65 protein-coding genes (1 of these 65 running past the window's edge) are annotated in these 57671 nt (G+C 33.0%); 13 read left to right on the plus strand and 52 right to left on the minus strand.

Translation table 11 applies throughout. The features are described 5' to 3' along the window. Together WA327_RS00005 and WA327_RS00010 are read right to left on the minus strand one after the other, a co-directional pair. A partial coding sequence (locus WA327_RS00005) for a PKD domain-containing protein (protein ID WP_336064976.1) occupies positions 1 to 3576 on the minus strand: 3576 nt, incomplete at its 3' end. Positions 3577 to 3653: 77 nt separating this feature from the next. Further along, a complete protein-coding gene (locus WA327_RS00010; RefSeq protein ID WP_336064978.1) occupies positions 3654 to 4121 on the minus strand; it encodes a hypothetical protein in 468 nt (155 codons plus the stop codon). A gap of 193 nt (positions 4122 to 4314) precedes the next feature. Between WA327_RS00010 and folE the strand changes: the two genes are divergently transcribed. Genes folE through yidD form a run of 3 tightly spaced genes read left to right on the plus strand, consistent with a single transcriptional unit; the run spans position 4315 to position 6776 of the window. Further along, positions 4315 to 5001 carry a GTP cyclohydrolase I FolE gene (folE, locus tag WA327_RS00015; RefSeq protein ID WP_336064980.1) on the plus strand — a complete coding sequence of 229 codons (687 nt, stop codon included), beginning with the start codon at positions 4315 to 4317 and terminating at the stop codon, positions 4999 to 5001. Between the two features lie 8 nt (positions 5002 to 5009). Further along, positions 5010 to 6494, plus strand: a complete 1485-nt coding sequence (gene cysS, locus WA327_RS00020) for a cysteine--tRNA ligase (RefSeq protein ID WP_336064982.1) — start codon at positions 5010 to 5012, stop codon at positions 6492 to 6494. A 42-nt stretch (positions 6495 to 6536) separates the two neighbouring features. Further along, complete coding sequence (gene yidD / locus WA327_RS00025) at positions 6537 to 6776, plus strand: membrane protein insertion efficiency factor YidD (protein ID WP_027880160.1); 240 nt, start codon at positions 6537 to 6539, stop codon at positions 6774 to 6776. 23 nt (positions 6777 to 6799) lie between these two features. On the opposite strand, the gene WA327_RS00030 is transcribed toward yidD, so the two are convergent. The 11 genes from WA327_RS00030 to WA327_RS00080 form a co-directional block, all read right to left on the minus strand. Next, a complete protein-coding gene (locus WA327_RS00030) occupies positions 6800 to 7315 on the minus strand; it encodes a DUF192 domain-containing protein (RefSeq protein ID WP_336064988.1) in 516 nt (171 codons plus the stop codon). Then, a complete protein-coding gene (gene lgt / locus WA327_RS00035; RefSeq protein ID WP_336064992.1) occupies positions 7315 to 8241 on the minus strand; it encodes a prolipoprotein diacylglyceryl transferase in 927 nt (308 codons plus the stop codon). Before lgt ends, WA327_RS00030 begins: the two co-directional genes overlap by 1 nt. Positions 8242 to 8780: 539 nt before the next feature. Next, the gene (gene secDF, locus WA327_RS00040) at positions 8781 to 11795 is read right to left on the minus strand and encodes a protein translocase subunit SecDF (protein ID WP_336064995.1); all 3015 of its coding nucleotides are present in this window, start codon (positions 11793 to 11795) and stop codon (positions 8781 to 8783) included. A 128-nt stretch (positions 11796 to 11923) separates the two neighbouring features. Then, positions 11924 to 12550: a hypothetical protein gene (locus tag WA327_RS00045; protein ID WP_336064998.1), complete on the minus strand. Its 627-nt coding sequence runs from the start codon at positions 12548 to 12550 to the stop codon at positions 11924 to 11926. Positions 12551 to 12659: 109 nt separating this feature from the next. Further along, positions 12660 to 13313, minus strand: coding sequence for a DUF4412 domain-containing protein (locus WA327_RS00050; protein WP_336065001.1), 654 nt, complete (start codon positions 13311 to 13313; stop codon positions 12660 to 12662). A 131-nt stretch (positions 13314 to 13444) separates the two neighbouring features. Continuing rightward, positions 13445 to 14371, minus strand: coding sequence for a malate dehydrogenase (gene mdh, locus WA327_RS00055; RefSeq protein WP_336065005.1), 927 nt, complete (start codon positions 14369 to 14371; stop codon positions 13445 to 13447). Between the two features lie 206 nt (positions 14372 to 14577). Further along, a complete protein-coding gene (gene gyrB, locus WA327_RS00060; RefSeq protein ID WP_336065008.1) occupies positions 14578 to 16515 on the minus strand; it encodes a DNA topoisomerase (ATP-hydrolyzing) subunit B in 1938 nt (645 codons plus the stop codon). 294 nt (positions 16516 to 16809) lie between these two features. After that, positions 16810 to 17547 (minus strand): hypothetical protein, encoded by a 738-nt coding sequence (locus WA327_RS00065; RefSeq protein ID WP_336065010.1) that lies wholly within the window; start codon positions 17545 to 17547, stop codon positions 16810 to 16812. 195 nt (positions 17548 to 17742) lie between these two features. Then, positions 17743 to 19407 carry an asparagine synthase B gene (asnB, locus tag WA327_RS00070; RefSeq protein WP_336065013.1) on the minus strand — a complete coding sequence of 555 codons (1665 nt, stop codon included), beginning with the start codon at positions 19405 to 19407 and terminating at the stop codon, positions 17743 to 17745. A gap of 184 nt (positions 19408 to 19591) precedes the next feature. Further along, positions 19592 to 20140 (minus strand): HNH endonuclease, encoded by a 549-nt coding sequence (locus WA327_RS00075; RefSeq protein ID WP_336065016.1) that lies wholly within the window; start codon positions 20138 to 20140, stop codon positions 19592 to 19594. Between the two features lie 67 nt (positions 20141 to 20207). Continuing rightward, entirely contained in the window at positions 20208 to 20837 is a 630-nt protein-coding gene (locus WA327_RS00080) for a 7-carboxy-7-deazaguanine synthase QueE (RefSeq protein ID WP_336065019.1), read from the minus strand. Positions 20838 to 20941: 104 nt separating this feature from the next. Between WA327_RS00080 and WA327_RS00085 the strand changes: the two genes are divergently transcribed. From WA327_RS00085 to rluF, 6 genes are read left to right on the plus strand one after another with little or no spacing between them, the layout of a single operon-like run. After that, a complete protein-coding gene (locus WA327_RS00085) occupies positions 20942 to 22459 on the plus strand; it encodes a helicase HerA-like domain-containing protein (protein WP_336065022.1) in 1518 nt (505 codons plus the stop codon). Positions 22460 to 22474: 15 nt separating this feature from the next. After that, positions 22475 to 23026 carry a hypothetical protein gene (locus WA327_RS00090; RefSeq protein WP_336065025.1) on the plus strand — a complete coding sequence of 184 codons (552 nt, stop codon included), beginning with the start codon at positions 22475 to 22477 and terminating at the stop codon, positions 23024 to 23026. Positions 23027 to 23043: 17 nt separating this feature from the next. Next, positions 23044 to 23442 (plus strand): hypothetical protein, encoded by a 399-nt coding sequence (locus WA327_RS00095; protein WP_336065028.1) that lies wholly within the window; start codon positions 23044 to 23046, stop codon positions 23440 to 23442. Next, positions 23442 to 23804, plus strand: a complete 363-nt coding sequence (locus WA327_RS00100) for a cupin domain-containing protein (RefSeq protein WP_336065032.1) — start codon at positions 23442 to 23444, stop codon at positions 23802 to 23804. Before WA327_RS00095 ends, WA327_RS00100 begins: the two co-directional genes overlap by 1 nt. 5 nt (positions 23805 to 23809) lie before the next feature. After that, positions 23810 to 24649 (plus strand): alpha/beta fold hydrolase, encoded by an 840-nt coding sequence (locus tag WA327_RS00105; RefSeq protein WP_336065034.1) that lies wholly within the window; start codon positions 23810 to 23812, stop codon positions 24647 to 24649. Positions 24650 to 24651: 2 nt separating this feature from the next. Next, positions 24652 to 25416 carry a 23S rRNA pseudouridine(2604) synthase RluF gene (gene rluF, locus WA327_RS00110; protein WP_336065037.1) on the plus strand — a complete coding sequence of 255 codons (765 nt, stop codon included), beginning with the start codon at positions 24652 to 24654 and terminating at the stop codon, positions 25414 to 25416. 1 nt (position 25417) lies between these two features. On the opposite strand, the gene WA327_RS00115 is transcribed toward rluF, so the two are convergent. The 4 genes from WA327_RS00115 to WA327_RS00130 all read right to left on the minus strand — a co-directional run bounded on the left by WA327_RS00115 (position 25418) and on the right by WA327_RS00130 (position 30960). Then, on the minus strand, positions 25418 to 26113 hold the full coding sequence (locus WA327_RS00115; protein ID WP_336065040.1) for a TIGR02206 family membrane protein: 696 nt from the start codon (positions 26111 to 26113) through the stop codon (positions 25418 to 25420). A gap of 50 nt (positions 26114 to 26163) precedes the next feature. Further along, positions 26164 to 27051 carry a tetrahydrofolate dehydrogenase/cyclohydrolase catalytic domain-containing protein gene (locus WA327_RS00120; RefSeq protein ID WP_336065043.1) on the minus strand — a complete coding sequence of 296 codons (888 nt, stop codon included), beginning with the start codon at positions 27049 to 27051 and terminating at the stop codon, positions 26164 to 26166. A 58-nt stretch (positions 27052 to 27109) separates the two neighbouring features. Continuing rightward, the gene (ffh, locus tag WA327_RS00125) at positions 27110 to 28438 is read right to left on the minus strand and encodes a signal recognition particle protein (RefSeq protein WP_304141981.1); all 1329 of its coding nucleotides are present in this window, start codon (positions 28436 to 28438) and stop codon (positions 27110 to 27112) included. 131 nt (positions 28439 to 28569) lie between these two features. Further along, positions 28570 to 30960 carry a hypothetical protein gene (locus WA327_RS00130; RefSeq protein WP_336065050.1) on the minus strand — a complete coding sequence of 797 codons (2391 nt, stop codon included), beginning with the start codon at positions 30958 to 30960 and terminating at the stop codon, positions 28570 to 28572. 149 nt (positions 30961 to 31109) lie between these two features. Between WA327_RS00130 and WA327_RS00135 the strand changes: the two genes are divergently transcribed. The 4 genes from WA327_RS00135 (at position 31110) to WA327_RS00150 (ending at position 35627) form a co-directional block, all read left to right on the plus strand. Then, positions 31110 to 31625 (plus strand): RNA polymerase sigma factor, encoded by a 516-nt coding sequence (locus WA327_RS00135; RefSeq protein ID WP_304141987.1) that lies wholly within the window; start codon positions 31110 to 31112, stop codon positions 31623 to 31625. Positions 31626 to 31679: 54 nt separating this feature from the next. Further along, positions 31680 to 32573, plus strand: a complete 894-nt coding sequence (locus tag WA327_RS00140; RefSeq protein ID WP_336065052.1) for a FecR domain-containing protein — start codon at positions 31680 to 31682, stop codon at positions 32571 to 32573. Then, entirely contained in the window at positions 32566 to 34851 is a 2286-nt protein-coding gene (locus WA327_RS00145; RefSeq protein ID WP_336065056.1) for a TonB-dependent receptor domain-containing protein, read from the plus strand. Before WA327_RS00140 ends, WA327_RS00145 begins: the two co-directional genes overlap by 8 nt. A 62-nt stretch (positions 34852 to 34913) precedes the next feature. Beyond that, positions 34914 to 35627, plus strand: a complete 714-nt coding sequence (locus WA327_RS00150) for a VIT family protein (RefSeq protein ID WP_336065058.1) — start codon at positions 34914 to 34916, stop codon at positions 35625 to 35627. Positions 35628 to 35709: 82 nt separating this feature from the next. Here the strand turns inward: WA327_RS00150 and WA327_RS00155 are convergent, their stop codons facing one another. From WA327_RS00155 to rpsG, 35 genes are all read right to left on the minus strand, one after another. Beyond that, complete coding sequence (locus WA327_RS00155; RefSeq protein ID WP_336065061.1) at positions 35710 to 36624, minus strand: arginine deiminase family protein; 915 nt, start codon at positions 36622 to 36624, stop codon at positions 35710 to 35712. A gap of 67 nt (positions 36625 to 36691) precedes the next feature. Beyond that, positions 36692 to 37978 (minus strand): citrate synthase, encoded by a 1287-nt coding sequence (locus tag WA327_RS00160; RefSeq protein WP_336065064.1) that lies wholly within the window; start codon positions 37976 to 37978, stop codon positions 36692 to 36694. 175 nt (positions 37979 to 38153) lie between these two features. Continuing rightward, on the minus strand, positions 38154 to 39446 hold the full coding sequence (gene eno / locus WA327_RS00165; protein ID WP_336065067.1) for a phosphopyruvate hydratase: 1293 nt from the start codon (positions 39444 to 39446) through the stop codon (positions 38154 to 38156). A 149-nt stretch (positions 39447 to 39595) separates the two neighbouring features. Continuing rightward, the gene (gene carA / locus WA327_RS00170; protein ID WP_336065071.1) at positions 39596 to 40699 is read right to left on the minus strand and encodes a glutamine-hydrolyzing carbamoyl-phosphate synthase small subunit; all 1104 of its coding nucleotides are present in this window, start codon (positions 40697 to 40699) and stop codon (positions 39596 to 39598) included. A gap of 87 nt (positions 40700 to 40786) precedes the next feature. Continuing rightward, complete coding sequence (gene rplQ, locus WA327_RS00175; RefSeq protein WP_027880188.1) at positions 40787 to 41257, minus strand: 50S ribosomal protein L17; 471 nt, start codon at positions 41255 to 41257, stop codon at positions 40787 to 40789. A 60-nt stretch (positions 41258 to 41317) separates the two neighbouring features. Then, entirely contained in the window at positions 41318 to 42310 is a 993-nt protein-coding gene (locus tag WA327_RS00180; RefSeq protein WP_027880189.1) for a DNA-directed RNA polymerase subunit alpha, read from the minus strand. Between the two features lie 93 nt (positions 42311 to 42403). Further along, on the minus strand, positions 42404 to 43009 hold the full coding sequence (rpsD, locus tag WA327_RS00185; protein WP_027880190.1) for a 30S ribosomal protein S4: 606 nt from the start codon (positions 43007 to 43009) through the stop codon (positions 42404 to 42406). A gap of 189 nt (positions 43010 to 43198) precedes the next feature. Beyond that, positions 43199 to 43591 carry a 30S ribosomal protein S11 gene (rpsK, locus tag WA327_RS00190; protein ID WP_336065076.1) on the minus strand — a complete coding sequence of 131 codons (393 nt, stop codon included), beginning with the start codon at positions 43589 to 43591 and terminating at the stop codon, positions 43199 to 43201. A gap of 107 nt (positions 43592 to 43698) precedes the next feature. Continuing rightward, positions 43699 to 44070 carry a 30S ribosomal protein S13 gene (gene rpsM / locus WA327_RS00195; protein WP_027880192.1) on the minus strand — a complete coding sequence of 124 codons (372 nt, stop codon included), beginning with the start codon at positions 44068 to 44070 and terminating at the stop codon, positions 43699 to 43701. A 2-nt stretch (positions 44071 to 44072) separates the two neighbouring features. Next, the gene (gene ykgO, locus WA327_RS00200; protein WP_010519235.1) at positions 44073 to 44189 is read right to left on the minus strand and encodes a type B 50S ribosomal protein L36; all 117 of its coding nucleotides are present in this window, start codon (positions 44187 to 44189) and stop codon (positions 44073 to 44075) included. Positions 44190 to 44194: 5 nt separating this feature from the next. Then, the gene (gene infA, locus WA327_RS00205) at positions 44195 to 44410 is read right to left on the minus strand and encodes a translation initiation factor IF-1 (protein WP_007094967.1); all 216 of its coding nucleotides are present in this window, start codon (positions 44408 to 44410) and stop codon (positions 44195 to 44197) included. A 10-nt stretch (positions 44411 to 44420) separates the two neighbouring features. Beyond that, positions 44421 to 45770 carry a preprotein translocase subunit SecY gene (gene secY / locus WA327_RS00210; RefSeq protein WP_027880193.1) on the minus strand — a complete coding sequence of 450 codons (1350 nt, stop codon included), beginning with the start codon at positions 45768 to 45770 and terminating at the stop codon, positions 44421 to 44423. Positions 45771 to 45783: 13 nt separating this feature from the next. Continuing rightward, positions 45784 to 46236 carry a 50S ribosomal protein L15 gene (gene rplO / locus WA327_RS00215; RefSeq protein ID WP_223076185.1) on the minus strand — a complete coding sequence of 151 codons (453 nt, stop codon included), beginning with the start codon at positions 46234 to 46236 and terminating at the stop codon, positions 45784 to 45786. 12 nt (positions 46237 to 46248) lie between these two features. Continuing rightward, on the minus strand, positions 46249 to 46431 hold the full coding sequence (gene rpmD / locus WA327_RS00220; RefSeq protein ID WP_336065096.1) for a 50S ribosomal protein L30: 183 nt from the start codon (positions 46429 to 46431) through the stop codon (positions 46249 to 46251). 11 nt (positions 46432 to 46442) lie between these two features. After that, positions 46443 to 46967, minus strand: coding sequence for a 30S ribosomal protein S5 (rpsE, locus tag WA327_RS00225; protein ID WP_336065099.1), 525 nt, complete (start codon positions 46965 to 46967; stop codon positions 46443 to 46445). A gap of 6 nt (positions 46968 to 46973) precedes the next feature. Continuing rightward, positions 46974 to 47330: a 50S ribosomal protein L18 gene (rplR, locus tag WA327_RS00230; RefSeq protein WP_336065101.1), complete on the minus strand. Its 357-nt coding sequence runs from the start codon at positions 47328 to 47330 to the stop codon at positions 46974 to 46976. Positions 47331 to 47340: 10 nt separating this feature from the next. Then, positions 47341 to 47883, minus strand: a complete 543-nt coding sequence (gene rplF / locus WA327_RS00235) for a 50S ribosomal protein L6 (RefSeq protein WP_336065102.1) — start codon at positions 47881 to 47883, stop codon at positions 47341 to 47343. Positions 47884 to 47902: 19 nt separating this feature from the next. Continuing rightward, positions 47903 to 48301, minus strand: coding sequence for a 30S ribosomal protein S8 (rpsH, locus tag WA327_RS00240; RefSeq protein ID WP_027880199.1), 399 nt, complete (start codon positions 48299 to 48301; stop codon positions 47903 to 47905). Positions 48302 to 48364: 63 nt separating this feature from the next. Next, positions 48365 to 48634, minus strand: coding sequence for a 30S ribosomal protein S14 (rpsN, locus tag WA327_RS00245; protein ID WP_336065105.1), 270 nt, complete (start codon positions 48632 to 48634; stop codon positions 48365 to 48367). 3 nt (positions 48635 to 48637) lie between these two features. Then, complete coding sequence (gene rplE, locus WA327_RS00250; RefSeq protein ID WP_336065108.1) at positions 48638 to 49189, minus strand: 50S ribosomal protein L5; 552 nt, start codon at positions 49187 to 49189, stop codon at positions 48638 to 48640. A gap of 2 nt (positions 49190 to 49191) precedes the next feature. Next, positions 49192 to 49503 carry a 50S ribosomal protein L24 gene (gene rplX / locus WA327_RS00255; RefSeq protein WP_336065112.1) on the minus strand — a complete coding sequence of 104 codons (312 nt, stop codon included), beginning with the start codon at positions 49501 to 49503 and terminating at the stop codon, positions 49192 to 49194. Positions 49504 to 49515: 12 nt separating this feature from the next. Next, on the minus strand, positions 49516 to 49884 hold the full coding sequence (gene rplN / locus WA327_RS00260; RefSeq protein ID WP_336065114.1) for a 50S ribosomal protein L14: 369 nt from the start codon (positions 49882 to 49884) through the stop codon (positions 49516 to 49518). A 2-nt stretch (positions 49885 to 49886) separates the two neighbouring features. Continuing rightward, complete coding sequence (rpsQ, locus tag WA327_RS00265; RefSeq protein ID WP_027880204.1) at positions 49887 to 50144, minus strand: 30S ribosomal protein S17; 258 nt, start codon at positions 50142 to 50144, stop codon at positions 49887 to 49889. Between the two features lie 12 nt (positions 50145 to 50156). Further along, positions 50157 to 50348: a 50S ribosomal protein L29 gene (gene rpmC / locus WA327_RS00270; RefSeq protein ID WP_336065117.1), complete on the minus strand. Its 192-nt coding sequence runs from the start codon at positions 50346 to 50348 to the stop codon at positions 50157 to 50159. 12 nt (positions 50349 to 50360) lie between these two features. After that, the gene (gene rplP, locus WA327_RS00275) at positions 50361 to 50780 is read right to left on the minus strand and encodes a 50S ribosomal protein L16 (protein ID WP_106687663.1); all 420 of its coding nucleotides are present in this window, start codon (positions 50778 to 50780) and stop codon (positions 50361 to 50363) included. Positions 50781 to 50800: 20 nt separating this feature from the next. Then, positions 50801 to 51520, minus strand: a complete 720-nt coding sequence (rpsC, locus tag WA327_RS00280) for a 30S ribosomal protein S3 (RefSeq protein WP_336065122.1) — start codon at positions 51518 to 51520, stop codon at positions 50801 to 50803. Positions 51521 to 51527: 7 nt separating this feature from the next. Then, complete coding sequence (gene rplV, locus WA327_RS00285) at positions 51528 to 51935, minus strand: 50S ribosomal protein L22 (protein ID WP_027880208.1); 408 nt, start codon at positions 51933 to 51935, stop codon at positions 51528 to 51530. A 3-nt stretch (positions 51936 to 51938) separates the two neighbouring features. Continuing rightward, positions 51939 to 52217: a 30S ribosomal protein S19 gene (gene rpsS / locus WA327_RS00290; protein WP_027880209.1), complete on the minus strand. Its 279-nt coding sequence runs from the start codon at positions 52215 to 52217 to the stop codon at positions 51939 to 51941. Positions 52218 to 52223: 6 nt separating this feature from the next. Then, positions 52224 to 53048 carry a 50S ribosomal protein L2 gene (gene rplB, locus WA327_RS00295; RefSeq protein ID WP_336065129.1) on the minus strand — a complete coding sequence of 275 codons (825 nt, stop codon included), beginning with the start codon at positions 53046 to 53048 and terminating at the stop codon, positions 52224 to 52226. A 10-nt stretch (positions 53049 to 53058) separates the two neighbouring features. After that, complete coding sequence (gene rplW / locus WA327_RS00300) at positions 53059 to 53349, minus strand: 50S ribosomal protein L23 (protein ID WP_336065132.1); 291 nt, start codon at positions 53347 to 53349, stop codon at positions 53059 to 53061. An 8-nt stretch (positions 53350 to 53357) separates the two neighbouring features. Then, complete coding sequence (rplD, locus tag WA327_RS00305; RefSeq protein WP_336065135.1) at positions 53358 to 53987, minus strand: 50S ribosomal protein L4; 630 nt, start codon at positions 53985 to 53987, stop codon at positions 53358 to 53360. Further along, positions 53987 to 54604, minus strand: a complete 618-nt coding sequence (rplC, locus tag WA327_RS00310) for a 50S ribosomal protein L3 (RefSeq protein WP_336065138.1) — start codon at positions 54602 to 54604, stop codon at positions 53987 to 53989. The genes rplD and rplC overlap by 1 nt, the downstream gene beginning before the upstream one ends. A gap of 147 nt (positions 54605 to 54751) precedes the next feature. Beyond that, entirely contained in the window at positions 54752 to 55057 is a 306-nt protein-coding gene (gene rpsJ, locus WA327_RS00315) for a 30S ribosomal protein S10 (RefSeq protein WP_010181931.1), read from the minus strand. A gap of 11 nt (positions 55058 to 55068) precedes the next feature. Next, complete coding sequence (fusA, locus tag WA327_RS00320) at positions 55069 to 57195, minus strand: elongation factor G (RefSeq protein WP_336065163.1); 2127 nt, start codon at positions 57193 to 57195, stop codon at positions 55069 to 55071. A gap of 6 nt (positions 57196 to 57201) precedes the next feature. Further along, positions 57202 to 57671 carry the 3' portion of a 30S ribosomal protein S7 gene (gene rpsG / locus WA327_RS00325; protein WP_027880215.1) on the minus strand. Its footprint extends 7 nt past the window's final position, so the window shows 470 of its 477 coding nt (coding positions 8–477); its start codon lies off the right edge, out of view; it ends in the stop codon at positions 57202 to 57204.

Consider the following 57671-nt stretch of genomic DNA (forward strand, 5'->3'; position numbering starts at 1 on the left):
TGTTACTTGCGTGTCTGCATCGGTTAACATAAATTCTCCAAAACCATCACTGTCTGGATCACAAAACTCTAACGCTGTTGGTGTAAAAGCGGTTGGTGCTTGTTCTACTTGTAACTCTAACGTAGTAGTATCATAACATCCTGTATTTGCGTCTTCTACTCTTACATAAACTATTTGACCATTAGCTAAGTTTGTATATGGGATTGGTAGTGGGTTTGTAGCTGTTTCTGCTTCTGGTAATGTTAAGTAATAACTTGCTACATAACTCGCTATACCACCTGTAACTTCGGTATCTTTTAATGTTAAATCGATTTGTGTGATACCGTCTGGTATGTTATCGTCACATACTTCTAATGGTGTTGGATCTATTGCTATAACCTCTGGATGTACAGTCACATTTTGTGTTGTTGTTGTTGGACATGCTCCGTTAGTCGTATACTCTACAGTATGTGTTGATCCTGGTAATGCTCCTGTCACTTCTCCTGTTGCAGGATCTATCGTTGCGCCTGTACTTGTTAATGTAAAGGTTCCGCCTGTCATACCTGTGATTGTGGCTATTGCTCCGTCACAGGTTGGGTCTAACGTAAAGCTTGAATCGTCTGCTGGTAATACATTTAATACAAATGTGCTTGTTGCTGGACATTGGGTTGCTGTGGTATATTCTACCGTATAACTTGTTCCTGGAGTTGCCATCGTTACTTCTCCTGTTGATGGATTGATTTGTACAGTATCGCCTGCTGGTGCTGCTGGGTTAAACGTATACGTCCCGCCTGGCATCGCTACTGTATCTACAGTTCCTCCATCACAATTTGGTATCATTGTAAAGCTTGGATCATCTTCTGTTAACGTGGTAACAGTTTGCGTGCTTACTTCTGGACATGGTCCTGATGTGGTATATTCTATCGTATATGTTGTACCGTAATCGCCGCCTGTTACTTCTCCGGTTGCTGCGTCTATTGTTACTGGTGCGCCTGGATCTGGGTTTAAGGCAAACGTTCCGCCTGTATCTCCTGTTATTGCTACTGTTGCTCCATCACAAGTCGCTGTTGCCGTAAAACTTGGGTCTTCTAATGGATATACTGTTACATCTACTGTTGTCGATGCTGGACAAGTACCGTTTGTAGTATGTTCTACTGTATAGGTTGCTCCTGATGTACCATTTGTAATCGTTCCTGTGCCTGAATCTATTAGCGCTCCGTCGCCTGGTAATGGATTAAAAGCATAGGTTCCGCCTGATGATACTGAACTATCTACTACAGCTCCATCACACGTTGGTTGCATCGTGAAACTCGGGTCATCGGTAATTAACACTGTAAAGTCTACTGATGTTGTCGTTGGACATGTACCTGTTGTTGTATAGGTTACGGTATGTGTGGATCCGGATGCAGCACCTGTTACTGTTCCTGTTGCTGAATCTATCATTGCTCCCGTTGTTGTTAATGCAAAGGTTCCGCCTGGCGTTACGACATTACTCATCAATGCGCCATCACACGTTGGTGTCGCTGTAAAACTTGAATCGTCATTAGCATTTACTATTAAATTAAATAATGGCATCGCAGTTGCACTATAACACGTCGCATCTCCCGCTGCCTCTATTCTTACATAGATTGGCTCGTTTGGTCCGCCTACATAAGGACTCGTTAATGCGTTTGTGTCTGAATCTGCTTCTGCAAAACTATTGTGATACGTTACTACATAATCTGCTGCTGGTTGTGTTCCTAATATTAATGGCGTCTGACTCTCTAAATCAAATGGCTCTACACCATCATTACTCGGATCATCACATACCTCCATGTCTGGAGCTGGATTGATTGTAGGTTGAGCTGTAATGTTTAAAGTAAATGTTTCAGACTCATAACAACCTGTATTTAAATACTCTACTCTTACATATATAGTTTGAGGATTTCCTAGAGTAGCTGTTGTCGTGTAAGTATCTGGTGTTGGTATTGGATTAGTATCAGCATCTGCGTCTGCCTGACTTTCATGATAAGTTATAACTAAATCTGAAGGGATTGCTGATGGTGCTAATATCGGAGCATCATTTTCTGTTAAATCAAAAATATAAGGTGGTGTTCCTGGATTACACATGTATAAATCATCTGGCTCTCCATTATCAACCTCAGGGTATACATCGATACAAACTGTTTCAGTATATTCACATCCAAAATCATCAACTGCTCTATAAGTATAACAATATTGTCCAGCAGCTGGAGGAGCTACTGTTATATCATTTCCACTAGTAGAAATTATTGTAGGGTCTGGATCCCATGCTTCACTAGTAATATTATTTGATGGCGGTACTAATGAAGGATCAAAGTTTAAGTTCCATGAAAATAAAGTACCATCATCAGCAGCCCATAAATCCGTAACAACAAAAGTCCAGTTACCATTTAACGGAGACCCTATTAAATTATCAAAAGAAGAAGATGCTTGTGCTGAATAAGTCCCGGCAGGAACAGCTCCTCCTACAGTAGTTGCATCATCAATTTCAGTTGTTGCTGATGGAGAGAAGCAGTAATCCCATCCAACTCCTGGGTTACCATTATCTGCTTGATCAGGAATACCTAAATCGTACCCAGGGTCGTCACCATCTCCATACTCTGCAAAATAAACTTCAGCTCCGTTTGGAGCAATTAAATAAATATCTAAATCGCCTAAAAAGGAATGCTCTATATTTACACATATATCAGTAATTTGACTTACATCAGTGATCATTTGACCAGGTCCGTAACAATCAACAGTAATAGTTGATGTGTAAGAAGCTGCTAACCCTGTTGACTGTGTATCTTCTAACCAAGTTTGATCAAAAATTTCAGGTGCACAATCTTCAAATTGAGGGATTGTTGCAACTCCTGTTAATGTAGTTGATTCTCCAAAACAAATTGAACTATCTACAGCAGAAGTTCCTGTAAAATCTATCTCAGGTGAAACCCTAACAACCTGACTAATACTATTGATATTTGTACATCCAATAGGATTATCGTCTGAAACAGTTAGCTCAACCACATAAATTCCTGGAGATGAGTAAGTCGCTACAACACTTTGTCCTGTAGCTGTTGTTGAATTTCCAAAATCCCAATTATAAGTTGCTCCTGTTCCATCTGCCGAGAATGTAGCATTACCATTAAAAGTAACATCTCCTCCAACACATATTAATATTTCACCATCAGTATTTGGAGCAGGAACTGAACTATCTAAAACAGCAGTAATATCTTGGCATGGCTCAAAACAACTAATATCCGCAACCCAACCAGTTGTATTAGCAGAACCATCTGAAGTAAACTGAATTGTTAAACAACCAGAAGCTGTAGATGCTGATATAAAACCTGGATTTGCTGCTGCACCACCGCCAGAATACGTACCTATTACAGCTGCTGTAGTATCATCACCATCATAAATAGTCATTGAATCAGCATTTAATTGAGTACTAAACTGAGTAAAGTTTAATTCTACAAAGTTTCCTACTACATCAGGGCATATTGTTAAGATAAAATCTTCATCATTGCCATAGTTACCTGCACTACCTCCTGAGTCATAAAACACACCTCCACATTGACTCACTGTTGTAGTTTGCATTAAAACATCTTGGGAGTAACCTAAAACTGAAAATAAAAGCAAAAAAGTATATAATATTTTTCTCATGACACCTGTTCTTAAAATTGAGATTTAATGTAAATAAAATAATCTGTATTGTCTATTCGATAAATATTTGTACCATTTCCAAAAAATTGAAGATTATATTTTAGAACATTAAAATTTGATGGATTAAAATTTTTATCATAAGTAAGATTAGAATTATAATAATTAAACAAGCCTTGTTTACTTAATAACTCATATTTATCAATGTAGTTTATTAATTCAGAATTTCTTTTTATTTCAATTCTATTTCTCAATAAATGTTTCAAATCTTTTGCTTTTTGAGGCTTACTCAAAACATATATTTCTAATTTATCTTGATATACTTCTTTAAGCATACTCAACTCTTTAGCAGTAAAAGGTTCTTCGACATTTTCACCATAATTAACTGGCTGAGTTTTTAATTTTCTATCGCTTTGAGCATTAACGTTTTGCGCAGTAAAAACAACTGCAAAAAAGGAAACTAGCAGTAATAAACGTTTCATAGTATTTTTTGTAATAATAAATTAAGACGGAAAATTAAGAAATTTTTAATAAACATTATGTTAATTCAAAGATGATATTCACTTTTTTTAAACTTAAACCTCTTCACTCTACAATTATTAACTTTAATTAAACTTTTAAAATTTATTAATTCCTTATCTTTGCAAACTATTTTAAACATGACTTTTTACATAAATGAAGATTGATAACTCTGTAGAAAATTTTGACAATAACGATACTATTGGCGAGAACCATATAGCAACAAGTCACGATACTCCTTTAAGACCTGATGCATTTTCTATTTCTGACAAAGAGAAAATTGAAAGCATAAAAAAAGACGTTACAAATATTATGAATACGCTCGGACTTGACCTAACTGACGATAGTCTAAAAGGTACACCAAACCGTGTTGCAAAAATGTTTGTGAACGAAATCTTTGGAGGACTACATCCTGATAAAAAACCTAATGCTTCAACATTTGATAACAAATACCAATACGGAGAAATGTTAGTTGAAAAAAACATCACTGTGTATTCTACTTGCGAGCATCATTTATTACCAATAGTAGGACGCGCACACGTCGCTTATATTTCTAACGGAAATGTTGTAGGACTTTCTAAAATGAATAGAATTGTAGATTACTACGCAAAAAGACCTCAAGTACAAGAGCGTTTAACTATTCAAATTGTAAAAGAATTACAAGATGTTTTAGGAACCGAAGATGTAGCATGCGTTATAGACGCTAAGCATTTATGCGTAAACTCTAGAGGAATTAGAGACATTGAAAGTAGCACAGTAACGTCTGAGTTTGGAGGCGCTTTTAAAAACAAAGAAACTAAACGCGAATTTTTAGATTACATCAAATTAGAGACTAAATTTTAGTATCAATCATGCAACTTTACCAAAACCAAAATATTAAAATATACAACTCTTTAACAGGAGAAAAAGAACAATTTAAATCAATACATGAAGGCAACGTTGGTATGTACGTTTGTGGACCAACCGTTTACAGCAACGTACACTTAGGCAACGTTAGGACGTTTATGTCTTTTGATGTTATTTTTAGATATTTAAAATATTTAGGTTACAAAGTAAGATATGTGCGTAATATTACAGATGCTGGGCATTTAGAGAATGATGCTGATGTAGGCGAAGACCGTATCGCAAAAAAAGCGCGTTTAGAAGAAATTGAACCTATGGAAGTTGTACAACGTTACACCGTAGATTTTCACAACATTCTAAACACATTTAATTTTTTACCACCAAGTATAGAGCCTACAGCAACAGGTCATATTATTGAACAAATAGAACTAATCAAAACAATAATTGATAATGGTTTTGCTTATGAAGTAAATGGTTCTGTTTATTTTGATGTACATAAGTATAACGAAAGCAATGAGTACGGCATTTTAAGTAAGCGTAAACTTGAAGATTTAATTCATAATACACGTGAACTTGATGGACAATCCGACAAGAAAAACCCTCAAGATTTTGCACTGTGGAAAAAAGCCGAACCTGCACACATTATGCGTTGGCCATCACCTTGGAGCGATGGTTTCCCTGGTTGGCACTTAGAGTGTACAGCAATGAGCACTAAATATTTGGGTGAACATTTTGATATACATGGTGGCGGAATGGATTTAAAATTCCCACATCACGAGTGTGAAATTGCTCAAAATCAAGCTGCAAAAGGAAAATCGCCAGTCAACTATTGGATGCACGCCAACATGTTAATCATGAATGGTAAAAAAATGGCAAAGTCTACTGGTAATTTTATTTTACCCAATGAAATTTTCACAGGAGACAATCCACATATCACTAAAGCATTTACATCAAGTGTTGCTCGTTTCTTTATGCTTCAAGCACACTACAGAAGTATTTTAGATTTTACAAACGATGGATTATTAGCTAGTGAAAAAGGCTATAATAGATTAATGGAAGCTGTGAAGTCTTTATCAGAATTAAAAACTTCTGAGAAAAGTAGCATCGATATTAATGCTTGGCAACAAAAGTGTTTTGATGCTATGAATGACGATTTTAATTCACCTATTTTAATAGCCAACCTTTTTGAAGCTGTAAAATATATCAATCAAATAAAAGATGGTACAGTAACAATAACTAAAGAAGATTTAGAGACGCTTACAAAAACCATTAACGATTTCACTTTTGATATTTTAGGATTAAAAGATGATACTATTCAAACTAATACAGGTACTGACAAACTATCGGGAACTGTAGAGCTTTTAATAAAATTACGTCAAGAAGCAAGAGCTAATAAAGACTTTGCTTTAAGTGATAAAATTAGAGACGAATTAGCCGAAGTAGGCATAAAACTTAAAGATGGTAAAGACGGTACAACCTTTACTACAAATTAATATTAAATCCTCTCTACATGAGAGGATTTTTCATTTTTAACAATGAAAAAACTGATTATCAAACCTTTTTTATTTCTTATAAAAGTCTATCAAACTTTTATATCTCCATTTACACCAAATACATGTAGATACCAACCAACATGCTCACATTACACTAAAGAAGCGTTGATAACACATGGATTAATAAAAGGTGGTTGGTTAAGTATAAAAAGAATTTTTAGCTGTCATCCTTTTGGTGGTAAAGGATTTGACCCAGTTCCTCCAAAAAAAGAAAAAGAATAACTACTCTATATAAAATTAAGCTATTACTTAATAGGTATAGTATCTTTTACAATTCTATATTCGTAATAGTCCATTTTATCACCAACTTCAAGCAGTAATTTTTCTGCAACACCAGCATTAACCTCTAATACAAATTGAGCTTTTGTTTGTGACGGTAAAGATGACTCATCAAAAGGTTGAGCGTTTTCTTGAAAACTAACAATACGCTTATTGTGATCTATAAAAATTAAATCTAAAGGAAAACGTGTGTTTTTCATGTAAAAACTACGCTCTCTCACATCTGGAAACACAAATAACATACCTTGGTTTTCTTTCATTCCATCACGATACATTAAACCGGTTTGGATTTCGTAAGGTGTTTTTGCAATCTCGACATCAAAAATTTTAATAATTGTATCTGTTGTTCCTTTAAAGAACGTAAGTTCTCCTTCTTTTTTAAATTCGACTTTTACTTGTTCTATGGTTTTCTTTTCTTCTTTACACGAAGTGAAACTAACTGCAAAAACAAGAACTATTAATAGTGCTTTAAAAAATTTCATTAGCTATTTACATTTTTTTGTTTGTACATAAACATAAAGTACAAACCTATAAGAATAAAAGGAATACTTAATAATTGTCCTGTATTTAATAACCAATCTGCACGTTCTGGATTTTGAGCTTCTTTAACAAACTCTACAAAAAATCTAACTGTCCAAAGCAACACTAAAAACAACCCAAATAAGAAACCTCGTTGTTCTCCTTTATTGGTTTTTAAATAGAAATATATCAGAATTAAAAACACAAAAATATAACTGAAAGACTCATATAACTGTGCAGCGTGACGATAAGGCACAGCTTCTAATAAACTTGCAAATTTTGGATTATCGGTTACTGCAGCATAGGCTTTTTTAACGTCTTTAATCCCTGTTTTTTCAACGATTTCAGATTTACGGTAATAGTCTTGTACAAAACGCACGCCTAAACTAGAATCTGTTACTTTTCCTATAATTTCAGAGTTTATAAAATTACCTATTCTTATAAATACTGCTCCAGAAGCTACTGGTATTACGATGCGGTCTAATATCCACATTAATGATTTGTAAGTATATTTTTTACGATATAAATACATACCTATAATAATACCTATTGCTGCACCGTGACTTGCTAACCCTTGAAAGCCTGTAAATTCAAATTCTGGTTTGGTGCGTATTGGCAGAAAGATGCTCAAAAAATCTTGACTAAAAAGCTCTGGTTGATAAAAAATTACATGACCTAATCTTGCGCCGAGCATAGTTGCTAAAACAGTGTAAATAAATAATGGATCTAGATATTCTATTTTTATTTTTTCACGTTTAAATATAAAGCTCATTATTTTATGTCCTAAAACAAATGCGACAATCCACATTAAACTATAAAAATGAATTTTAAAGTTTCCTGCTATATCTATTCCTGTTATTGGATTCCAGTCAAATTTTAATGCGTACATGTTATTTTTTTTACGATTGTAAATATAGTATTTATGCTTTAGTTATAAATAGAATTAACGCAGGTTTATTAATTACTTAAAATATTTTAATAAGAAAAAATGTTAAGTCAATTTATATTTCACTTTCATTTTGCCTTGATTCAAAACGAAACAAAAAATCATATCAAAATTAGGAAATTGCTAAAGCATCATTCGTTTTCGGAATTACGTGCTTAAAGCTTCGCTTTGCAGCTTCATTCCTTCACTCATTATTTCTGAATTTTGACTCTCAATTCTCCGAATTAATTTTAAGGACTTTACTTATATTTTCTCCCTTATTTAAAATTCACAAATCTCAAACGTCTATTAATAAACTTAATTTTATAAAAGTTGCGTTAGGGATTGAGCTATTGTTGGAGCACATCTTTGATTGCGACTAGCGAAAGCCCGACGCACTTTTGCCATGAGAAGCAAAAGTGGGTAACGCCCAAAATAATGATATAAAAAAGCCTTTCTACATGTAGCAGAAAGGCTTTTTTTATTATTTGGAGTTTGAGCGACTATTTTACAACAGTCTCGTCAATTACTTCTTCTTTCTTTTTTAAAGAATCTGCTGCGTCTCCTTTTTTTGCAGTATCGTACATGATTGGTGTTGCGATAAATAATGATGAGTATGTACCAACAATTACACCTACGATTAAGGCAAACATAAATCCTCTAATTGATTCGCCACCAAAAATAAAGATAGCTAATAATACTACTAATGTAGTTAAAGAGGTATTTAATGTACGGCTTAATGTACTGCTTAATGATTTGTCAATTACTTCTGTAAATGGCCAGCTTGTGTGCTCGTTAAAGAACTCACGGATACGGTCAAATACTACCACGGTATCGTTTAACGAGTAACCGATTACGGTTAATATTGCTGCTATGAAAGCTTGGTCAATTTCCATTGAAAAGGGCATAAACTTGTATGTAATTGAGAATACACCTAATACGATGATAACGTCATGGAATACCGCTGCTACTGCACCAAGAGAGAATTGCCATCTTTTAAAACGGAATAAGATATATAAGAATACCACTACTAAAGATCCTAATACAGCCCAGAATGATGCTTGTTTAATATCATCTGCGATTGATGGACTTACTTTGTATTGATCCATAATTCCTATTTGCTTGTCTGCTTTAGAAAGGTCTTTAAACTCTTCAAAAGATTGACCGTTTAAATATGGCTGTAACGCGTTGTATAGTTTTTCTCTTACTTCTTCGTCTACTTCGTTAGCAGTTTCGTTAATCTTGTATTTTGTAGAGATTTTTAAGTTATTCTCGTCTCCTACAGTTTTTACAGATGCACTTCCAAATACTTCTGGTGTAGCTAAAGCTTCTTCTACCTCAACAGCGCTAACTGGTTCTGCAAAACGCACTTGTGTTGTACGTCCTCCAACAAAGTCAATACCTTGATCTAACCCATTAGTAAATAAAGACCCTAAACTTGCAATTAATAAAGCTCCAGAAATAATATAAGCTACTTTACGCTTTTTAAGGAACTCGATATTAATGTTTCTGAACAAGTTTTTAGTTACACCTGTAGAGAAATCTAATTTCCCTCCTTTATTTACATACCAGTCAATTAATAATCTAGTAATAAAAATTGCTGTAAATAAAGAGGTACCAATACCAATTAATAATGTAGTTGCAAAACCTTTAATTGGTCCTGTACCAAATACAAATAAGATTAATGCTGTTAAACCTGTCGTTATGTTAGCATCTAAGATTGATGATAAAGCGTTGCTAAATCCGTCGTTAATTGCAGATTTTTGATCTTTACCTTTACCTAATTCTTCTCTAATACGTTCAAAAATAAGTACGTTAGCATCTACCGACATACCTATTGTTAATACGATACCGGCAATACCTGGTAAAGTTAACACAGCACCAATACCAGATAAAATTCCGAAAATTAATAAGATATTGAATAACATTGCGATGTCTGAGAATACACCTGCTTTACCGTAGTAAAATACCATCCATAATAACACTAATGCTAATGCAATACCAAAAGACATTGTACCGCTATCTATAGCTTCTTGACCTAAAGAAGGTCCAACAATACTACTTTGAATAATATCTGCTTTTGCAGGTAACTTACCAGCACGTAAAACGTTTGCTAAATCTGTTGCCTCTCTTAATGTAAAGTCTCCAGAAATCTCAGTACTTCCACCAGCAATTGCTCCATTAGAAGCTGTTGGTGCAGAGTATACTGTGTTATCTAAAACTACAGCTATTTGACCTTGAGTTTTATAAGCTTGACCAGTCATTTCTTCCCAAATCTTTGCTCCTTTACTATTCATTTGCATACTTACAACAACTTTGTTTGCTTGGTTGTAAGTTTGACGTGCGTCTGTAACTACTGCTCCACTTAAAGGTGGCTCACCATCTCTGTTTCCTTGTAAAACGTATAAGTCTACAACTTCACTATCTTCTGCTACTTTACCAAATACAAATTTTGTGTAACGTAACTCAGCAGGTAATTTAGCTCTTACTTCTGGCATCGCTAAAAGTTTAGCTACTTGCTCTTTATCTTCTACTCTAACCTGTGCTAAAGTTGCTCCAAAACCAGGACCTACAAAAAGATCTAATAAAGGATTATTCTCAGCAACAGTTTCATCTTCTTCACCTGTTAAATCAGCAATAGCTTGCTCTTCTTCAGTCATTTCTTCTTCTTCAGCAGTTGCTTGTTCCGCATCTGCGTTTTCAGTTCCTTCTTTTGCTTTTAGAACTTCATTTGCATCAACTAAAAACTGGTTGAATAACTGTGCATTTGATCCATACCAAAACTCTAATTGTGCTGTTGTTGTAATTAAATCTGTAGCTCTTTCTACATCTTTAACACCTGGTAATTCTAATAATACACGACCAGAGTTACCTAAACGTTGAATGTTTGGAGACGTTACACCAAACTCATCAATACGCTTACGTAATACTTCAAAAGCAGAAACGATAGACTCGTCTATCTTTTGTTCTAACACTACTTTTGTTTCGTCGTCAGACATGTTTAAGTCAATCTCTCCTACTAAAGAACGTGTTGCAAAAATGTCTGGAGACGCTAATTTTTTATCTCCTTTAATAGCATCAAACGCTACAAAAAAGTCTTCTAAATAAGTATTTTGACTATTTTTCTGAATTTCATCAGCATCATCTAATGCTTTTCTAAATGTTGGATCTGTACTATTATCTGCAAGACCTATTAAAATGTCTTTTACAGAAATTTGTAAAATAGCCTCTAAACCACCTTTAAGGTCAAGACCTAACTTCATTGAGTTTTCTTTAACCTCAGCGTAATCGCTTCCTAAGAAAACACTCTCTTTAGATGTTGCTAAAGAGTCTAAATATCTTGCTGCATATTCGTTAACTTTTGCGCTACGATCCTCAGCAGACGCATCAATTTTTTGTTCTGCTATCTGTGTAGCTTCGCTCTCTACCGCATTATTTTTAAATGTGAAAGACAGCTGGTAAATACTTACCAATCCAAATAAAACTGCAAATAGTTTTATTAATCCTTTGTTTTGCATTGTTTGTTAATTTTTGGTCAATTTTATAAATCAGGCAAATATAATTTTTCCCTTAATAATTGACAATTATAATGTTTAAAATGATTTTGTTAAGCTGAAAAGCTTTTTAAGGTTGAATTCCTTTTTTCTTAAGATTGAAATGAAAAAGGTCCAGCTCTAACCTCTGGTATAGTGTAAGTTTTATTACTAAAAGTCAAATGGTTTTGACTTGAAATATTTTGTTTTAAAACCAAAATATTTAGCAAATCGACTTCTGCAAAAGCATCTAAGTAAAACGGAAGATTTGTATTAGAAGAACGATCGTAATCTTGCTTGGTTACAATTATACTTTTTCCTGCTGAATTAGATTGATTTTGTGATGAAGCTTTAATCTCATAGACATCAAAATCAAAGCCTTTTTTGCTGTTTTTTTCAGGTAGATTATTTCCGTTTGCGTCAACTTCAAAATAGTTTTGCGTTATTTCTAATTGAGCTGCTTTTGATAACAAAGACTTAATTAAAACAACATCTAAGTTACTATGATAACTTATTTTTAACTGGTTGTTAGCGTCTTTTTCTACAACAATATTGGTTACATCAATAGTTTGCAACTGCTCTTTTATTAAAGCAATTGTTTGTTCTGAATGTTGCGTTGTTACTGTTTGATTATTAAAGCGTACGTGTACTTCTTGGTTTGGTAAAGAAGTTTGATTTTGTACTACACCAAAAATAGTAAGAACAACAATTAGAGCACTGATGTACCATTTTGTTTTCATGGTGCCAAATATAAAAAATTAAGTCTTTAAAAAGACTGATTTTGAGGTTTTTTACAAATAAAAAAGAGCAACAAATGCTGCTCTTTTTATTAAGTTTTTTTGATTGACTTTATTGATCATCCATTTTAGAATAACCTTCTGGCGGTGTTAGATCGAACATGTTATTTGGCACAGCTTCACTTTTAACATCTGTAACATCATAAAGCATAGTCATTTTCATACCTTGCTGAAGCACGTTTATTTTCATATGTAACGGAAATCCTTCTAACTTATCTCCAAACTGTGACGTTTCTTGAGTTTGAGCTTTGATTTGATCTGTAGCAAAAATCTCCATAGTCATATCTACACCTTCTGCTTTCATTGTTACATTATACTGCTGACAATCATAACCTAAGATCGTTTTTGTTTTATCTCCTTTTGTGATTTTTATATCTTCTCCTAACTCTTCTGGCTCTTCATAATCTGACATACTGTATTTTTTTCCGAACATTGGAGAATTTAAAAGCGTCAATACTTTCTCTTTCTCTTTATCGACTATTGTAATAGTCTCTCCTGACATAGGACTACTTGTCTCTGCTCTTACTCTATCTTCTTTAAAATATGTTGTAATTTTAGTTTCACCCATCATTTGTAATTGCGAGTTCATCTCTGCATTATCACTAGACATTGTCATTTTTGAAGAGATTACCCCTTCCTTTAATTCTTCTTGAGCAACACTTACTAAGCTGAAAGACGCAAGAAGTATAAAAATTAATTTTTTCATCGTTTTATTTTTAATTATTGAATGCTGTAATGTACTGAAATTGTTTTTAAATAATAAAGAATTTAGAAAATAAAAAAACCTCATAGAACAAGAAACTCTATGAGGTTTAATAATTATTATTTAATTGAATCTTATAATTCTAATAAACCATTAGTTTTAGACACACCTTCCGCACTTTCTTTCATGTGTGCTTTTTCTGCATCGCTAAGCTCAATTTCTACAACTTTTTCAATTCCATTACGACCTAAAATTACTGGTACACCAATACATAAATCGTTTAACCCATATTCTCCTTCTAATAAAGTAGAACAAGGGAACATTTTCTTTTGGTCACAAGCAATTGCTTGAACTAATCCAGATACAGCTGCTCCTGGTGCATACCAAGCAGAAGTCCCTAATAATTTTGTTAATGTTGCACCTCCTACTTTAGTATCTTCTTTTACTTGATCAAGTCTTTCTTCTGAAATAAACTCTGAAACTTTGATACTATTTCTTGTTGCATGAGATGTTAATGGCACCATACCTTTATCTGAATGACCACCAATTACCATACCGTCTACATCACTAATTGGACATTCTAAAGCTTCTGCTAATCTATATTTAAAACGCGCAGAATCTAATGCTCCACCCATACCAATAATTCTGTTTTTTGGTAAGTCTGTAGTTTTGTGTACTAAGTATGTCATAGTATCCATTGGATTACTTACCACAATAATGATAGTATTTGGAGAGTGCTCTATTAAGCTAGAAGAAACCGTTTTTACAATACCTGCATTAATACCTATTAATTCTTCACGAGTCATACCTGGTTTACGAGGAATACCTGAAGTAATTACGCAAATATCACTACCTGATGTTTTAGAATAATTGTTAGTTACACCTGTAATTTTGGTATCAAAACCATTTAAAGATGCTGTCTGCATTAAATCCATTGCTTTACCTTCTGCAAAACCTTCTTTGATGTCTAATAAAACAACTTCAGAAGCGAAGTTTTTTATAGCAATATACTCTGCACAACTTGCACCTACTGCTCCTGCACCAACTACTGTTACTTTCATTTTATATATTTTTAATTGTGTTAATTTATTTATCCTACAAATTTAACAATTTAAGCCGAAGAAATAGCCGAAATCTCTCAAAATATTGAGTTAAATTAAGCTTAAAACTAATCTGTTAGCTGTTATTTGAAAAACTATTTTACTAAACAAAAAAAACACTTGTAAAATAATTTACAGGTGTTTTTAGTATTTAATTTTTAAACTAATTACGCATCAATATTTGCGTAAATAGCATTCTTCTCTATAAACTCTCTACGTGGTGGAACTTCATCACCCATTAGCATAGAGAATACTCTATCTGCTTCTGTACCATTATCTATTTGCACAAGACGAAGTGTTCTAAACTCTGGATTCATTGTTGTATCCCAAAGTTGTTCTGCATTCATCTCTCCAAGACCTTTATATCGCTGGATTTTTGATGATTCACCAAACTCTTTTACAATATTATCTCGTTCTTTATCATTCCAAGCGTATTGCTTTTTATTTCCTTTTTTAACTAAGTATAAAGGTGGTGTTGCAATGTAAACGTGACCAGCTTCTATTAGTTCTTTCATGTATCTAAAGAAGAATGTTAAAATAAGAGTTGCAATGTGGCTACCATCAATATCGGCATCACACATAATTACAATTTTATGATATCTTAATTTAGAAAGGTTTAATGCTTTACTATCTTCTTCTGTTCCAATAGTTACACCAAGTGCGGTAAAGATATTTTTAATCTCTTCATTTTCAAACACTTTGTGTGTCATTGCCTTTTCTACGTTTAAGATTTTACCTCTTAATGGCAGAATAGCTTGAAACTTTCTATCTCTTCCTTGTTTTGCAGTACCACCTGCCGAATCACCCTCAACAAGAAACACTTCACATTGTTCTGGATCTTGCTCTGAGCAGTCTGATAATTTACCAGGTAAACCACCAATACTCATCACTGTTTTACGTTGCACCATTTCACGCGCTTTTTGTGCTGCGTGACGCGCTTGTGCTGCTAAGATTACCTTTTGTACAATGGTTTTTGCTGTATCTGGATGCTCTTCTAGATAATCGGTTAACATTTCTGATACTGCTTGACTTACAGATGCAGAAACTTCACGGTTACCTAATTTGGTTTTTGTTTGTCCTTCAAATTGTGGCTCTGCTACTTTTACAGAAACAATTGCTGTTAATCCTTCACGGAAATCATCTCCTGCAATGTCAAATTTTAATTTATCTAACATTCCAGATTCATCTGCATACTTTTTAAGCGTGTGTGTTAATCCACGACGGAAACCTGATAAGTGTGTGCCACCTTCGTGTGTATTAATGTTGTTTACATAAGAGTGTAAATTTTCAGCGTAACTAGTATTATAAATCATAGCAACCTCAACAGGCACACCATTTTTTTCACCTTCAAAAGAAATTGCTTCTTGCATTAAAGGTTCTCTGTTTCCATCTAAAAATTGGATAAACTCTTTAAGACCTTCTTCAGAATGAAAAGTTTCACCTTCAAAAGTACCATCTTCTTTTTTAGAACGTCTATCTGTTAAATGAATAGTAATCCCTTTATTTAAGTACGCTAGCTCACGTAAACGACTTGCCAAAGTATCATAACTATATTCTAAAGTTTGCTGAAATATTTGTGGATCTGGCTTAAAAGTTACAATTGTACCTCTTTTATCTGTATCTCCTACAGCTTTTACAGGGTAAAGTGTTTTTCCTCTTTCATATTCTTGTTCCCAAATCTTTCCATCACGGTGTACTGTTGCTTTTAAATGCTCTGATAATGCATTAACACAACTTACACCAACACCATGTAAACCACCTGAAACCTTATAAGAATCTTTATCAAACTTACCTCCTGCACCAATTTTAGTCATTACAACTTCTAATGCAGAGATTCCTTCTTTTTTATGAATATCTACAGGAATACCACGTCCATCATCTTCTGTTGTAATCGAGTTGTCCTCGTTAATAGTTACCGTAATATTGTTACAGTGTCCTGCTAAAGCCTCGTCAATCGAGTTATCTACAACCTCATAAACTAAGTGGTGCAAACCACGTACTCCAACGTCTCCAATATACATTGAAGGACGCATACGTACGTGCTCCATTCCTTCTAATGCCTGAATACTGTCTGCGGAATACTGTTTTTTATTTTCTTCGCTCATATATCGAATTATTAATTATTTCTTGTTTAATTATTTCCTTTAAAAAGAAAGCCATATACATAAAAAAAGACGCTTTAGCGTCTCTTATGAGTACAAACAAATATACGAAATAAAAGCCCTTTTTCAAGCATTTTTATCTACTTAGAGTTAAAATTATCAACAATTGTTAAAAACCTAAAAGCGTCTTAAAAGCGCTAAAAAGCATCTTAAAATTGATTTTTGTTGTTTTTTATATTTCAGTTTTTAGCAAAAAACAAAAAATCCCGCAAAAGCGAGGTTTTGAGGTCTAAATTTTTATCTAATTTGTACAATAGTAAAGTAACTATCTATGATATTATCTGAAAGATTTACAGTAGCTCCTAAATTAGAAAATACCTGAAAAGTAATAGTGTCTCCTGTATTTAATTGTAATAAAGCCTCTGCTTTTCTTACTGGTGGCGTTACTGGTAAATTTAACAAAAGTGTTTCTGGTATTGTTACCAAGGTTAAATTTAATTCTGGAAAAACTACATTTACTGTAATATTACTAAAGTTTTCTCTTGCTTCTACAACTCCGTTTTTTAATATACAAACACCATAGTTTGTTGATGCTGTAATAGACGCAGATGCGTTTATTTGAACTTTTACTTCATAAATACCATTTTGTTTAGCTGTAAATGTATTGGTCGTAACATCAAACTCATCATTTAAATCAAAACTTTCTGAATCAAAAGGAATATCTGTATAAGTTGAAGATAAATTTAAAGTTGAAGATGTAGCATTTGTAAAACCGCCTTTTACCGCAGTTTTTAATACAGCAGAAATTATTTCTTTGGACGGAATTGATTTTACAATTTCATTCGAAGTAACTAAAACTGAGTCTTTAGAAACTAATGCAACAGTAGCAACATCGGTTTCTTCTATAATATCTCTAACGCGTAAATTACCATTTACGTCAAGACTTGCTGTTGGACTGGTTGTATTTATTCCAACTTGTGAGTAACTTAAATTGAATATCAATAAAAGTGTGATTAATAGCTTAAAATTATACATAACAGATTTATTTAAAAATCTTAGGGAATACCTAAAATAAGAAAAAAACAAATCTTAAGCAATAAAATTAAACACTTTATCGAGTTGTAATAAAATTCATTCTATTAAAGTAAAGAAAATCTTATAAATAAAAAATTCCCACGTTTGTGGGAATTTACAGTAATTAATCAATATTATTTTAAGATATAAAATAATTTAATATGCTGAGTTATGAACGTTTGCAATTGCTCTTCCTGATGGCTCATTCATTTTTTTAAATGCTTCGTCCCATTCTAAAGCTGTTGCTGTGCTACAAGCCACACTTGCTTCTTGCGGTACACTTAATGCTGCTGCATCACTTGGGAAGTGCTCTTCAAAAATTGAACGGTAGTAAAACTCTTCTTTGTTTTGTGGCGTTTGGATAGGGAAACGGTATTTTGCATTTTCCATTTGTTCATCCGAAACTTCTTTATTTACAATTTCTTTTAAAGTATCTATCCAGCTATAACCTACACCATCACTAAATTGCTCTTTTTGTCTCCAAGCAACGCTTTCTGGTAACATATCTTCAAATGCTTTACGGATAATCCATTTCTCCATACGCTCTCCGTTAATCATTTTGTCTTGTGGGTTTAAACTCATGGCTACGTCCATAAATTCTTTATCCAAAAAAGGTACACGACCTTCAATTCCCCAAGCAGCTAAACTTTTGTTTGCTCGTAAACAATCGTACATATGTAGTTTATCGATTTTACGTACTGTTTCTTCATGAAATTCTTTTGCGTTTGGCGCTTTATGAAAGTATAAATAACCTCCAAAAATTTCGTCTGCTCCTTCTCCTGAAAGTACCATTTTGATTCCCATAGATTTAATAACTCTAGCCATTAAATACATTGGTGTTGAAGAACGTATAGTGGTAATATCATAAGTTTCTATGTTATAAATCACATCTTTAATAGCATCTAAACCTTCTTGAATTGTGAATTTAATTTCATGATGAACAGTACCAATATGATCTGCCACTTTTTGTGCTGCCGCTAAATCTGGCGAACCTTCTAAACCAACAGAAAAACTATGTAATTGCGGATACCAAGCTGCTTGCTTATCATCACTTTCTACTCGTAATTGCGCATATTTTTTTGCAATTGCAGATGTTACAGAACTATCTAATCCACCAGATAACAATACACCGTATGGTACATCACTCATTAACTGTCTTTTTACAGCAGCTTCTAATGCTTCTTTTACTTTTGCAATACTGGTTTCGTTGTCTTTTACATTATCGTACTCTCTCCAATCTCTTTTCCACCATTTAACAAACTCGCCATCTTTACTTGACATGTAGTGACCTGGAGGAAATAATTCAATTTTAGTACAAATACCTTCTAATGCTTTTAGTTCTGAAGCTACATAAAAAGTTCCGTTTTGATCCCAACCTATGTATAATGGAATAATTCCCATGTGGTCTCTTGCAATAAAATATTCGTCTTTTTCGGTGTCGTAAATAGCAAAACCGAAAATTCCGTTCATTTCATCTACAAAATCAACACCTTTTTCTTGATAAAGCGCTAAAATGACTTCGCAATCACTTTGAGTTTGAAAATCGTATTCACCTTCAAATTGCTTACGTAACTCTCTGTGGTTATAAATTTCTCCGTTAGCCGCCAAAACTAATTTTTTATCTGGGCTAAATAAAGGTTGCTTACCAGAAGCTGGATCTACAATAGCAAGACGCTCGTGCGCCATAATAGCCTTATCGTCACTGTAAATACCTGACCAATCTGGTCCACGGTGACGAATAGTTTTTGACATTTCTAATATTTGAGGTCTTAAATCTTCACTTTTCTGTTTTAAATCGAAAGCACATACTATTCCACACATAATCTTATATTTTAAATCGTTTGTTACTAATTGATATAGCAAATATGAATTTAATGTTTCATTATTAAAACAATAAACAGTATTACGCTTACATTTTAAAACAAATAATTATAATATTGATTAAAATTGAAATCTAAGAATAGTAAAATATCAAATTTTAGTTGAAATATGTGAGTTTAACCATTTAAACCTTTAAATGCCCCCAATTTTCGCCAGTTTTTATTCGGTGCAATTGCATCTCTGAAACGCCAAACTGCTTTGCTAAGATTTTTAAACGTGTACGTCTATTAGGATCTAACAGTTTTTTCTTAAGTCGTAGTGCTTGAGTTTCCGTCAGTTTAGAGTATTTAATAACGTTGTTTTTGGCAATAAATTCTGGGTTTTTGAATTGGTGAAGTTCTTTTTCTCTTTTAGTTGCCCATTTTAAGTTTTCAACTTTATTATTCGATTTATCATAATTTAAATGAATAACAAACTTGGCATCTTCTGGTTTTTTTAAAAAATGCTGAGCCACTATTTTATGAGTATATCTAGACGTTTTTGTTCCTTTTTTTTTAACAACAGGAACAGTATTATACCCATTTATAGAATATTGTTTTTCTATTAAAATATCTTTACCGTCGACCACCTTTATTAGTCTTCCGTAGTTGGATATTTTAAATGTCATGTTTTCGGAGATATCATCGTCAAAGACAACATCTTTCCACTTTTCATTGTAGTAATTTCTAATCATATTGTATCACATTTACACACTTAATAATATACACTATGATTAATAGCTTGATGCTAATTTACTAAATTTAAGGGATATTTAGGTATTTATGAGTTTGTAAAGAGACTTTCCACTTAGGGTTAGCCATCACGTAATCAACTATTAAAGGTATCATTTTATCACGCTTACTCCACTCTGGTTGCATGTACAAAATGCAGTTATCATTGACTTTAGCCGCTTGTTCTTCTGCAAATTTAAAGTCGTCTTTATTATAAATTATCACTTTAAGTTCGTCTGCTTTATCGTAAACTTTTTGTGTAGGTAATTTCATCTTTTTTGGAGATAAGCATATCCAATCCCACTCGCCTGTTAACTCATAAGCACCAGAAGTTTCTATATGAATTTTACAACCTTCAGCTTTTAATTGCTTGGTAAGTTCGGTCATATCCCAAGTTAAAGGTTCTCCACCAGTAACAACAACTGTATCGCTGTATTTTTTAGCATTAGCAACAATTGTTTCTGTTTTAGTTGGTGGATGCAAATCTGCTATCCAACTTTCTTTAACATCACACCAATGACAACCTACATCACAACCGCCAATACGCACAAAATATGCAGCAGTTCCTTTATGGTATCCTTCACCTTGAATGGTATAAAACTCTTCCATTAAAGGCAACATTAACCCTTTGTTTACTAAGTCTTGAATCTCTTGCTTCATAGCTTGCAAAGATAGAGTTATCTATTGAAACTATTGAATATTTAAACCTGAAAGTTGTTAAAGAATTAACCTAAGATTATTATTTTTACCTAAATTTTTTTAAAATGAGTAGACAAGACGACTTTTTTAACCACATCACCGAAGGTAACACCTGCAAAGGAGATTATATTACCCTTGGTTCTGCCATGTTAGATGGTGAAACATTAACAAACGCATACGTAAATGTACCTTTAAAAACTATGAATAGACATGGGTTAATAGCTGGTGCTACTGGTACAGGAAAAACAAAAACACTTCAAGTTTTAGCTGAAAATTTAAGCGAAAAAGGTGTACCTGTTTTGTTAATGGATATTAAAGGTGACTTAAGCGGTATTGCCCAACCAAGCCCTGGTCATGTTAAGATTGACGAACGTATGGAAAAAATAGGTCTAGCTTTTGAACCAAAAAGTTTTCCTGTTGAAATAATGAGTCTTTCTGAACAAAATGGAGTAAGACTTCGTGCTACGATTAGCGAGTTTGGTCCAGTACTAATTTCAAGGATTTTAGACTTAACCGAAACGCAAGCTGGTATTGTTGCTGTTATTTTTAAATATTGTGATGATAACAAACTACCACTACTAGATTTAAAAGATTTTAAAAAGATTTTGCAATATGCTACCGATGAAGGTAAAGACGAATTTAAAGAAGCCTACGGAAGAATAAGCACAGCGTCTACAGGTGCAATTCTTAGAAAAATAATAGAAATAGAGCAACAAGGCGGCGATTTGTTTTTCGGCGAAAAGAGTTTTGATGTAGAAGATCTAGTACGCACAACACGTGATGGTCGTGGTTATATCAATATTATTAGGTTAACAGATATACAAGATAGACCTAAATTATTTTCAACATTTATGTTAAGTCTATTGGCAGAAATCTATGAGACTTTTCCTGAAAAAGGAGATGCAGATAGACCTGAATTAATTATGTTTATAGATGAAGCGCATTTAATTTTTGACCAAGCCTCCAAAGCCTTATTAAACCAAATTGAAAGTATTGTAAAACTAATACGTAGTAAAGGTATTGGTATTTATTTTGTAACTCAAAACCCAACCGATGTTCCAGAAGGTGTTTTAAGTCAGTTAGGTTTAAAAATTCAACATGCTTTACGCGCGTTTACTGCAAAAGACAGAAAAGCTATCAAGTTAACAGCTCAAAACTATCCAGATACAGATTATTACGATACCGCCGAAGTATTAACCGCTTTAGGAACAGGTGAAGCGCTAGTTTCTGCTTTAAACGAAAAAGGAAGACCAACACCTTTAGCTGCAATCATGATGCGTGCACCAATGAGTAGAATGGACGTTTTAACAGATACCGAATTAAAAAATCTGTTAGACGATTCTAAATTAGTTTTAAAATATAACGAAACTATAGATAGAGAAAGCGCATATGAAATGCTTAACGAGAAAATTGAAAAAGCAGAAATAGCTAAAGCAAAAGAAGAAGCAAGAGAAGAAAAAGAAAAAGCGTCTAAAAAAACCTCAACCAGAAAAAGTACAAGACAAAATCCAATTATAAAGGTATTAACCAGCGCAACTTTTATTAGAGCTGCATTTGGCATACTTAAAAAAGTAATAAAATAAATTTTTAAAGATTATATGAAAAAAACAATATTAGCCCTAAGTACCATTGCTATTTTAGCAACGTCTTGTAAAAATGATGCAGATTCTTTTTTAGTTAAAGAACAAAATATAGGTATGCTTACAGACAGCACGCAAGTAAAAGATTTAGATATCATTTTTGCTAAAGATTCAATAGTAAAACCTATTGCTGGTGATGAATTTGCAGGTTCTGTAAACACTATAGAAGTTTATGAAAAAGGCGGCAAACACTTACTATCTATTACACCAAAACAAGCTTTAGATAGCACTTCTACTATTTCAATTGTAAAATTTAAAGATCCAAGATATAAAACTGAAAAAGGTGTTAACAGCTTAAGTACTTTTGAAGATATAGAAAAAAATTACACCATTTCTAAAATTCAAAATTCATTTAAAAGCGCTTCTGTTTTTGTAAAAGGAAGCAAAATGATGTTTCTATTTGATAAAAATGATTTGCCTGCAGAATTTAAATTTGACATCACAAAAACTATAGAACCTGCAAACATACCAAGCAAAGCAAAAATTAAACATTTTATGATTGGTTGGTAATGTTTAAACTTTAAATCATGAGTGTTATCGAGTTTAAAAATTCTAAAAAGAAAAAAGCAAATCTTATTGCTGCTGTTTTATGGATCATTTACTCTATTGCCATGTTTTATTATGACAGTAAAAACTCTATATGGTATAAATATCTCGGTATTCCATTAGTTATCTTTTATGTTTTAGCATATTTTTTAGACAAAGGAATAATCTATCAAATAGATAACAACATAATTAAAACTAAAGGTCTTTTCAGCAAATCTTTTGATTTAAATGATTTGAAAAGAATTAACAGAAACCAACACGGAATACGATTAATTTCTGATCAACAAAATGATTTTAGAATAGAAAAATCTTTTCTTACAATTGAAGATTACAACGCTCTAGAAAGCATATTGAAAACCTATGAAAAAGTTACTGAATAATGAAAAAATACACCATACAAAATAGTCCATTTGTTGTTCCAACGACTGACGGAAAACTAATAGAAGAACATTTTGGGCAAGCTACAGATGAAAATAAAGATATTAGCATTGCACATATGATTGCACCTGCTGGTTGGTCAGAACCTTTTCAAACACCAGAATTCGATGAATTTACGTATATTATAAAAGGTAAAAAGCAATTTATTATTGAAGATGAAACCGTAGTTTTAGAAGCTGGACAATCTATTAAAATTGAAAGAAACACAAGAGTACAATACTCTAACCCTTTTACGGTAGCTTGTGAGTATATTTCTATCTGCACACCAGCATTTTCAATGGATTTAGTGCACAGAGAAGACTAATAAAAATGAAAAAAATATTCAAAAAAGCTTTGCCAAAAATAATTGGCACATCGCTAAACACCATAAGTCATGTAGCACCAAAATACGCTAGTACAAAAGCATTAAATTTATTTGCTACGCCACGTAAAGGTCGTTTAAACCAAAAGCATAAAGACTTTTTAGACAAAGCAGAACAATCTACTTTAAAGTATCAAGATTATACCATTCAAACCTATCGATGGAAAGGAGAAAAACAAACCATTTTATTAGCGCATGGTTGGGAAAGTAATACTTACCGTTGGAAATCTTTAATCAATAAATTACACCAAAACGGACATAATATTATTGCGTTAGATGCTCCAGCACATGGGCAATCAAGTGGTACGCAATTTAACGCTATTTTGTATTCAGAGTTTATTAATGTTGTTGCCTCTCATTATCAACCAACTGTTATTGTTGGTCATTCGGTTGGCGGTATGGCTACGGTATTTTTTCAGTATAAATATCAATTAAAAAGTATTGAAAAACTGGTATTACTTGGCGCGCCTTCAGAGTTTACCAAAATTTTCAAAAATTACGTCAATATGCTAAGTTATAATCGTAAAATTGAAAATGGATTAAACCGATTAGTAGTTGATAAATACGATAATGAACCTGCATTTTTTTCTTCAGCTAATTTTTCAAAAGATATTGAAGCCGAAGGATTAATTATTCATGATAAATCTGACAAAATTATAGATTATGACGAAGCTGAATTAATTGCAAAACATTATAAAAATTCAACTTTAAAAACTACCGAAGGTTTTGGTCATAGCTTAAAACATGATAGCATTGACGACGAAATTTTAAACTTTATAAACAGCTAATTTTGGAAGAACAATTAACAAGACTTAATAAATACCTTAGCGAAGCTGGTTACTGCTCTCGTCGTGAAGCAGACAAACTTATTGATGCTGGTCGTGTAACAATCAATGGTGTTGTGCCAGAAATGGGTACAAAAGTAGCCCCAAATGATATTGTTGCTGTAGATGGTGAGGTTATCAAAAATAACAAAGACAGTTTTGTTTATTTAGCATTTAATAAACCTGTTGGTATTGTTTGTACTACAGATACCAGAGTTGAAAAAGACAATATTATAGACTTTATTAATTATCCTAAACGTATCTTCCCTATTGGTCGTTTGGACAAACCTAGTGAAGGGTTAATTTTTTTAACTGATGATGGAGACATTGTTAACAAAATTCTTCGCGCTAGCAACAATCACGAAAAAGAATATGTGGTTACCGTAGACAAACCTATTTCTCAAACATTTATAAACCGAATGTCAAACGGAATACCTTTAGAAGAATTAGGTAAAACCACAAAAAAATGCAAGGTTAAAAAGTTAGACAGTCATACTTTCAATATTATTTTAACGCAAGGATTAAATCGTCAAATTAGACGTATGTGCGAGTATTTAGGTTACGAAGTACAAACCCTAAAACGTGTTAGAATAATGAACATAAAACTAGATGTCCCTGTTGGAAAGTATAGAGAATTCACTAAAGAAGAAATCAAAACTTTAAACACACTTTTAGAAGATTCAACTAAAACATTTCAAGCAAAACAATCTAGAAACAGACGCAAAAATTAATTTAGTTTTTCTTCTTTTTTAAAAAGAAAAAAGGCAGGTAAATTAACATAAAAGCTGGCACTAAAAGCAACTGCACTTTAATAATATAATAAGGCCAATCTCCTAGGTAATCTAACACAGATCCTGAGATTGGTTTTTCATTTAAATAAGAATAATTTGCTTCTAAAAGATAGTTTACAACCATTAAAACAATCATATAAAGTTGTAATACTAAAAAGGATTTAAAAACGCTTTTTAGTTTTGGTTTCATCTTTAAAACTACTATTGCGTAACTAATAATTATTAGTAACCCTAAGTGAACAATCCAATATCTAAAATAATCAAAAGATGGGAAACCAACTTCTATATCTGGTGTGATAACACCTTGCGATGTTCCTAAAATTATCCAAAATAACAAAATCTCAAACAACCAGTATTTTCTTGATGTTGTAAAAACAAAAATGAACAACGCCATAAAACTGCACAAAAACAAAGGTAAATCTGCAGTAATATTATAATCCTCAAAACCTATTTGGTACAGATGAAATATTAGCATAAAACCAGATACAAAAACACCTAAATATTTAAATATTTTATACTGAACAGTTTCTTCTTGATTCAAAGAAAACCTGATTAGCAAAATAGTTAAAATTATAGCTAAAGCGATTGGTAGAAGATGCTCAAAACTTCCAAATAAGACACGTTGAGATAAAAGCATAAAAAAACCTGAATTGAATTCAGGTTTTAAAAATAGACATTTATTTTTTATTAAGATTTTGCTTTTCTGTGACGGTCTCTTGCTAATAATGTATTTTTAAGTAGCATTGCAATTGTCATTGGACCAACGCCGCCAGGAACCGGTGTAATAAAACTTGCTTTTTTACTAACGTGTTCATAATCTACATCTCCTGTAATTACGTAGCCTTTTGGATGAGTTTCATCAGGAACACGTGTAATACCTACATCAATGATTACAGCGTCATCTTTGACCATTTCGGCTTTTAAAAAGTTTGGCACACCTAATGCCGAAATAATAATATCTGCTTGGCTTGTAATTTGAGTAATGTTTTTGGTATGACTATGTGTAAGGGTTACAGTTGAATTACCAGGAAAACCTTTACGTCCCATTAAAATACTCATAGGTCTTCCCACAATATGAGAACGACCGATAATTACGGTATGTTTTCCGTCTGTTTTTACATTGTAACGCTCTAACAACTCTAAAATACCAAAAGGTGTAGCTGGAATAAAGGTAGACATGTCTAAAGCCATTTTTCCGAAGTTTTCAGGATGAAAACCATCTACATCTTTGTTAGGATTTACCGCCATTAAAACCTTTTGTGTATCTATTTGATCTGGTAAAGGTAATTGAATGATAAACCCATCAATATCTTCATTCTTATTAAGCTCGTCTATTTTATCTAAAAGCTCTACTTCACTAGTTGTGCTAGATAAACGTACCATTGTAGACTCAAAACCAACACGTTCACAAGCTCTTACTTTACTTCCTACGTAAGTTAAACTTGCGCCGTCGTTACCAACAATAACTGCTGCTAAATGTGGCACTTTTTCGCCATTAGCTTTCATTTTGTCAACTTCAGCTTTTATTTCGTCTTTAATGTCGTTACTAACTTTTTTACCGTCTAGAATTGTCATTTTTTAAAGGATTAATTGGGTTGGTCAATAAATGGTTTATAAACAAAAAAACATGAGGTTACCTCATGTTTTTCATAGCTTGCATCATGCGTTTTCCGCCGCCACCTTGCATCATTTTCATCATTTTGCTCATTTGGTCAAACTGTTTTAATAACTGGTTAACCTCTTGCACAGATGTACCAGAACCTTTTCCGATACGTTTCTTTCTACTTGCATTTATAATTGAAGGATTGGCTCTTTCTTTTGGAGTCATAGAGTGAATTATTGCTTCTATACCTTTAAAAGCATCATCATCTATATCTATATTTTTCATCATTTTTCCAGCTCCTGGTATCATTCCGATAAGGTCTTTCATGTTACCCATCTTTTTGATTTGCTGGATTTGCTTTAAGAAATCGTCAAAACCAAATTGGTTTTTAGCGATTTTCTTCTGTAATTTTCTTGCTTCTTGCTCGTCAAACTGCTCTTGCGCTCTTTCTACTAAAGACACAACGTCTCCCATCCCAAGAATACGATCTGCCATACGTGAAGGATAGAATACATCTATCGCTTCCATTTTTTCACCTGTACCAATAAACTTGATTGGTTTATTTACTACAGATTTAATAGAAATTGCAGCTCCACCACGTGTATCACCATCTAATTTGGTTAAGATTACACCATCAAAATTTAAGACATCGTTGAAGGCTTTTGCTGTATTTACAGCATCTTGACCAGTCATAGAGTCTACAACAAAAAGTGTTTCTTGTGGTTGGATGGCTTTGTGAATGTTAGAGATTTCGGTCATCATTGCTTCATCTACAGCCAAACGACCAGCGGTATCTATAATAACCACATTGTGTCCATTTGCTTTAGCGTGTGCAATACCTGCTTGTGCAATTGCTACAGGATCTGTATTTCCTTTATCACTATAAACATCTACCTTTATTTGGTCACCAACGACATGTAATTGGTCTACCGCTGCAGGACGATACACATCACAAGCTACTAATAAAGGTTTTTTTGTTTTTTTGTTTTTTAAGTAGTTAGCCAGTTTACCAGAAAAAGTTGTTTTACCAGAACCTTGTAAACCTGACATTAAAATTACTGTTGGCGTACCAGACATATTAATACCTTCTGCATCACCTCCCATAAGTTCAGTTAATTCGTCTTTAACGATTTTAACCATTAACTGTCCTGGTTGTAATGTAGTTAATACGTCTTGACCAAGCGCTTTTTCTTTTACTGTTTTAGTAAAATCTTTAGCAATTTTATAGTTAACATCGGCATCTAAAAGCGCACGTCTTACTTCTTTTAAAGTCTCTGCAACGTTTACTTCTGTAATACTACCATGACCTTTTAATACGTGTAACGCTTTATCTAACTTTTCACTTAAATTATTAAACATAATTTTCCTATTTTTTTAAGAAGCACAAAAATAGGAATTTGTAGCGTATTTGTAAAGTCTTAATGAGATTAAATTGAATAAAAAAAGACTGCCTTTTTAAGACAGTCTTTAATATAATTTCTAATTTGGATTTACATTTTTTCAATAACAAAAACAAATTCGTTGTTATTATCATCGTTAACATGATGCAATTCTAGTCTATTACTATTAACTTCTGTAATATACCAATCGTCATCCATTTGCCAGTAAGGAAAAATCCCTAAGTAGTTAATTACGTACCTTAAATTACTGTTTTCGTCTCTAACCACTTCGCCTTGTAAATTAGTTATAGTACCTGCATTGTTTGCTTGAATGTTTGCTCCTGCAGAAAAATTAAAAGTTATCCCTGAGTAATCTGATGTGTTATCTACGCCTTCCATAGTAGAGTATGTAATTTGCCAAACACCATCATATAACCAGTTTTGTATCTGATCAACATCTCCATCTGTGGTGTTATTACATTCTTTTTCTAACTTTAAAGTCGTACCATCTGCAGAGAAAATAATATAATTATCAGTAATGCTTGTTACTGTATAGTAGCCACCTAACCCTGAAGATGTACCTTGCATTGCAAATAACACTACTAATTGATCGCTAGCTGTATTTTCTGCAGACAAACTTCCGTAGTTAATAGTTTCTCCTTCTACTGCATAAACAAATTCATTTTCATTAAAAGTGAATGTTTGTCCAGCATACGTACTTGTTTGATCTACACCTGAATTGATATAGCTAAACACTGTCCAATCACACTCGGTAATTTCAGTAAATAAATCTGTTTCTGAATAACATGGTAATTGTTCTAAAACCATAGTTTCGTTATTACCATTAATAAATTCTAATCGATCAGAATCACAATCTATTACCTTCCAGTAATCTGAAATAGCCTGAATATTAGGACCTGAAATGTTAGCCAATTCTAAAACAATATCTCCTGCTACATCTGTTACATTCCAAAATCCTGTATATGAATTACCATCACTTGTATCTGTTATTGCGATGTCTCCGTTGTCTTCAAAAGTTAAATTGAAGTTTAATAAGTTGTCACTTCCGTTAAGGTTTACAACATTCCACACACAAGTTTGCAAATATGAATTAACATCTGATATAGAGCAGTTTAAACTACAATCCTCTAGGATTAAATTAATTTCAAATACTTCAAAATTTCCATTACTTAATAACTCTGCTCTAACATAAATAGTCTCTGGTGATGATGTATTTGTATAAGCTTCTGGATTTGGTAACGCATTAACACCTGTTTCAGCATCCATCAATGACATATGATAAGTTAAATAAAACGTTGATGGATCTGCACAGTTAGAAAAAGCTACAGTTAAATCAAAAACTTCAAATCCGTCTAAGTTTTCATCACACTTAACAATCTCTGCATCAAAAGTTCCGAAACAATCAAAATTATTATTGTTTGCTGTGCAGTCTTGCTCTATTTGCATTGTGATTTGACCGTTATCTAAGTTATATTCGTCATCATCATCACAATTAACAATTGTCCAATCTCCTGCTAAATCTTCCCAATCTGTTGTAAAAGTTAAAGTTATAACTGCGCCATCTTGAGCTACAGACCAAGTACCGTCGTGAATTGCATTACTATTTTCATCTAAAACAGTAAATTCATAATTCACATTAAAGTCTATATAATAATCGCTAAATAAGTTAGAATTATCATAATCTGAAATATCCCATAAGCACTCTTTTAGGTTTAGTTCAATATTTTCTTCTGTACAGTCATCATCATCGTCATTCCAGTCGTAATCATCATCTTCATCACAAGTTCCATCAGCATCACTAATAGCAACTTCTAGTTCTTGATTACTATTAACCACAACCGTTTCTCCGCTAGCAGTTACTAAACTTACCGGAAAGTCTAAACTAGCTAAAATTGGTCCATCTAAATCTTCTAAGAAATCATACAAAGCTTCATCATCGTTGATAGTAACTGTATCAATCACCTGAAAGTCTGTATTATAAATTGAAAAAGACACAGGATACACAAAGTCGATACATTCTATATCATCATCATCTTCATTTTCTCCAACACAATCATCAATTAATTCTTCTAATTGTTGTTGGCTAGTAATTATAATTTCTGTGTAATCATTTAAAATTACTGTAATAGGAAACGTGATATCTACCGCATCATCATCATTTGTAAAAGCATCTAAAATATTTTCTAGTTGGCTATAATCTGCAACACTTTGTATAGTAATTGTAATACCATTAGCTGTTACTGTTACCGGCAAAACCACTTCTAAACAGTTAGCATAGTCAATAATATTATCTACAGACCCATCATTAGTTGCCATTCTTGACATTAAATTGGCAGCTACTGAGTCTCCTTCTATAATATCATTATTTGAAGGATTAATAATTTCAGTTTCTTCGTTCTGACAAGACATCATTAGCATTAGCACTAAAAATGGCAAGTACACTAAGTTTTTTAATTTAAAAAAGTTAATGGTTGATTTCATAATTGTTGTTTTTTGTTATTGAAATTTTCTTTTTCAAAGCCTGTTTTTCCCACGCTTCATTTATAAAACAGATATGTTTAAAAAATTCCTACCTTGTTTTTCTAAAAAAATTATTTCTAATTTGTAAAAACTAATGATTAGCCAACCTAATGCCTGAAAATTTACATAAAAATATCTGTGAACAATCCTTGTTTGAAGCCTTCTTTAAGCAGCACTCTAAAAACTTACATAATTTTTTGTATTACAAATTTGGTGAGCGATTAAATCCGCAAGACAAAATGCAAGAAGCCTTTATCAAGTTATGGGAAAACTGTAAAAAGGTAACACCAAGTAAAGCCAAAAGTTATGTATATACTATAGCCAACAACTTAATGCTTAACGAAGTTGCGCATCAAAAAGTAGTTTTAAAGCATCAAAAAATAAAACCACAAGAACATAGCAATGAAAGTCCTGAGTTTTTAATGGAAGAAAATCAATACCGAAAAAAACTTGAAAATGCTATAGCAAATCTTACCGAAGCAGAACGTGTTGCTTTTTTAATGAATCGTACCGAAGGAAAACGTTTTAAAGAAATTGCACAAATATTAGACATTAGCACAAAAGCTGTAGAAAAACGTATTTATGGTGCTTTAAAAAAATTGAGAAAAGAAATAGAAGAAATTTAAATTAATAGGTAGGAATTTTAAAAACTAACTTGTTATATAGTTGAAGTGACAATTATGGAAAAAGAATATTTAATAAAAAAATGGTTAGACAATAGCTTAACTCCAGAAGAGTTAGAAGCTTTTAAAGCGCTTGAAGATTATGAAGCGCTTACCAAATTATCTAACTACACTAAAGGTTTTAAAGCTCCTGAATATAATGAAGATGAAGCTTTAAAAACGGTATTGCATCAAATAGAAACAAAAAAACAGAGCAAAACAAATTGGCTACAACCAGTGTTAAAAATTGCTTCTATTTTAGTGCTATGTTTTGGCGCCTATTATTATACCACAACTTTAGACACTACATTTACAACAGATTTTTCTGAAAAAATCTCTGTAGAGCTACCAGATCATTCCAAAGTAGATTTAAATGCTTTATCAAGTATAACATTTAATAAAAGCGACTGGAAAAATAACAGAAATGTATCCCTTAAAGGTGAAGCTTTTTTTGATGTTGAAAAAGGAAGCTCCTTTAACGTAAATACTCCAAACGGAATAGTAACCGTTTTGGGTACTGAGTTTAATGTAAAACAACGTGACAACTTTTTTGAAGTAACTTGTTACGAAGGTTTAGTACAAGTCACTTATAAAAATAACAAGTCTAAAATCAAACCAGGCGAGTCGTTTTTAGTATTAAACGATTTAGTTATTAATAACCAAACCGTTTACAGTCAACCACAATGGTTAACAAACACAAGTGCATTTAAAAGTTTACCTTTAAAAGAAGTTATTGCCGAATTAGAAAGACAATACAATGTTAAAGTAGAAACTAAAAATATTAATACCGACTTATTATTTACTGGTAGATTTACACATAACAATTTAGATACAGCCCTAAAATCTATAACACAACCTTTGCAACTAACTTACACTAAAACTAACCAAACTATAATTTTAGAACGTGAGTAAAACGTTAAAAACTTCGCTTTTTTTATTACTATTTTTTTTGTGCGCGTTTAGTGGTTTTTCTCAAAACCAAAAACGACCACTTACAGAGGTTTTGTCTTTAATTGAAGCAAAGCATAACGTTAGTTTTTCATACGCAGATAAAGACGTAAAACATATTTTAATAGACGTTTCTACAGAAAAATCTTTAGACAGTATTTTAGATGAAATTTCCTTAAAAACCAACCTTCAGTTTAACAAAATAGACCAGCAATATTACACTATCGTTAAACAAACTGAAAGTGATAGTTTTTCACTTCAACATTTAGAAGAAGTTATAATTACAGATTATTTAACTTCTGGTATCTATAAAAATAACACAGGAAGCATCAGTATAAAACCAGAACAGTTTGGTATTTTACCCGGTTTGATAGAAGCCGATGTTTTACAAACCATACAAGCTTTACCTGGTGTTTTAAGTGTTGATGAAACCGTATCAAATATTAATGTTAGAGGTGGCACACACGACCAAAATTTATTTTTATACGATGGAATAAAAATGTATCAATCTGGTCATTTTTTTGGATTGATTTCGGCTTTTAATCCGCAATTAACGCACAAGATTTCTGTGATAAAAAATGGAACTAGTGCAAAATATGGCGACGGTATATCAAGCATTGTTGATATGCAACTTTCTGACAAAATAAGCTCTGACAGCAATATTGGCTTAGGACTTAATTTGATTAGTGCAGATGGGTATGCTAAAGTTCCGTTAGGTAAAAAGACAGAAATTCAAGTTGCAGCAAGACGATCTGTAACAGATATTTTAGACACTCCAACTTACAACAATTATTTTGATCGTGTTTTTCAGGATACCGATTTAACTAACACAGAAGATGCTGCAGTTTCTAAAAATGAACATTTTTACTTTTATGATACTGCTATAAAATTTCTTTATGATTTAAGTGAAAAAGATAAAATAAGATTCAACTTTTTAAATATTTATAACGCATTAGATTACAATGAAGAAGCTACAATTAACACAACTAACGAAGCTTCTAATAGTCAATTAAAACAGCATAATATTGCATCTGGAATAACTTACGAGCGACAATGGAATACTAAGCTAAACACTTTTGCTCAAATCTATTATTCTAATTACGATTTGGATGCAACTAACTTTGATATTTTAAATAATCAACGTCTCATTCAGGAAAACGAAGTTGTTGATGGCGGCTTAAAGTTACACGCCAATTACTACTTAAGTCCAACTCTTAATATTAATGGAGGTTTTCAATTTACCGAGGTTGGTATTAGTAACCTAGAAGATGTTAATAATCCTGTGTTTAGAAGTTATATTAAACGTGTTATTAGAACATATTCTGGTTTTGCCGAAGCACAATTTCAATCTAAAAACAAAAACACTTCGGTTAGATTAGGAATTAGAAATAACTATTTTAAAAAATTTAATTTACACCTTGTTGAACCAAGATTACATATTAATCAACGCTTTTTAAATTACTTTAGTGCAGAACTTTCAGCAGAATATAAAAGTCAAAGTACTACCCAAATAATTGATCTTCAAAAAGACTTTTTAGGGATAGAAAAACGTCGTTGGGTTTTGGCTAATAATACTACAATTCCTGTTGTAAAAAGTAAACAAGCAAGCTTTGGTTTATCTTATAATAAAAATAAATTACTAATTACTGCAGAAGCTTACATCAAAAAAGTTAATGGTATAACAACACGTAGCCAAGGTTTTCAAAACCAATATCAGTTTGTAAATGCTATTGGAAATTATGAGATTAAAGGTGTTGATATTTTAATAAACAAACAGTTTCAAAAATTTGGTACATGGTTAAGCTATAGCTACTCTAAAAATGATTACACTTTTGAGGATTTAAATGGCGGAGCATCTTTCCCTAACAACTTTGACATTACTCATGTTATTGATTTTGCAGGTACTTTTACTTTGGATGATTTAAAATTAGCTTTAGGATTAAATTGGCATTCTGGACGACCTTTTACAACACCAAATTACGAAGACTCAAATAATAATACTATCATTTATCAATCGCCAAATAATAGTCGTTTAGATGATTATTTAAGAACAGATTTTTCGGCAACATATCAGTTTAACTTAGGAAAAAACAAAGCTATTTTAGGTGCTTCAATCTGGAATCTTTTAAACCAAAAAAACACAATTAATACTTACTATGCTATTAATGATGGTGAAATTTCTAAAATTGAAAATCAATCTTTAGGAATAACGCCAAATGTGAGTTTTAAGTTTAGATTTTAGGTTTATTCTAAAGCATTTTTTACTACCTTAGTTGAATAGATTGATCCATCAAAATTTAATAAATGACTGAAGACACAAAACCTATAGACGACTATTTAGACAATCATTACATCCATAAAAGTAATTGGTTAAGGGCTGCAGTACTTGGTGCTAATGACGGTATCTTATCTACCGCCAGTCTAGCTATTGGTGTAGCAACTGCAAGCCACTTAAGAGAGCCTATTATACTTGCTACAGTTGCAGGATTAGTCGCTGGTGCATTATCTATGGCAGCAGGAGAATACGTGTCTGTAAGCTCGCAAACCGATATTGAAAAAGCCGATATTGAACGTGAAAAACAAGAGCTTGAAGACATGCCCGAAATTGAATTACAACGTCTAGCCGATATATATGAAGAAAGAGGTCTAAAGAAAGAGACAGCTATGTTAGTTGCTAAAGAACTTACTGAACACGATGCTTTAGGCGCACACATAAGAGACGAATTGGGTATAAACGAAATTAGTCAAGCTAATCCAATACAAGCTGCCATAGCTTCTGGATCTGCTTTTACTTTTGGCGGTGCTTTACCGCTTTTAGTTACTTTGTTTTTACCCATTAAACACATGGAATATTATTTATACGGATTTTCTATTTTATTTTTAATATTACTAGGTGCAATAGCTGCAAAAACTGGTGGTTCAAATATTTTCAAAGCTGTTATTAGAATTACCTTTTGGGGTACTGTAGCCATGGGATTAACCGCATTAGTAGGTTATTTATTTGGCGTAAGTGTATAGTGTATAATGACATCCTAATAAATAAAAAAAACACCTAAAATTTAGGTGTTTTTTTATTATATAAGTTTTAAAAAGGAATATATTAATCACGAATTAATGGCATTGTACTACAACGTAGCAAGCCTTCTTGTTTTGCTATTTCGGCGTAAGGCACTTCTTCAACAGTAAAACCATTTTCTCTAAGCCAAGTATTTAAACGCGTGAAGTTTTGTTCAGAAATAATAACGTTTTCAGAAATAGAAAAAATATTACTATTCATATTATACATTTCTTCTTTGGTTATAATAAAGCAGTTGTCTTTACCAAAGTAATTAAGTAGCCATTCAAATTCGGTTTCATCTCTAAATCCTTCTTTGTGTAAGATTGCTTTATCGGTTCCTATAGGTTGAAAACAACAATCTAAATGCAATGCATTATCGTAAGGATTGGTTTGTGATTTATTTAAATCGAAACTCTTTACTTTTTTATGAGGAAATTTTTCTTTGATGTAATCTACACCTGCTTGATTGGTTCTAGCAACAATATAATCTGAATAATCTTCACCTCTGTAAGTGCCGATAAAAATATAATCGTTCCAAAGCATTACATCTCCTCCTTCTATATGAGCTTCTTCTGGAGGACGAATTAATTTATTAGGATCTATTTGATCTATGACATATTGTATCGCTTCTAATTCGTTTTCACGATCAGGAAGAATATTTGCTTTTACAAACACATCATCTATTACAAAAGCTATATCTCTTGCAAAAATCTGATTACAATTTTCTATTAATTCTGGTCTATAAACCTTAACATCATACTTTTCAAAAACTTTAGCTACAGCTTCCATTTCTTTTACCATATCTTTTTCTATTGGATATGTACCAGCTTTAATATGTTCTAAAGATTTTGGATCGTAAGCCTCTTCTATTTTGGGAGTTGGACCATTACTTTTTGCGGTTCCTAAAACTACAGCCCGAAGCCGAGATGTTTCGTTTTTTACATTTAATTTTAGCATAAAGTAAATATATAAAAAAGCTTCATAACATAATTATGAAGCTTGTTTTTTTGAAGTTATTTTAGGTCTATCTTTCGTTGATAGATTTAAATTCTCTGAGGTTTTCACCAATGTAAATTTGTCTTGGACGACCAATTGGTTCTTTACGTAAGCGCATTTCTCTCCACTGTGCAATCCAACCTGGTAAACGTCCTAAAGCAAACATTACTGTAAACATTTCTACAGGAATACCCATTGCTCTGTAAATAATTCCTGAATAGAAATCTACGTTTGGATATAATTTACGTTGTACAAAGTAATCATCACTTAATGCTTCTGAAGCTAATCCTTTAGCTATATCTAATACTGGATCTTCAACGCCTAAATCTCCTAATACTTCATCTGCAGCTTTTTTGATAATTTTTGCACGTGGATCAAAGTTTTTATACACACGGTGACCGAAGCCCATTAAACGGAAAGGATCTTCTTTATCCTTAGCTTTAGCCATGTACTTTTTTGTATCTCCACCATCTTCTTTAATTGCTTCAAGCATTTCTAAAACTGCTTGGTTTGCTCCACCGTGAAGTGGTCCCCAAAGTGCAGAAATACCAGCCGATAAAGATGCAAATAAACCTGCATGAGAAGAACCTACTATTCTTACAGTTGAAGTAGAACAGTTTTGCTCGTGATCTGCATGTAATATTAATAATTTATCCAATGCATTTACTAAGATTTCACTTTGCTCATAGTCGTGATTTGGTTTTTCAAACATCATTTTTAAGATGTTTTCTACATAACCTAACTTATCGCTTCCGTAGTTAAGAGGTAAACCTTGTTTTTTACGCATTGTCCAAGCTACAAGAACAGGAAACTTACCTAATATCTTAACAATAGCTTTGTACATATCTTCTTCTGAATTCACATTTACAGAAGAAGGATTAAAAGCTGTTAAAGCACTGGTTAAAGATGCTAAAACACCCATTGGATGTGCTGACTTAGGGAAAGCGTCTAATATTTTCTTTACATCATCATCTACTACAGACTCGTTTTTAATATCTGTATGAAACTTGTCTAATTGTTCTTTAGTTGGTAATTCTCCAAAGATCAATAAATAAGCAACCTCTAAAAAGTCTGCTTTTTCAGCTAAATCTTCAATAGCATAACCTCTATATCTTAATACACCTTCTTCCCCATTTAAAAAAGTAATAGCACTTTCACAAGACCCTGTGTTTTTATAACCTGGATCTATAGTTGTAACGCCACCAGTTACACTTCTAAGTGATTTAATATCTATTCCTATTTCATTTTCTGTACCTACGATTAATGGAAATTCGTGTTTTTCGCCATTAACCTCTAGAATTGCTGTATTTGACATATATTTGATTTGTATAATTTAGTTTGAATAAGTGCTGTAAAAGTACGAAATGTAAGCCGATTTTTAAAGCGTATTAACATGGATTTTGCTATATTGATATAGTTATTTGCTATCAAAAAAAAAACTCTCATCGTTTTGATGAGAGTTTTTGAATAATTTTATATATAAAAAGTAATTATCTATTTACTTTAAAAGCTTTTTCTTTTGGATAATAAGCTACATCTCCTAATTCTTCTTCTATACGAAGTAATTGGTTGTATTTAGCCATACGATCACTACGTGATGCAGATCCTGTTTTTATTTGTCCACAGTTTAATGCCACAGCTAAATCTGCAATAGTATTATCTTCAGTTTCTCCTGATCTGTGAGACATAACCGAAGTATATCCCGCATTATGAGCCATGTTTACTGCTGCAATAGTTTCAGTTAAAGTACCAATTTGGTTTACTTTAATTAAAATTGAATTAGCTATATCTTGGTCAATTCCTCTAGATAAACGCTCTACGTTGGTTACATATAAATCATCACCAACTAATTGTACTTTATCTCCGATTTTTTCGGTTAAGTATTTCCAACCTTCCCAATCGTTTTCATCCATACCATCCTCAATAGAAATAATTGGATATTTACTTGCTAATTCTGCTAAGTAATCTGCTTGCTCTTGACTAGTTCTTACGACACCTTTATCGCCTTCAAATTTTGTGTAATCGTATTTTCCGTCTACATAAAATTCTGCAGAAGCACAATCTAAAGCAATCATTACATCATCACCTAAGTTATATCCTGCATTTTTAACTGCTTTTGCAATTGTATCAAGTGCATCTTCTGTACCATCTAAAGTTGGTGCAAAACCACCTTCGTCACCTACAGCTGTACTTAAATCTCTATCGTGTAATACTTTTTTAAGATTATGGAAAATTTCTGTTCCCATTTGCAATGCATGTGAAAAGTTTTTTGCTTTTACAGGCATTACCATAAACTCTTGAAATGCAATTGGAGCGTCACTATGTGAACCTCCGTTAATGATATTCATCATTGGAACAGGTAAAGTATTTGCACTTACACCACCAACGTATCTATAAAGAGGCATACCTAACTCTGCTGCTGCTGCTTTTGCAACTGCTAAAGACACACCTAAAATAGCATTAGCACCTAATTTAGATTTATTTGGTGTACCATCTATTTTACACATTAATGTGTCAATATAGTTTTGTTCAAAAACGTTAACACCAAGCAATTCTTCAGCTAAAATATTATTAACATTATCTACTGCTTTGGTTACACCTTTACCCATATATTTATCGCCACCATCTCTAAGCTCTACCGCTTCATGTTCTCCAGTTGAAGCACCAGAAGGAACTGCTGCTCTTCCTAAAAATCCATTTTCAGTTTCTACATCAACTTCCACTGTTGGGTTTCCTCTGGAATCAAAAATTTGTCTTGCGTGAACATTGATTATAACACTCATATTTTTAATTTTTAGTTATTTATAGTCAAATTTACGGCTAAAATCTCACTATAAATAGCTTTAAAGTAAGAAATACATAAAATTTAATCTATATCGTTTTAGTAAAAGAAAAAAGGCAACGAAATTTAAAATTCATTGCCTTTTTATTATTAGTTTGATTTGATATTTTCTATGAATTGATCAAAAAGATAAGTTGAGTCGTTTGGACCTGGACTTGCTTCTGGATGATACTGTACAGAGAATACATTTTTGGATTTCATTTTTAAACCAGCAACAGTATTATCGTTAAGATGTACGTGTGTGATTTCTAAATCTGGATGTGCTTCTGCTTCTTCTCTATTTACCGCAAACCCGTGGTTTTGAGATGTTATTTCACCTTTACCAGTTTCTAAGTTCATGATTGGGTGATTTATACCTCTATGTCCGTGGTGCATTTTGTAAGTAGAAATTCCGTTAGCTAAAGCGATAACTTGGTGACCTAAACAAATTCCAAATAAAGGGAGATTTTTATCTATAATTTGTTTTGCTACTTCAATAGCTCCTTTTAAAGGTTCTGGATCACCAGGTCCATTTGATAAAAAATAGCCATCAGGATTCCAATCACTCATATCTTTAAAAGTACTATCAAAAGGGAAGACTTTTATATATGCGCCACGTGTTGCTAAATTACGAAGGATGTTCTTTTTTATTCCTATATCTAATGCAGCTATCTTTATAGGAGCATTTTCATCTCCTACATAATATGCTTCTTTAGTTGATACTTTAGAGGCAAGTTCTAAACCATTCATTGATGGTACTTTTGCTAATTGCTCTTTTAAACCTTCAACATTATCAACTTCAGTAGAAATAACTGCATTCATCGCTCCGTTTTCACGTATGTACGTAACTAATGCGCGTGTATCTACATCAGAAATTGCTAAAAGATTGTGTTTGTTTAAAAAATCTTCTAATGATCCATCTGCTTTTACTCGGGAAAAATCATAACTAAAGTTACGACAAATTAATCCTGATATTTTAATTGAGTCAGATTCAACTTCTTCATCATTAACTCCATAATTACCAATATGCGCATTGGTTGTTACCATTAATTGTCCATAGTAAGACGGATCTGTAAATATTTCTTGATAACCAGTCATGCCGGTATTAAAACATACTTCTCCAAAAGCAGTGCCTTCTTTGCCTACTGCTTTTCCATGAAAAATTGTTCCGTCTTCTAATAAGATAAGTGCTTTTTTAAGTTTTTGATATTTCATTGTAATAATAAAGGTTTCACAAAATTGCATAAAAAAAAGGATAATCTAAAATAGATTATCCTTTATATGTTAAATGCTTATTAACATTTATTCTTCTTCGTTAGTTGCTGTGTTATCAACTTTAGCTGCAGCTGGTTTAGAACCACCACGTCTACTTCTTCTTGTTGATTTTTTAGGCTTATTACCAGCGTTATAGATTTCGTTATAATCTACTAACTCGATCATAGCCATATCAGCGTTATCTCCTAAACGATTACCTAATTTGATAATACGTGTATATCCACCTGGCCTGTCTCCTACTTTAGTTGCTACTTCTCTAAATAATTCTGTAACAGCCTCTTTTTGTCTTAATCGACTAAAAACGATACGTCTATTATGAGTAGTATCTTCTTTAGCTTTAGTAATCATTGGCTCTACAAAAACTTTTAAAGCTTTTGCTTTAGCAACAGTAGTGTTGATACGCTTGTGCTCTATTAAAGAACAAGCCATGTTAGCTAACATAGATTTTCTATGTGCTGTTTTTCTACCTAAGTGGTTTATTTTTTTTCCGTGTCTCATGACATTTTTGTTTTAACCATCATCTTGCTCTACCCTTTTTGAGGAGCAAAATATGAAGTGTTAGTCTTTATCTAATTTGTATTTTGAAAGATCCATACCGAAGTTAAGACCTTTAACATTAACAAGCTCTTCAAGCTCTGTTAAAGATTTTTTACCAAAGTTACGGAACTTCATTAAATCATTTTTATTGAAAGATACCAAGTCACCTAAAGTATCTACTTCTGCAGCTTTTAAACAGTTAAGAGCACGAACAGATAAATCCATATCTACTAACTTAGTTTTAAGCAACTGTCTCATATGAAGCGATTCTTCATCATAAGTTTCAGTTTGAGCTATCTCATCAGCTTCTAAAGTAATTCTCTCGTCTGAGAATAACATAAAGTGGTGAATTAACGTTTTAGCTGCTTCTGTTAAAGCATCTTGTGGATTTATAGAACCATCTGTTTGAATCTCGAAAACTAACTTTTCATAATCAGTTTTTTGCTCTACACGATAATTTTCAATGCTGTATTTAACATTTTTAATTGGTGTATAAATCGAATCTGTAAAAATTGTTCCTATAGGAGCTGTAGCTTTTTTGTTTTCTTCAGCAGGAACATAACCTCTACCTTTTTCGATAGTGATTTCCATGTTAATATTTACTTTTGGATCTAAGTTACAGATTACTTGATCTGCGTTTAATACTTGAAATCCTGAAATAAATTTTTGAAAATCTCCAGCAACGATTTGTTCTTGTCCAGAAATTGAAATTGAAACAGACTCATTATCTACATCTTCTATTTGACGCTTAAAACGAACTTGTTTTAAGTTTAAGATAATTTCTGTTACGTCTTCAACAACACCTGGTATTGTAGAAAATTCGTGATCTACACCTTCTATTCTAACTGATGTTATTGCAAAACCTTCTAAAGATGAAAGTAAAACTCTACGTAAAGCATTACCAACTGTTAAACCATAACCTGGTTCTAATGGTCTGAATTCGAATTTACCTTCGAAATCAGTAGAATCAATCATGATTACTTTATCAGGTTTTTGAAAATTAAATACTGCCATATTGTTCTTCGTTTTAATTGTTATTTAGTTGCGCGGTTTATAAGTTTGAAGAGATACGAATAAACCCTTTGGCTAAATACCAATGTTAATTTATTATTTAGAGTATAATTCGACGATGAATTGCTCGTTAATATTTTCTGGTATTTGAATTCTTGCTGGTACAGATACAAAAGTTCCTTCTTTTTTCTCTGTATTCCAAGTAATCCATTCAAATACATTACTTGAATTTGAAAGTGATCTTTCTATAGCTTCAAGTGATTTAGATTTTTCTCTTACTGCAACAACATCTCCTGCTTTTAATTGGTATGAAGGAATATTTACTACTTCACCATTAACAGTAATATGTCTGTGAGAAACTAATTGTCTTGCTCCTCTTCTTGAAGGAGAGATACCCATTCTAAATACAACGTTATCTAATCTAGACTCACACAATTGTAATAAAACTTCACCTGTAATTCCAGGTGCTGCTGTTGCTCTTTTAAACATGTTTCTGAATTGCTTTTCTAAAATACCATAAGTATATTTAGCTTTTTGCTTTTCCATTAATTGGATTGCATATTCAGATTTTTTACCACGTCTTTTGTTTGCTCCATGTTGTCCTGGAGGGTAATTTCTTTTTTCGAAAGCTTTATCGTCTCCGAAGATAGCTTCGCCAAATTTACGAGCTATTTTAGTTTTAGGACCAGTATATCTTGCCATTTTTAAATTAATTAAAGAGTGATTATGAATTAAGGTCTTAATCTTATCCTTCGATAATCGTTAATCTCTTGTTATACTTGTTTATTAAATTTTTCAGTTTGCAAATTTATGCAAAAAATTAATACCATCTGTAAAACAGATGATATTAATTTTATAATGTATTTTAATGACGTAAAAGGTTTTACGTTATTAAACTCTTCTTCTTTTAGGAGGACGACATCCGTTGTGTGGTAATGGAGTAACATCTACGATTTCGGTTACTTCGATACCTGCATTGTGAATAGAACGGATAGCAGATTCTCTACCATTACCAGGACCTTTCACATAAACTTTCACCTTTTTTAAACCAGCCTCTTTAGCTACACCTGAAGCATCTTCTGCTGCTAATTGCGCTGCATAAGGAGTATTTTTTTTAGATCCTCTAAAGCCCATCTTACCTGCAGATGACCATGAAATTACGTCACCTTTTTTGTTTGTAAGTGAGATAATGATGTTGTTAAAAGAAGCTGTGATGTGTGCTTCTCCTACAGCATCAATAATAACTTTACGTTTTTTTGTACTTTTAGCGTTTGTCTTTGCCATATTATTATTGTTCTTTGTTTTTAGTTAATAGTCGCTAGAATCCTAAACCTTTTATAATTTCAAACAGATTCCTTCCAACGTCTAAATACTAAAGACCAAATTGTTTATTAGCTTGCTTTTTTCTTGTTAGCAACTGTTTTTCTTCTACCTTTTCTAGTTCTAGAGTTGTTTTTAGTACGTTGTCCTCTTAAAGGAAGACCTGCTCTATGACGTATACCTCTGTAACATCCTATATCCATTAATCGCTTAATGTTTAATTGAGTTTCAGAACGTAATTCACCTTCAATAGTATAGTTACCAACAGCATCACGGATTGCTCCGATTTGATCATCTGTCCAGTCTTGTACTTTGATGCTTTCGTCTACTTTAGCAGCTGCTAAAATTTCTTTTGCTCTACTTTTACCTACTCCGTAGATATAAGTTAAAGAGATTACTCCTCTTTTCTGTTTTGGTATGTCTACTCCTGCAATTCTTGCCATAATTACCCTTGTCTTTGTTTGAATCTAGGATTCTTTTTATTAATGACGTAAAGTCTACCTTTTCTGCGCACTATTTTACAATCTGCGCTTCTTTTTTTAATTGATGCTCTTACTTTCATCGTATTTAGTATCTATAAGTTATACGAGCCTTAGTTAAATCGTAAGGACTCATTTCTAATTTTACTTTATCTCCTGGTAAAAGTTTAATGTAATGCATACGCATTTTACCAGAAATATGCGCAGTCACAATGTGACCATTTTCTAATTCTACTCGGAACATAGCATTAGATAATGCTTCTATAATTGTTCCGTCTTGTTCTATTGCTGCTTGTTTTGCCATGTTAAAAATATTAAGCTACTGCTTTTCTGTTTTTACCTGTTTTCATCAAGCCATCGTAATGTCTATTTAACAAGTAAGAGTTTACTTGTTGCATAGTATCGATTGCAACTCCAACCATAATTAATAATGATGTACCTCCAAAAAATAATGCCCATCCTTGTTGTACACCCATTAACTTAACTATAAATGCTGGGAACACAGCTATTAAAGCTAAGAATATTGAACCTGGTAACGTTATTTGAGACATTATCTTGTCTAGGTACTCTGATGTTTCTGATCCTGGACGAATACCTGGTATAAAACCACCGCTTCGTTTTAAATCATCAGCCATTTTGTTTGTAGGTACTGTAATTGCAGTATAAAAATATGTGAATATAATTATTAATAATGCAAATACTAAATTGTACCAAAAACCAAATATATCAGAGAAATTTGTTTGTAGCCACAAACCTGCTGATGTATCTTCTAAGAAAGAAGATTTACCAATAAGACCTGGAACAAACATAATTGCTTGAGCAAAAATGATAGGCATTACACCTGAAGCGTTAAGCTTTAATGGAATGTATTGTCTTGATCCAAATACATTCTTTTCATAACCACCAGATGCTGTTCTTCTTGCATATTGTACAGCAATTTTACGTACAGCCATTACTAATAAGATTGACAATAAAATGATAGCAAACCAAATAACAACTTCAAATAAAATCATCATTACGTTATTACCATCTTGTAATCTTGATGCTGCATTTTGTAAAAATGCTTTAGGTAAGGTAGCAATAATACCAACCATAATTAATAATGAAATACCATTACCAATTCCTTTGTCAGTAATTTTTTCTCCTAACCACATTGCAAAAATTGTACCTGTAACTAAGATTACTATAGAAGAAACATAAAACATTCCTCCTTGTCCTAATAAAAATGCTGAATTTGGAATACCAAACACTGGACCTAAACTAGCTAAATAACCTGGTGCTTGTACTAAACATATAGCAATAGTTAGCCATCTTGTTATTTGCGTTATTTTCTTTTGTCCACTTGCACCTTCTTTTTGTAGCTTTTGTAAGTAAGGAATAGCTATTCCCATTAATTGAACCACAATAGAGGCTGAAATGTAAGGCATGATTCCTAGAGCAAAAACTGAAGCATTAGCAAAAGCTCCACCAGTAAAGGCATTTAATAATCCAAATAAACCTTCACTAGTTTCAGTTTGTAAGTTAGATAACTGAGCAGCATCTATACCTGGTAATACCACTTGTGCTCCAAATCTATAAACTAATAACAGACCAACAGTAACGATGATTCTGTTTCTTAGTTCTTCGATTTTCCAAACATTTTTTAATGTCTCTATAAATTTCATGCGTCTATAATTCTTATAAAGTTACAGCTTCTCCTCCTGCAGCTTCGATAGCAGCTTTAGCAGTAGCAGTAAATTTATGAGCTGTTACGTTTAACTTTGATTTTAATTCACCTCTTCCTAAGATTTTAACTAATTCGTTTTTACCAACTAGTCCTAAACTTACAAGTGTTTCAAAATCTAAAGTATCCTTAATTTTCTTATCGTCAACTAATTGTTGAATGGTATCAAGGTTAACACCTTGGTACTCTTTACGATTTATGTTAGTAAAGCCAAACTTAGGTACTCTACGTTGGATTGGCATTTGCCCTCCTTCGAAACCTACTTTTTTAGAGTATCCTGATCTAGACTTAGCTCCTTTGTGACCACGTGTTGCAGTACCACCTTTACCAGAACCTTGACCTCTACCTACTCTTTTCCCTTGACCTTTAACTGAACCTTCTGCAGGTTTTAAATTACTTAAATCCATTTTTCAGTATTATTATTTAATTTCTTCTACAGAAACTAAGTGATTTACTTTTGCTACCATTCCTAAGATATTAGGAGTAGCCTCGTGCTCTACAACTTGCCCAATCTTTTTAAGACCTAGAGCTTCTAAAGTTCTCTTTTGTCTTTGAGTTCTATTGATTGCGCTTTTAACTTTTGTTACTTTTATCTTAGACATTTCTGTTTTGATTATCCGTTAAAAACTTTTTCTAAAGAGATTCCTCTTTCTCGAGCAATCGATTGTGGGTCTCTTAATTGTAATAAAGCATCAAAAGTAGCTTTTACTACATTATGTGGGTTTGATGATCCTTGAGACTTAGATAATACATCGTGTACACCTACTGCTTCTAAAACTGTTCTTACAGCTCCACCAGCAATTACTCCTGTACCAGGAGCTGCAGGTATGATGTTTACTCTTGCTCCACCATATTTACCTTTTTGTTCGTGAGGTAATGTACTTTTTGATAAAGGTATACGTACTAAGTTTTTCTTAGCATCTTCTATTGCTTTTGCGATTGCACTTGCAACATCTTTTGATTTACCTAAACCATGACCTACAACACCTGATTCATCACCAACCACTACGATTGCTGAAAATCCAAATGCTCTACCTCCTTTGGTTACTTTAGTAACTCTTTGTACACCAACTAAACGATCTTTAAGATCTAATCCACTTGGTTTTACTAACTCTGCGCTTTTGTATTTTTGATACATAATTTCTTAGAATTTAAGTCCTCCTTCTCTAGCTCCTTCAGCTAATGATTTTACTCTTCCGTGATATAAATAACCACCTCTATCAAAAGAAATAGTTTCAACACCAGCCTTTAAGGCTTTTTCAGCGATAGACTTACCTACTAATGCAGCTACTTCTACTTTATTACCTTTTGAAGAACTAATATCTTTATCTCTTGAAGATGATGCTACGATTGTTTTACCTGTAACGTCATCTACTATTTGAGCATAAATTTCTTTATTACTTCTGAAAACAGATAATCTAGGTCTTGCTTCTGTACCAGAAACAACCTTACGGATTCTGTTTTTTATTCTTAATCTTCTTTGTGATTTTGTTAACGCCATAACTAAATTATTATGCTGATTTACCAGCTTTTCTTCTTAATTCTTCTCCAACAAACTTAATACCTTTTCCTTTGTATGGTTCAGGTTTTCTAAATCCTCTGATTTTAGCAGCAACTTGTCCTACTAATTGTTTATCAAAAGATGAAAGTTTAATGATTGGATTTTTACCTTTTTCAGAAACTGTTTCAACTTTAATTTCTGGTGCTAAACTCATCACTATGTTATGTGAAAAACCTAAGGCTAATTCTAAAATATTACCTTGGTTACTTGCTCTATATCCAACTCCGACTAATTCTAATTCTTTAGTCCAACCTTTAGATACTCCTTCAATCATGTTATTGATTAAAGAACGGTATAAACCGTGCTTAGCTTTATGTTGTTTAGTTTCTGCAGAACGTGTTACTAATACGTTTCCTTCTTCTACTTTTACACCTACAGTATCAAAATCTTGAGATAACTCTCCTAATTTTCCTTTTACTGTAATTGTGTTTTCTTGTACTGTTACAGTTACTCCTTCTGGAATGGCAACTGGACTATTTCCTATTCTTGACATTTTCTTTCTGGATTTTTAATTAGTAAACGTAACATAAAACTTCGCCTCCAACATTCTCTCTTTGGGCTTGCTTACCTGTCATTACTCCGTGAGAAGTAGAAACAATTGCAATACCTAAACCATTAAGAATTCTTGGCATTTCTTTAGAACCTGAATACTTACGTAAACCAGGTTTACTAATTCTTTGAATTTTTCTAATTACTGGTTCTTTTGTCTCTTTGTTGTACTTAAGAGCTATTTTAATAGTTCCTTGTACTGAAGAATCATCAAATTTATAACTTAAAATATATCCTTGATCGAATAAGATTTTAGTTATATCCTTTTTTAAATTTGAAGCAGGAATTTCAACTACTCTGTGATTAGCACGCACTGCGTTTCTAATTCTAGTTAAATAATCTGCTATTGGATCTGTATACATATGTATTAATTTGCGGACTTGGTTTTTGCACTATTGCAAACCTTAATCCAATTTATAATAATTTTACCAACTTGCTTTTTTAACACCTGGTATTAAACCTTTGTTTGCCATTTCTCTAAACATTACACGAGAGATTCCAAAGGTACGCATGTATCCTTTTGGTCTTCCTGTAAGTTTACATCTATTGTGCATACGAACCGGAGAGGCATTTTTAGGTAACTTTTGTAATGCTTCGTAGTCTCCAGCTTCTTTTAAAGCTTTACGTTTTTCAGCATATTTAGCTACTGCTTTTGCTCTTTTAACCTCACGGGCTTTCATTGATTCTTTAGCCATAATTTAGTTTTTTTGAAAAGGCAATCCTAATTCTGTTAATAATGATTTTGCTTCTTTATCAGTTTCAGCAGAAGTTACAAATGTAATATCCATTCCGTCAATTTTATTAACTTTATCGATATTTATTTCTGGAAATATAATTTGTTCTGTAACTCCTAAGTTGTAGTTACCTCTTCCGTCAAAACCTGTAGCTTTAATTCCGTTAAAATCTCTTACACGTGGTAACGCTGTAGTGATTAAACGATCTAAAAACTCATACATTCTTTCTCCACGTAAAGTTACTTTTGCTCCAATTGGCATACCTTTACGTAATTTGAAAGACGCAACATCTTTTTTAGACATAGTAGAAACTGCTTTTTGACCTGTAATTGTAGTTAATTCTTCAACTGCATGGTCAACTAACTTTTTATCTGCTACTGCTGCACCTACACCTCTAGAAAGTACTATTTTTTCTAGTTTTGGTACTTGCATAACATTACTATATCCAAATTCTTCTGTAAGAGCTGCAATTACTCTGCTTTTATACTCTTCTTTTAGTCTCGGTGAATATCCCATAACTATAATACTTCATTAGATTTTTTAGAAAATCTTACTTTTTTATCACCTTCCATTCTATAACCTACTCTTGTTGTTTCTCCTTTTGAAGTTAACAATGATAAGTTAGAAATGTTGATTGGTGCTTCTTTTTCTACAATACCGCCTTGAGGGTTTTGTGCACTTGGCTTAGTATGTTTCTTCACCATGTTTACACCTTCTACTATAGCTTTGTTTTTGTCGATAAATACTTTTTGTACTGTACCTTCAGATCCTTTGTGATCTCCAGCTATAACTTTTACGGTATCTCCTGTTTTAATTTTAAGCTTTGCCATCTTATTTATCAATTAAAGCACCTCTGGTGCTAATGATACAATTTTCATGAATTGTTTTTCACGAAGTTCTCTAGCTACCGGTCCAAATACACGTGTACCTCTCATCTCACCCGATGGGTTTAATAAAACGCAAGCGTTGTCATCAAATCTAATATAAGATCCGTCTGGACGTCTAACTTCTTTTTTGGTACGAACAACTACTGCTGTAGAAACAGCCCCTTTTTTAACGTTTCCGTTAGGAGTTGCATCTTTTACTGAAACGACAATTTTGTCACCTACAGAAGCATATCTTCTTTTAGTACCACCTAGAACACGTATTGTTAATACTTCTTTTGCTCCAGTGTTGTCTGCTACTTTTAATCTTGATTCTTGTTGTACCATAATTACTTCGCTCTTTCAATTATTTCAACTAATCTCCAACATTTAGATTTACTTAAAGGTCTTGTTTCCATGATCTTTACAGTATCACCAATGTTACAATCGTTTGTCTCGTCGTGTGCTACGTATTTTTTAGTCTTTAATACGAACTTTCCGTACATTGGGTGTTTTACTTTTTTAACCTCAGAAACCACGATTGATTTCTGCATTTTGTTACTAGTAACTACACCTATACGCTCTTTTCTTAAATTTCTATTTTCCATCTTTTAGCAGAATTATTTTAAATCTCTTTTAGTTAATTCCGTAGCTATTCTAGCAACATCACGTCTTATTGAACGTAATTGAATAGGATTCTCTAAAGGAGAGACTGCATGAGCCATTTTTAAATCTACATAGCTCTTTTTTGTTTCACTAAGTTTCTCTTGTAACTCAGCTACAGATAATTCTTTAATTTCTGACTGTTTCATAATATTAATTAATTATGCTTCGTAATCTCTAGCGATTACAAACTTAGTTTTTACTGGTAATTTTTGAGCTGCAAGTCTTAATGCTTCTTTAGCAACGTCTAAAGGCACACCTCCAACTTCAAATAAGATTCTTCCTGGTTTAACAACAGCCGCCCAATATTCTACAGCACCTTTACCTTTACCCATACGTACTTCAAGAGGTTTCTTTGTAATAGGCTTGTCTGGAAATATTTTAATCCATAATTGCCCTTCTCTTTTCATGTAACGAGTAGCTGCAATACGAGCTGCTTCAATTTGACGTGAAGTTAGAAAGTTAGAATCTAATGATTTTATTCCAAAAGTACCGTTTGATAATTGGTGCCCTCTTCCAGAGTTACCTTTCATACGTCCCTTTTGTTGTTTTCTAAATTTTGTTCTTTTAGGCTGTAACATTTTTTCTGTGCTTTAAAAAATTACTTTCTACGACGTGTTTTGTTTTCTCTCTTTCCACCACGTCCACCTTTTCCTTGCTTCTTAGATAATCCAACAAGAGGAGAAAGCTCTCTTTTTCCATATACTTCACCTTTCATGATCCATACCTTAACACCTAATCTACCATAAGTAGTGTGTGCTTCTACTAAAGCATAGTCAATATCGGCTCTAAAAGTTGATAAAGGAATACGTCCTTCTTTATAGTGTTCTGAACGTGCCATTTCAGCTCCGTTTAAACGACCACTAATTTGAACTTTAATTCCTTCAGCATTCATACGCATTGTTGCAGCAATAGCCATTTTAATAGCACGTCTGTAAGAAATACGATTTTCTATCTGACGAGCAATACTTGACGCAACTAAAAACGCATCTAGTTCAGGTCTTTTAATTTCAAAGATATTAATCTGAACTTCTTTTCCTGTAATTTTCTTAAGCTCTTCTTTTAACTTGTCTACCTCTTGTCCACCTTTACCGATAATAATACCAGGTCTAGCAGTAGTGATAGTAACGGTTACAAGTTTAAGAGTTCTTTCGATAATTACTCTTGACACACTAGCTTTAGATAAACGAGCATAAACATACTTTCTTATCTTATCGTCTTCGGCAAGTTTATCACCATAATCGTTTCCTCCGTACCAGTTAGATTCCCATCCTCTGATAATTCCTAAGCGATTTCCGATTGGATTTGTTTTTTGTCCCATATCTATCTTAGCTTTGTGTATTATTGTTTGCTCCTACTACGATTGTTACGTGGTTTGAGCGTTTTCTTATTCTGTGTGCACGTCCTTGAGGAGCTGGTCTTAATCTTTTTAACATAGATCCACCATCAACTCTTATCTCTTGAACAAAAAGTTCAGCATCTTCTATACTAGCATCCTCATTTTTTGCTTGCCAGTTAGCTATCGCAGATAATAATAATTTCTCTAAACGATTTGAAGCTTCTTTTTGGCTAAACTTTAAAATATTAAGTGCTTTCTCTACGCGTTCACCTCTAACTAAATCAGCAACTAAACGCATTTTTCTTGGTGACGTAGGACAGTTATTAAGTTTTGCAAAAGCTACTTGCTTTTTTGCATCCTTAATAGCGTCTGCCATTTGTTTTTTACGACTTCCCATAGCTTACTTCTTTCCTTTATTTTTAGCACCAGCGTGACCTCTAAATGATCTTGTTGGTGAAAATTCTCCTAATTTATGCCCAACCATGTTTTCTGTAACATAAACTGGAACAAACTGACGACCGTTGTGTACTGCAATTGTTTGACCTACAAAATCTGGAGTAATCATACTAGCTCTTGACCAAGTTTTGATTACAGTTTTTTTGTTAGCTTCAACATTAGCAGCTACTTTCTTCTCTAATTTATAATGAACGTAAGGTCCTTTTTTTAATGATCTTGCCATGTCTTATTATTTCTTTCTACGTTCTACAATATATTTGTTACTTGCTTTTGTCTTAGAACGGGTTCTGTAACCTTTAGCTGGCACACCGTTTCTAGAACGTGGATGTCCTCCTGAAGACCTTCCTTCACCACCTCCCATTGGGTGATCAACTGGGTTCATTACTACAGGTCTTGTTCTTGGACGTCTTCCTAACCATCTGCTACGTCCTGCTTTACCAGAAACTAATAATTGATGATCAGAGTTAGATACAGCTCCTATTGTAGCCATACAAGTAGACAAGATTAATCTAGTTTCACCTGAAGGTAATTTGATTGTTACAAACTTACCATCTTTTGCCATTAATTGTGCAAAAGCACCAGCACTACGAGCCATAACAGCTCCTTGACCAGGTCTTAACTCTACACAAGAAATAATTGTTCCTAAAGGAATATTTGCTAATGGCATTGCATTTCCTATTTCAGGAGATACAGTTTCACCAGAAACAACAGTTTGCCCAACTTTTAATCCGTTTTGAGCAATGATATATGCTTTTTCACCATCTTGATAGTTTAATAAAGCGATAAATGCTGTTCTGTTTGGATCGTATTGAATCGAAGCAACTTCTGCAGGAACACCTACTTTAGTTCTTTTAAAGTCGATAATACGATATCTTCTTTTATGACCACCACCTTTGTAGCGCATAGTCATACGTCCTTGACTGTTTCTACCACCTGATCTTTTTTTCGGAGCTAATAAGCTTTTTTCCGGCTTGTCAGTAGTAACGGCGTCAAACCCGTTTACTACTCTAAATCGCTGACCTGGTGTGATTGGTTTTAATTTTCTTACTGACATTTGTCTTTAATTACATGTTAGTGTATAAATCAATCATTTCACCTTCCGCCAGTTGTACAATTGCTTTTTTCTTAGCATTTGTTTTACCATGTTGAATACCAGTCTTTGTATACTTAGTATTTCTATCTGGACGGACATTTATAGTACGAACTTTTTCTACAGAAACTCCATAAGCAGCTTCTACTGCTTTTTTGATTTCTACCTTGTTCGCCTTAGTGTTCACGAAGAAACTGTAACAGTTGTTTACTTCACTGTTAGCAGTAGCTTTTTCTGTGATAATAGGTTTAATTAAGATACTCATTTTGTTTCTTATTTACTTAAGTTCGACTCAATTCCTTCTAAAGAACCCTCTAAAAGGATAACTTGATTTGCATTTAGTATTTTATAAGTGTTTAATTCTGAAGTAGTTACAACTTCAGACCCTTTTAAATTACGTGACGACAAATATACATTATTATTTGACGCACCCAACACAAACAACGATTTTTTGTCTTGTAGGTTTAATGCGTTTAAGATTGCTGTAAAGTTTTTAGTCTTTGGAGCATCAAAATTAAAGTCTTCTAAAACTATAATTGAATTCTCATTTGCCTTAATACTTAATGCAGACTTACGTGCTAAACGCTTTAAGTTTTTATTTAATTTAAAAGAGTAGTTTCTTGGTCTTGGTCCGAACATACGTCCTCCTCCTTTAAACACTCCTGATTTTATACTACCAGCTCTGGCAGTACCAGTACCCTTTTGCTTTTTAATTTTGCGAGTACTTCCTGCAATTTCTGCTCTTTCTTTAGATTTGTGCGTTCCTTGTCTTTGATTAGCTAGGTATTGCTTTACATCTAAATAAACAGCATGATTGTTAGGTTCTATAGCAAAAACACCATCAGAAAGGTCTGCCTTTCTTCCTGTTTCTTTTCCGTTTATATCTAAAACTGCTACTTTCATTACTTTCTGATAATTACATAAGCGTTTTTGTGTCCAGGTACACAACCTTTAACAACAAGTAAGTTCTTTTCTGGAACTACTTTTAAAACTCTTAAATTTTCAACTTTAATTGAGTCTCCACCCATACGACCTGCCATACGCATTCCTTTGAATACTCTTGCAGGGTATGATGCAGCACCAATAGATCCTGGTGCTCTTAAACGGTTGTGTTGACCGTGAGTAGCTTGTCCTACTCCGCCAAAACCATGACGTTTAACAACTCCTTGAAATCCTTTACCTTTTGATGTTCCTGAAACATCAACAAATTCACCTTCTACAAAGTGTTCTACAGTGATTGCATCACCTAATTTGTACTCCTCGTCAAAACCTTTGAATTCGACTAACTTGCGTTTTACAGAAGTACCTGCTTTTTTAGCGTGACCTAAGTCTGCTTTTGTAGCACTTTTTTCTGTCGCGTCATCGAAACCTAATTGTACAGCGTTGTAGCCATCAACTTCTTCAGTTCTGACTTGGGTAACGATACATGGTCCAGCTTCGATTACTGTACATGGAATGTTTTTTCCATTTTCATCAAAGATGCTGGTCATACCGATCTTTTTTCCAATTAACCCAGACATATTTATTTATTTAATTATTAATTTATTTATTAAAACTCAAGGCTGAAAAATACGTTTCAGCCTTGAATTGTATTTTTTACCGTTTTTCCTTCGCTCGCAGCTCCGGACATGTTTCGTTTAAATTCCTTAAACGAATTTTAATCTTACTTACACTTTGATTTCAACTTCAACTCCGCTTGGCAATTCAAGCTTCATTAAAGCATCAATTGTCTTAGAAGATGAAGAGTAAATATCTAATAATCTCTTGTAAGAGCTTAATTGAAATTGTTCTCTTGACTTCTTATTTACGTGTGGTGAACGTAATACAGTGAAAATCTTTTTGTGTGTTGGTAATGGAATTGGTCCAGTTACTACAGCACCTGTACTTTTTACTGTTTTTACAATCTTTTCAGCAGACTTGTCTACTAAATTGTGATCGTAAGACTTTAATTTTATTCTGATTTTTTGACTCATTTTCTTAAGATTTACGATTCAACGCCTTTAGCAGCTTTAATTACTTCTTCTGAAATGTTAGATGGTGTTTCTGCATAATGAGAAAATTCCATTGTAGAAGTTGCACGACCTGAAGACAATGTTCTTAACGTTGTTACATATCCAAACATTTCTGATAATGGTACAGTTGCTTTTACTGTTTTAGCTCCAGCTCTATCACCCATATCACTTACTTGTCCACGACGACGGTTTAAGTCTCCTACGATATCACCCATATTTTCTTCTGGAGTGATAACTTCTAACTTCATTATTGGCTCCATTATTACAGCTTTTGCAGCTTTTGCAGCAGCTTTGAAACCTAATTTAGCAGCTAATTCGAACGATAACTGATCAGAATCCACATCGTGGTAAGATCCATCTGTTAAAGTTACTTTCATAGCGTCTACTTCGTATCCTGCTAATGGACCATTTTTCATAGCCTCTTTAAATCCTTTTTCTACTGAAGGAACGAATTCTTTTGGTACGTTACCTCCTTTTATTTCAGAGACAAATTCTAAACCATCTTTTCCTTCTTCAGCTGGCTCTAAAGTAAATACAATGTCTGCGAATTTACCACGTCCACCTGATTGCTTTTTATAAACTTCTCTGTGTTCTGCACGTTGTGTAACTGCTTCTTTGTACTCTACTTGAGGTTGACCTTGACTAACTTCAACTTTAAATTCACGCTTTAAACGATCAACAATAATATCTAAGTGAAGCTCACCCATTCCTGATATAATTGTTTGACCAGAAGCTTCATCAGTTCTAGCTGTAAACGTTGGGTCTTCTTCGGCTAATTTAGCTAAAGCCATACCTAATTTATCAACATCTGCTTTAGTCTTTGGCTCTACCGCGATACCGATTACTGGATCTGGGAATTCCATAGATTCTAAAACGATTGGCGCATTTTCTGCAGATAAGGTATCTCCTGTTTTGATATCTTTAAAACCTACTGCTGCTCCAATATCTCCTGCTTCGATAAAATCAATTGCATTTTGCTTATTAGAGTGCATTTGGTAAATACGAGAGATACGTTCTTTTTTACCTGAACGATTGTTTAACACATAAGAGCCTGCATCTAAACGACCAGAATAAGCACGGAAGAATGCTAAACGACCTACGAACGGATCTGTTGCAATCTTAAACGCTAAAGCTGAAAATGGATCTTTAGCATCTGGTTTACGCACAACAGAATCTCCTGTATTAGGATCTGTTCCTACAATATTATCTCTATCTAACGGAGAAGGTAAATAACGACATACAGCATCTAATAAAAACTGCACACCTTTATTTTTAAATGAAGAACCACATACCATCGGTATGATAGCCATATCCATTACAGCAGCTCTAAGCGCAGCATGCACTTCTTCTTCTGTAATAGAATCCTCATCTTCCATGAATTTCTCTAATAAATTCTCATCGTAAGTAGCTACCTCTTCAATTAAAAGTGCACGGTACTTACGCGCTTCTTCTTTCATATCTTCTGGAATATTGATAACATCAAAAGTTGCCCCTTGAGTTTCGTCATGCCATACGATAGCTCTGTTTTTTACTAAGTCTATAATACCTTTAAAGTCTGCCTCATCACCAATGTTTAATACGATTGGCACTGCATTAGACTTTAACATATCTTTTACTTGTTGACATACCGCTAAGAAATTAGATCCTTGACGGTCCATTTTGTTAACAAATCCAATACGTGGCACTTTATAGTTATCAGCAAGTCTCCAGTTAGTTTCAGATTGTGGCTCAACACCATCAACTGCACTAAATAAGAATACTAAACCGTCTAATACACGTAAAGAACGGTTTACTTCTACTGTAAAATCAACGTGACCAGGAGTATCAATAATGTTAAAGTGATAATCTTTAGTTTCTGGTAATGGTTGTGCATTTTCCATTGGAAACTTCCACGTACAAGTTGTAGCGGCTGAAGTAATTGTAATACCTCTTTCTTGCTCTTGCTCCATCCAGTCCATAGTAGCAGCACCATCATGTACCTCTCCTATTTTATGAGAAACTCCTGTATAATAAAGAATACGCTCTGTTGTTGTAGTTTTACCTGCATCAATATGAGCTGCAATTCCTATGTTTCTTGTATATTTTAAATCTCTTGCCATTTCTTATTAAAATCTAAAGTGAGAGAATGCTTTGTTAGCTTCTGCCATTTTGTGAGTATCTATACGCTTCTTAACTGCTGCTCCTTCTTCTTTAGCTGCTGCTAAAATCTCTGAAGCTAATTTTAAAGCCATAGATTTTTCATTTCTTTTACGCGCGTAGCTGATTAACCACTTCATAGCAGTTGAAACCTTACGATCTGCACGTATCGGGTTAGGAATTTGAAATGTTGCTCCTCCAACACGACGACTACGTACTTCTACGTGAGGCATAACATTAGATAAGGCATCTTTCCAAATTTCTAAAGCTGTTTTTTCTTCATCTGTCTTTTTTGAGTCTACGATATCAATTGCATCATAAAACACCTTAAAAGCAACAGACTTTTTTCCGTCCCACATCATCATATTAACGAATCTAGTTACTAACTGATCGTTAAAACGCGGATCTGGTAAAAGCGGTCTTTTTTTCGCTTGTCTTT

It is taken from the genome of Mesoflavibacter sp. CH_XMU1404-2 (assembly GCF_037029465.1).
Classification (GTDB): domain Bacteria; phylum Bacteroidota; class Bacteroidia; order Flavobacteriales; family Flavobacteriaceae; genus Mesoflavibacter.

Excerpts from the sequence above, each read along its gene's own strand:
- WA327_RS00010 (WP_336064978.1), bottom strand. The coding sequence starts at position 4,121 with ATGAAACGTTTATTACTGCTAGTTTCCTTTTTTGCAGTTGTTTTTACT.
- folE (WP_336064980.1), top strand. The coding sequence starts at position 4,315 with ATGAAGATTGATAACTCTGTAGAAAATTTTGACAATAACGATACTATT.
- cysS (WP_336064982.1), top strand. The coding sequence starts at position 5,010 with ATGCAACTTTACCAAAACCAAAATATTAAAATATACAACTCTTTAACA.
- yidD (WP_027880160.1), top strand. The coding sequence starts at position 6,537 with ATGAAAAAACTGATTATCAAACCTTTTTTATTTCTTATAAAAGTCTAT.
- WA327_RS00030 (WP_336064988.1), bottom strand. The coding sequence starts at position 7,315 with ATGAAATTTTTTAAAGCACTATTAATAGTTCTTGTTTTTGCAGTTAGT.
- lgt (WP_336064992.1), bottom strand. The coding sequence starts at position 8,241 with ATGTACGCATTAAAATTTGACTGGAATCCAATAACAGGAATAGATATA.
- secDF (WP_336064995.1), bottom strand. The coding sequence starts at position 11,795 with ATGCAAAACAAAGGATTAATAAAACTATTTGCAGTTTTATTTGGATTG.
- WA327_RS00045 (WP_336064998.1), bottom strand. The coding sequence starts at position 12,550 with ATGAAAACAAAATGGTACATCAGTGCTCTAATTGTTGTTCTTACTATT.
- WA327_RS00050 (WP_336065001.1), bottom strand. The coding sequence starts at position 13,313 with ATGAAAAAATTAATTTTTATACTTCTTGCGTCTTTCAGCTTAGTAAGT.
- mdh (WP_336065005.1), bottom strand. The coding sequence starts at position 14,371 with ATGAAAGTAACAGTAGTTGGTGCAGGAGCAGTAGGTGCAAGTTGTGCA.
- gyrB (WP_336065008.1), bottom strand. The coding sequence starts at position 16,515 with ATGAGCGAAGAAAATAAAAAACAGTATTCCGCAGACAGTATTCAGGCA.
- WA327_RS00065 (WP_336065010.1), bottom strand. The coding sequence starts at position 17,547 with ATGTATAATTTTAAGCTATTAATCACACTTTTATTGATATTCAATTTA.
- asnB (WP_336065013.1), bottom strand. The coding sequence starts at position 19,407 with ATGTGTGGAATAGTATGTGCTTTCGATTTAAAACAGAAAAGTGAAGAT.
- WA327_RS00075 (WP_336065016.1), bottom strand. The coding sequence starts at position 20,140 with ATGATTAGAAATTACTACAATGAAAAGTGGAAAGATGTTGTCTTTGAC.
- WA327_RS00080 (WP_336065019.1), bottom strand. The coding sequence starts at position 20,837 with ATGAAGCAAGAGATTCAAGACTTAGTAAACAAAGGGTTAATGTTGCCT.
- WA327_RS00085 (WP_336065022.1), top strand. The coding sequence starts at position 20,942 with ATGAGTAGACAAGACGACTTTTTTAACCACATCACCGAAGGTAACACC.
- WA327_RS00090 (WP_336065025.1), top strand. The coding sequence starts at position 22,475 with ATGAAAAAAACAATATTAGCCCTAAGTACCATTGCTATTTTAGCAACG.
- WA327_RS00095 (WP_336065028.1), top strand. The coding sequence starts at position 23,044 with ATGAGTGTTATCGAGTTTAAAAATTCTAAAAAGAAAAAAGCAAATCTT.
- WA327_RS00100 (WP_336065032.1), top strand. The coding sequence starts at position 23,442 with ATGAAAAAATACACCATACAAAATAGTCCATTTGTTGTTCCAACGACT.
- WA327_RS00105 (WP_336065034.1), top strand. The coding sequence starts at position 23,810 with ATGAAAAAAATATTCAAAAAAGCTTTGCCAAAAATAATTGGCACATCG.
- WA327_RS00115 (WP_336065040.1), bottom strand. The coding sequence starts at position 26,113 with ATGCTTTTATCTCAACGTGTCTTATTTGGAAGTTTTGAGCATCTTCTA.
- WA327_RS00120 (WP_336065043.1), bottom strand. The coding sequence starts at position 27,051 with ATGACAATTCTAGACGGTAAAAAAGTTAGTAACGACATTAAAGACGAA.
- ffh (WP_304141981.1), bottom strand. The coding sequence starts at position 28,438 with ATGTTTAATAATTTAAGTGAAAAGTTAGATAAAGCGTTACACGTATTA.
- WA327_RS00130 (WP_336065050.1), bottom strand. The coding sequence starts at position 30,960 with ATGAAATCAACCATTAACTTTTTTAAATTAAAAAACTTAGTGTACTTG.
- WA327_RS00135 (WP_304141987.1), top strand. The coding sequence starts at position 31,110 with ATGCCTGAAAATTTACATAAAAATATCTGTGAACAATCCTTGTTTGAA.
- WA327_RS00140 (WP_336065052.1), top strand. The coding sequence starts at position 31,680 with ATGGAAAAAGAATATTTAATAAAAAAATGGTTAGACAATAGCTTAACT.
- WA327_RS00150 (WP_336065058.1), top strand. The coding sequence starts at position 34,914 with ATGACTGAAGACACAAAACCTATAGACGACTATTTAGACAATCATTAC.
- WA327_RS00155 (WP_336065061.1), bottom strand. The coding sequence starts at position 36,624 with ATGCTAAAATTAAATGTAAAAAACGAAACATCTCGGCTTCGGGCTGTA.
- WA327_RS00160 (WP_336065064.1), bottom strand. The coding sequence starts at position 37,978 with ATGTCAAATACAGCAATTCTAGAGGTTAATGGCGAAAAACACGAATTT.
- eno (WP_336065067.1), bottom strand. The coding sequence starts at position 39,446 with ATGAGTGTTATAATCAATGTTCACGCAAGACAAATTTTTGATTCCAGA.
- carA (WP_336065071.1), bottom strand. The coding sequence starts at position 40,699 with ATGAAATATCAAAAACTTAAAAAAGCACTTATCTTATTAGAAGACGGA.
- rplQ (WP_027880188.1), bottom strand. The coding sequence starts at position 41,257 with ATGAGACACGGAAAAAAAATAAACCACTTAGGTAGAAAAACAGCACAT.
- WA327_RS00180 (WP_027880189.1), bottom strand. The coding sequence starts at position 42,310 with ATGGCAGTATTTAATTTTCAAAAACCTGATAAAGTAATCATGATTGAT.
- rpsD (WP_027880190.1), bottom strand. The coding sequence starts at position 43,009 with ATGGCAAGATATACTGGTCCTAAAACTAAAATAGCTCGTAAATTTGGC.
- rpsK (WP_336065076.1), bottom strand. The coding sequence starts at position 43,591 with ATGGCAAAGACAAACGCTAAAAGTACAAAAAAACGTAAAGTTATTATT.
- rpsM (WP_027880192.1), bottom strand. The coding sequence starts at position 44,070 with ATGGCAAGAATTGCAGGAGTAGACATACCAAAACAGAAAAGAGGAGTA.
- ykgO (WP_010519235.1), bottom strand. The coding sequence starts at position 44,189 with ATGAAAGTAAGAGCATCAATTAAAAAAAGAAGCGCAGATTGTAAAATA.
- infA (WP_007094967.1), bottom strand. The coding sequence starts at position 44,410 with ATGGCAAAACAAGCAGCAATAGAACAAGACGGAACAATTATAGAAGCA.
- secY (WP_027880193.1), bottom strand. The coding sequence starts at position 45,770 with ATGAAATTTATAGAGACATTAAAAAATGTTTGGAAAATCGAAGAACTA.
- rplO (WP_223076185.1), bottom strand. The coding sequence starts at position 46,236 with ATGGATTTAAGTAATTTAAAACCTGCAGAAGGTTCAGTTAAAGGTCAA.
- rpmD (WP_336065096.1), bottom strand. The coding sequence starts at position 46,431 with ATGTCTAAGATAAAAGTAACAAAAGTTAAAAGCGCAATCAATAGAACT.
- rpsE (WP_336065099.1), bottom strand. The coding sequence starts at position 46,967 with ATGTATCAAAAATACAAAAGCGCAGAGTTAGTAAAACCAAGTGGATTA.
- rplR (WP_336065101.1), bottom strand. The coding sequence starts at position 47,330 with ATGGCGTTAACAAAATCACAAAGAAGATTAAGAATAAAAAACAGAATC.
- rplF (WP_336065102.1), bottom strand. The coding sequence starts at position 47,883 with ATGTCAAGAATAGGAAATAGTCCAGTTGCCATTCCAGAAGGAGTAACT.
- rpsH (WP_027880199.1), bottom strand. The coding sequence starts at position 48,301 with ATGTATACAGATCCAATAGCAGATTATTTAACTAGAATTAGAAACGCA.
- rpsN (WP_336065105.1), bottom strand. The coding sequence starts at position 48,634 with ATGGCTAAAGAATCAATGAAAGCCCGTGAGGTTAAAAGAGCAAAAGCA.
- rplE (WP_336065108.1), bottom strand. The coding sequence starts at position 49,189 with ATGGGATATTCACCGAGACTAAAAGAAGAGTATAAAAGCAGAGTAATT.
- rplX (WP_336065112.1), bottom strand. The coding sequence starts at position 49,503 with ATGGCAAAGCTTAAAATTAAAACAGGAGATACCGTAAAAGTTATAGCT.
- rplN (WP_336065114.1), bottom strand. The coding sequence starts at position 49,884 with ATGGTACAACAAGAATCAAGATTAAAAGTAGCAGACAACACTGGAGCA.
- rpsQ (WP_027880204.1), bottom strand. The coding sequence starts at position 50,144 with ATGGAAAATAGAAATTTAAGAAAAGAGCGTATAGGTGTAGTTACTAGT.
- rpmC (WP_336065117.1), bottom strand. The coding sequence starts at position 50,348 with ATGAAACAGTCAGAAATTAAAGAATTATCTGTAGCTGAGTTACAAGAG.
- rplP (WP_106687663.1), bottom strand. The coding sequence starts at position 50,780 with ATGTTACAGCCTAAAAGAACAAAATTTAGAAAACAACAAAAGGGACGT.
- rpsC (WP_336065122.1), bottom strand. The coding sequence starts at position 51,520 with ATGGGACAAAAAACAAATCCAATCGGAAATCGCTTAGGAATTATCAGA.
- rplV (WP_027880208.1), bottom strand. The coding sequence starts at position 51,935 with ATGGGAAGTCGTAAAAAACAAATGGCAGACGCTATTAAGGATGCAAAA.
- rpsS (WP_027880209.1), bottom strand. The coding sequence starts at position 52,217 with ATGGCAAGATCATTAAAAAAAGGACCTTACGTTCATTATAAATTAGAG.
- rplB (WP_336065129.1), bottom strand. The coding sequence starts at position 53,048 with ATGTCAGTAAGAAAATTAAAACCAATCACACCAGGTCAGCGATTTAGA.
- rplW (WP_336065132.1), bottom strand. The coding sequence starts at position 53,349 with ATGAGTATCTTAATTAAACCTATTATCACAGAAAAAGCTACTGCTAAC.
- rplD (WP_336065135.1), bottom strand. The coding sequence starts at position 53,987 with ATGAAAGTAGCAGTTTTAGATATAAACGGAAAAGAAACAGGAAGAAAG.
- rplC (WP_336065138.1), bottom strand. The coding sequence starts at position 54,604 with ATGTCTGGGTTAATTGGAAAAAAGATCGGTATGACCAGCATCTTTGAT.
- rpsJ (WP_010181931.1), bottom strand. The coding sequence starts at position 55,057 with ATGAGTCAAAAAATCAGAATAAAATTAAAGTCTTACGATCACAATTTA.
- fusA (WP_336065163.1), bottom strand. The coding sequence starts at position 57,195 with ATGGCAAGAGATTTAAAATATACAAGAAACATAGGAATTGCAGCTCAT.